We start from the raw sequence: 55188 nt of genomic DNA, 5'->3' as shown, positions 1-55188 counted from the left end.
TCGAGCAGGTAGATGGTGCCCGGGGTCAGTTCGTACACATCACCGGTTTCCACCATCTCGATTTTGCCCTTGCCGGAAATCACGTACACGGATTCCCAGTGGTTGGCGTATTTGATGTGGGTCTTGGTGCCCTTGAAGATGGTGGTGATGTTGAAGGAGTGGCCCATCTTGTCTTCTTTCAGGGACAGGCGCACGGATTGCCAGTTGCCGTTCTCGGCAACCACGCGACGTTCGGATTTTTCGGCTTCCGCCAGGGTACGAACAATCATCTGGGACCTCCAGGGGACTGAATAAGGGAATCGGGAAAAAGAGAGGGTGCCGGCCCCGGTGGGGCCGGCGGGGAACCAGGGTTCAGCCGGCGAGGCTGGAAACGGAGTGGGCGTCGCCGCGCTTGATCCGGTCCTTCATGACCTCGGCCACGCTTTCCTTGATGATGTCCATGGCCTCGTGGAGCTCTTCCTCGGACACGGTCAGCGGACACAGGGTCTTGATCACCTGGTCGTCGGCGCCGGAGGTTTCGATCACCAGCTTGCGCTTGAAGGCGGCCTTGGTGATTTCCTCGGCCAGCTCACCGTCACGGCATACCAGGCCCTGCATCATGCCGCGGCCGTTCAGGTAGAACCAGTGGTCCTCGTAGGCGCCGGCGATGTCACGGAAGCGCTCGGTGATGATGCCACCTTTCTTCTGCACTTCCTTGGCGAAGGTGTCGTCGCTCCAGAAGTGGGTCAGGGCCTTGGCGGCGGTGGCGAAGGCCAGGTTGTGGCCACGGAAGGTGCCGTTGTGCTCGCCCGGCTTCCACAGGTCCAGTTCCGGCTTGAGCAGTACCACGGCGAACGGCAGGCCATAGCCGCTGAGCGACTTGGACAGGGTGATGATGTCCGGCTTGATGCCCACGTTGTCAAAGCTGAAGAAGGTGCCGGTACGGCCACAGCCGGCCTGGATGTCGTCCAGGATCAGCAGCATGTCGTGCTTGCGGCAGACCCGTTCCAGGTTACGCAGCCATTCGAAGCTGGCCGCGTTGATGCCGCCCTCGCCCTGCACCGTTTCCACGATCACCGCGGCGGGGTGGTCGACGCCGCTGGAGGAGTCGCACAGCACCTTGTCCAGGTACTCGGTGGTGTCGAAGGCATCGCCCAGGTAGCCGTCATAGGGCATCACGCTGACGCCGCCCATGGTGACGCCGGCCACGCCACGGTGGTGGCTGTTACCGGTGGCGGACAGGGCACCCAGGCTGACGCCGTGGAAGCCGTTGGTGAAGCTGATGATGTTCTCGCGGCCCTTGATGTTACGGGCGATTTTCAGCGCCGCTTCCACCGCGTTGGTGCCGGTGGGGCCGGTGAACTGCACCACGTGGTCCATCTCGCGGGGCTTGAGGATGTGCTCGTCCAGGGCTTCCAGGAAGTCACGCTTGGCGACGGTGTGCATGTCCAGGCCGTGCACGATCTTGTCGTTCTGGATGTACTCCAGCAGCACTTCCTTGAGTACCGGGTTGTTGTGCCCGTAGTTCAGGGTGCCGGCGCCGGCCAGAAAGTCCAGGTAGCGGTTGCCGTCCTCGTCGTACAGGTAGCTGCCCTGGGCCTTGTCGAAGACCACCGGGAAGCTGCGTGCGTAACTCTGTACTTCGGATTCGATATTCTCAAAAATTTCGGTATCCATGGCTTTTCTACCTCTCTTTCGCTGTCTGGTCAGATTCAGTCAATTCAATTCGATGTTCAGGCGTTCTTTACGCTCAGGCGTCGTCCCGGTTGAACGGGCCGATCCGCAGAAGGTGTTCGTCGTTGTGCTGGCCCGCGAAGTGGAGGCGCGAGTCGAACAGAATGAACTCCTCGGTGGGCATCCGGCGTTCGTAGGCGAAGCTGCGGAACATCCCCCAGGATGCTTCATTATCCGGGGTGATGGTGGTGTCGATAAACTGCACATCCCGGCTTTCCTCGCGCTCGATCAGGTTGGCCAGCATGCGCTTGGCCAGGCCGTGACCGCGGGCCTTGGAGTGCACCGCCACCTGCCAGACGAACAGCGTGTTCTGCTGCTTGGGCGGGATGTAGCCGGAAATGAAACCCACCAGTTCGCCATCCATCTCGGCCGCCACGGAGGTGTCCGCGAAATGCGTGCACTGCAGCAGGTTGCAATACACCGAGTTCTCGTCCAGCGGCTTGCACTCGGAAATCAGCTTGTGCACCCGCGGCCCATCCTGACTTTCAGGCTTGCGCAGAATGATCTCTTTTTTGATGTCGGCGGGGGTCGATGCCCCTTTTTGATCGTCTGATGGCATGAGTTTCACTTGTGGTCAGGTTGAAAGGATGAAGGGTTTCGGCGGCGGCGCTGGCCGTCGCCATTGGGCTGAATACGGTCGATGGCGCCCAGATCCAGCACCGGCGATGCATCGATGTCGCCGGCGTTCATCATCGCCGCGACCCGTTGCAGGGAGCTGAGAATCAACGACTGCTCCCAATCCTCGAGCCGGGCAAAACGGTCCATGAACTCGTCCTGCAAGGGGGTCGGGGCCCGCTCCATGATGTCGCGGCCGGCGTCGGTCAAATAAGCATAGACCCGCCGTTTATCCCGCTCACCCCTTTTGCGTTCGATCAGCTCGCGCTTCTCGAGGCGGTCCAGGATGGTGGTCACGGTGGCCTGGCTCACCGATACCTCGGTGGCGATATCGCCCATGGTCATTTCTCCCCGGGAGGCTATCGCCTGGAGGATCAGCAACTGGGGCGCCGTGAGGCCGGCGACCTTACTCAGCTTGCGCGAGTACAGGTCCGTGGCGCGGATGATTTGGCGTAGGGCAATCAGCACTTCGTCGTGTCGGGCCATGATCGTTAATTCTCTGGATAACAAACTAATATGACCGTGTTGCTGCAGCGTCATTTTGATGTAAAAAATGATTTTACATTCAGGATGTAGCCGGAGAACAACGGCATGACCGAGCGATTCCTTGCGATAAGTGGTAGGCTAGTTTAGAGCTATAACATTTAGATGTCAAAGTACTTGTTGGGGCGGGCGCCATCCCGGGCGCTATCCGGTGGGTGAACAGCGCCCGTTGCCGGGCGGGTAAACATTGTGGTTGTATTTAGCGATGGATAACGTTTTCAAAGGCTTGCTGGCCTGTTTGGCCGCTTTGGATCGGGTCATCGGGGTGATCGAACGGCTGATCATCGGCGGCACGGTTCTGATCATGGCGCTGCTGATGAGTGCCCATGTGGTGGGGCAGTTGTTGTTCGAGCGGGGCATTCCCGGTACCTACGAGGTCACCGAGATGCTGATCGTGGTGATGACCTTCGTGGGGGTCAGCTACGCCGCCCGCCATGCCCGTCATATCCGCATGTCCGCGCTGTACGAGCAGTTGCACGGCAAGGCCCGCAAGGGGTTGCTGATGCTGATCTGCGCCGGCACCGCCGCCCTGATGTTCTATTTCGCCTGGAAGTCCGGGCAGTACGTGGTGGCGATCCACGACCGGGGGCGGGTCAGTTCATCCCTGGGCCTGCCCATGTGGATCGTCTACCTGGCGCTGCCCGCCGGGTTCGGGCTGGCCGGGGTGCAGTATCTGCTGACCCTGGCGCGCAATGCCCTGTCGCCGGGGATCTGGCGCTCCTTCAACGAACAGGAAACCTATTCGGACACGCCGGTGCACGGCGGGGAAATGGGAGGGGCCGGCGATGACCGTGTCTGAATCGCGACCGGGCCGGAGGGCGCCGTCATGCTGATCGCTCTCGCCCTGATCATGTTGGTTCTGCTGCTGCTGGGTTACCCGATGATGGTGCCGCTGGCGGTGGGCACCCTGTTCATGATGTTCTCCGGGCTGACCTTCTTCGGCCCCGACCAGGCCATCACCTGGATGATCACCGGGGTCGGCAGCTGGGTGCTGGCGGCGGTGCCCATGTTTATCTTCGCCGCGGATATTCTCACCAAGGGGCACACCGCCAATCGGCTGCTGGATCTGGTGGACGTGTTCAGCCGCCACTGGCGCGGCGGGCTGCCGATCACCACGGCGGCGGGTTGCGCCATGTTCGGCGCGGTCTCCGGCTCCACCCAGGCCACCGTGGTCGCCATGGGCGGGCCCATGCGCCCGCGCCTGCTGGCCAAGGGCTATTCCGACAGTTTCGCCCTGGCGCTGATCATCAACGCCAGTGATATTGCCCTGCTGATTCCGCCCAGCATCGGTTTTATTGTCTATGGCGTGGTGATGGGCACCTCCATCGGCGACCTGTTCCTGGCCGGTATTCTGCCCGGCATCCTGATTCTGCTGATGTTCGCCGCCTACTGCTGGATCGGCGCCCGGGTCCAGGGTATCGAGCCGGAGCCGCGCGCCAGCTGGGAAGAACGCTTCAAGGCCGTGGGTGGCGCGATTCTGCCCTTGGGCTTTCCGGTGTTGGTGGTGGGCGGCATTTACCTGGGCTTCTTCAGTGCGGTGGAGGCGTCCGCCGTGGCGGTGGCCTACGCCCTGGTGCTGGAGGTGCTGATCTATCGGAAGGTGAGCATCCGCGACCTGGGCGGCCTGGCGCTGTCGTCGGGGATGATCACCGCGGTGGTGTTCATCCTGGTGGCCATCGGCGCCGCCTTCTCCCATACCCTGGGCACCGCCGGGGTGCCGGAGGCGGTATTGGGGCCGGCCATCGAGGCCATCGGCGACAACAAGACCGCGGCGCTGGCGCTGATCGCGGTGGCGTTCTTTATCGGCTGTATGTTCGTCGACCCGATCGTGGTGATCCTGATTCTGGTGCCGATCTTCAAACCGCTGGTGCAATCCGCCGCCCTGGACCCGGTGCACGTGGGGGTGATCGTCACCCTGCAGGCGGCCATCGGCTCCGCCACGCCGCCGTTCGGCTGCGATATTTTCACCGCCATCGCCGTGTTCCGCCGGCCCTACCTGGAAGTGATCCGGGGCACGCCGCCGTTCATCCTGATCCTGATGCTGGCCACGGTGATCCTGATCGCCTACCCGCAGATCTCCCTGTGGCTGCCGTCCCTGGGCAGCCTTTGAGGTTTTCCGTGTTCAGTGGGAGGCAGTAGGAGCGGCTTTAGCCGCGATCATCGGAGGCGGTTATCGCGACTGAAGTCGCTCCTACAAACAGCTTTCGTTGTTTACTGGTCGCCGGCGGTTCCGAACGCCTTGAGCAGGGTGTCCAGGGCCTGTTGGCCGCGCTCGCCCACTTCGTCGATGTAGGTCTGGCGCACCGGCCGGGCCTTGTCGCGAAACGCCTGGCGCTGGGCGTCGTCCAGTTCGATGATCTGGATGTCGCTGGCCTTCTTGATCGCCTTGAGCCGCTTCTTGTTGAAGCTGGTCTGCATGTCATGGCCTTCACGCACCAGCTTGGCGACCACCTTGTCGATCATCGCCCGGCGCTCCTCGGAGAGGCCGTCGTACCATTGTTCATTGCCCATCAGCGTGGCCACGAACTGGGACTGGCGGGCGAAGATCATGTACTCCTGCACCTCGTAGAAGCCCATCTCCTGGTGGGCGAACACCGGCTGGATGTTGGCTTCCGCCTGGCCCTGCTGCAGGGCGCTGTACAGTTCGCCGTAGGCGATGGTGGTGGGCGCGGCGCCATAGGCCTTATAAGTGGCGCGCAGCAGGCTGTTGTCCATGACGCGGATTTTCAGGCCCTTCATGTCCGCCGGCTGGCGAATCGGCTTGTTGGCGGTCCACACCTGATAACCCTCGGGCAGCTCCGCCAGGGGCACCAGATCGCGCTGGCGGAACGACTGCTGCCAGGCCTCGCTTTTCAGGAACGCATCCGAGTTGAGCACCTTGGCGGTGCGCCACTGGTCGGCGGGCATCACGAAGTTCAGGTTGAGCAGCTGGCTTTCCGGCACCGTGCCGCCCAGGGCGCCGGAACCGAAGCCCAGTTGAATGGCGCCGTTCTGGACCGCGTCGTAGAGGGCCGTGTAGGTGGAGCCCCAGGTGCCGTAGGGCAGCAAGCGCACGGTGATGTCGCCGTCGCTGCGCTTCTCAACCAGTTCCTTGAAGCGCTCGGCGTAGCGGTGCTGGACGCTGCCCTCGATTTCCTCCAGGCCCAGGCGCCAGGTTTCCGCGCTGGCGGCGGCGCTGAGCGCCATCAGCGCCAGCGCGGCGGTGGCGCCCATGAGTCGATGCATTCTCATGAAACTCCTTGATGTTGGCATGCGGGGAGCAACTCACTACATTGCATCGAGGAAAGCCTGTCAAGCGCGCTCCGGTTCGCGTTTGCCGTGTTCAGGCTGGCGAACACCGGGTCTTAATGCCACCATACTCGCGGTTTTTCCCGGCCACGGCCGTTGCCGTGGCGAATCAGCAATAAAGAGGAAGCGGTCTTGTTCAAGCCATGCCTGAAGGTGGGAATCTGGGTGCTGTTGATGACCATGGGTGCCATGGCCACGGCCCAGTCGGAGCCCGCCGAGTCCCGCCCGGAAGCGCAGAGCGAGATCGAGAAGGGTCCGGTGATTTCCCAGTTCCGGGAAAACTGGATTCTCGGCGAGCTGCGGTCCATCCGTCAGGACATGATGGAATACCGCAACGACATGAACCGCATCGTCACCGACCGGGAGCTGGAGGTGGCTGACAAGGCCATGGGCTACGCCACCAACACGGTGACCTACTTCTTCTACCTGATCGCCGGCGCCGCCTCGATTCTGGCGCTGGTGGGCTGGTCCACGATCCGCGATCTCAAGGACAACATCCGCGTCTACGCGGAGAAGGAAATGTCGCGGCTGACCGTGGAATACGAATCGCGGCTGGTGGATCTGGAGCAGGAGCTGCGCCAGAAATCCCGCACCATCGCCGAGAACCAGGAAGAGATCGAGCGCACCAACGAGATCCACAGCCTGTGGCTGAAAGCCACCAAGGAAGGCAGCTACAAGGAGAAGATCGAGCTCTACGATCGGATCCTGGAGCTGCGCCCGGACGACCCGGAGGCGCTGGCCTGGAAGGCCGATGCCGCCCTGGAGCTGGGCGAGCAGCGCTGGGCGCTGAGCCTGTGCGACCGGGTGCTGGAGGTGGACGAGGACAACGCCCACGCTCTCTATCAGCGCGCCTGTGCCTGGGCCGGCCTGGGTGAAAACGACAACGCCCTGCGTGACCTGGAGCAGGCGGTGAGCATTTCCGAGGCCCTGCGGCGCCACGCCCGGGCGGAGGAAATGTTCGTGCCGCTGCGCGAGCTGGAGCGCTTCCAGGAGGTGGTGGGCCGCCCGGAAGACGACCCGGAATCGCTGCTCTAGCCCGGCGGGCCGCTATGGGCGGCCCGTTTCTGATAGTTCCGGCCTGTCGGCGCCATTGCCAAAGCCCGCGTCCCGAAAGGTCTATTTGTGCCGGTGATTCTGCTACACTTCGCGTCCCTTTGTGATCGGTCGATGACAGTCAGGTTGGCATTCCCTTCACCTGATCGGCGTCATGATTCGCCGCCGTCGTCCCTACGGAGATTCCCATGAAGCGCGATAGTGGTGCGGATACCACCAAATCCATGCCCGATGTGGCGACCAATTCCATGGTGGACCACCTGCACAGCACCCTGGATTGGGTGGGCATGAGTGAAATCCATCTGCCGGCCCGGATCAGCGATACCCTGGCCGGTGAGCGCCCGGTGAGCACCTCCATTCAGGCCTATGTGAGCCTGTCCAACCCGGACGCCAAGGGCATTCACATGTCCCGGCTGTATCTGATGCTGGAAGAGACGTTCGGCGATCACTCGGTGAGCGCCCACTCCATCGAACAGCTGCTGAACAACTTCCTGGAAACCCACGACGGCCTCAGCGACAAGGCGTTCGTGCAGTTCGATTTCGAGTATTCCATGCGCCGCCCGGCGCTGAAGAGCAGCTACGCCGGCTGGAAGAGCTACCCGGTCACCATCAAGGCCACCATGGCCCCGGATGGCCTGCGCATCGAACTGGCGGTGGAAGTGCCGTATTCCTCCACCTGCCCCTGTTCCGCGGCCCTGGCCCGGCAACTGATCCAGGAACAGTTCCGCGAGGACTTCGGCAAGGACAGCCAGGTGGACGTGGACAAGGTGTTCGAATGGCTGGGCACCGAGGAAGGCATCATGGCCACCCCCCACAGCCAGCGCTCCGTGGCGCAGGTGCGGGTGCTGCTGGATGCCGGCTGCGACGAGGCGTTTCCGATCACCGCCCTGATCGACACCATCGAAGGGGCGCTGAAGACGCCGGTGCAGACCGCCGTGAAACGGGTGGACGAGCAGGAATTCGCCAAGCTCAACGGTAAGAACCTGATGTTCTGCGAAGACGCCGCCCGGCGCCTCAAGCAGGCCCTGGACCCGCAGCCCTGCTACAAGGATTTCTGGCTGCGCGTGAACCACCTGGAAAGCCTGCACGCCCACAACGCGGTGGCGATCGTCACCAAGCAGGTGGACGGCGGGTACCTGCCTATCCCCTGACGGGGAGCTTCAAGCCTCAAGCTTCAGGCTACAGGCTTAACACCTCTGAACAGCATGACGGCCCCGAAGGGGCCGTCATGCTTTCTGGGCTTGCAGCTTGCAGCTTGCAGCTTGCAGCTTAGAACCTGCCGTTCAGGCCGACCCCGATGTTGTTGATCTCATCACCGCCGCTGTCCACCGCGCGCAGGTATTCCACGCTCAGGAACACCACGTCGGTGAGGCTGATGTCGGCGCCCAGGCCCAGGGACAGGCCGCTGTAGTTGTCGCCGCTGGAGCCGCCGTCCGGATAGTCGACGGTGGTTTCCACGCGGGTCAGGCCGATCAGGCCGTAGGGACGCACCGGCAGGGTGTTGGGAAACTGGCCACGGAAATAGGCGCCGTAGTAGCGGTCGATTTCCACGTCAACGCCGCCGCCCAGGCTGTCGTCGCCGATGCCCAGGCCCAGGCGCAGCTCGCCGCCCAGGGTTTCGTTGCGGTTGATCCAGCTGCCGAACTTGAATTGCAGAGCGGACGGATCGGCGCTGCCGCCGCGATCGGGACTGATGTCCGCGCTGACGTAATCCAGGCCGGCGTAACCCGCCGCCAGGGCCGGGGCGGAAAGAACGGAAAAGGGCAGGGCAAGGCCCGCGGCCAACAGCCATCGTTTCATGAGAGACTCCGAGTTCCACTGCTTTGAGGACGAGCCTCATTGTAGTGAAAAGCCGCGTCAATGGCGACGCGGCAAGAGGGGGCGACGCGGCAAGAGGGGCGACGCGGTGTATCGCGACTGAAGTCGCTCCTACGGCGGGTATCGTACTGTAGGAGCGACTTCAGTCGCGAAAGGGGTGTGACGCCGATCAATGCTCGTGATCGTGCTCGCCGTCTTCCCCGCCGTGGTCATGGTCCCCCACGACGCCGGTCCAGGCCAGCCCGGTGGGGGCGAAGTCCAGATCCTCGGTCTCCACGGACAGCGCTTCCAGGTCGATGATGTGCAGGGCCTGGGCCGCCGGGTCGCTGACGTATGCCTGATCACCGGCGCCGCTCACCGCCAGGGCCGGTGCCGGGCCGGCGCTGGGAACCGTGCTGAGCAGGGCCAGGGCGGCGCGATGGGACCAGTCAGAGGTCTCCAGCACATGCAGACTGCCCTCGCTGTCCAGCACCAGCAGATGCTCACCGTGGGCATCGAACGCCTGGGCCTTCGGCGTCACCGGGTCACCGCCGCCGTCCACGGCGCCGTCCCGCCAGTCCACCTGGGTGGCGGTGCCCGCCTCCGGATCGATGGCGTACAGGTTGCCGTCCGGGTAGGACACACCGATCAGCGTCTCCACGTCCGGATGACCCAGCACCGTGGCGATCCGCTCCGGCACCGCCACCTTGGCGTCGTGGAAGTGGTCGCCGTGCAGCTCCGCCACCAGCACGCCGTCCTGGCAGCCGAACACGCTATAGGCCCCGTGGGTGGCGGCGCCGTGCAGCCCCGGGCAGGCGGTGGCCAGCTCGCCCTCGCCGTGGAAGTGATCGCCGTGCAGTTCGAACACCGTGACGCCGTCGGCGGAACCGCCGCTGGTGCTGGCGTGGCTGGCCAGCACCAGGCCGTCCAGGGGCTCGGCCACGCCATGGTGGGCAGTGTCCAGGGTCTGGGACGCCAGCACGCCACCGTCGGCCAGGCTCTCGTCGCTGAACAGCTGGAAGCTGCTCATCTGACCGGCGCCGTTGTCGCCATCGAAGTAGAGCGCGGCGTACTCACCGTTGCTGCGGTAGTGGGTGGGCGCCACGCCGTTCAGGGTGAAGCCGAGCAGGGCCGGCTCGTCTTCGTGGACATGGTCGCCGTGCGGGTAGATGCCGCTGTCCAGGAACTCCACTTGGTCGTTGTCGCGCTGCACGATCACCGCATAGCGGCCTTCGGGGCTGGTGTAGACGCCGGTGGCCGGGTGCACCAGGGCGAAGTCGCCCACCGTTTGGCCGCTTTCCAGATCATGCACATAGACCCGGGAGTTGGCGCCGTCGGCGTGGGTGAACACCAGCCGGCCGGCGGCTTCGCCGTGCTCATGGTCATGGTCGTGGTGGTCGCCGGGCAGCTCGGTGCTGCCGGTGTCGTTGTTGCAGGCGGCAAGCAGCACCGATGCCGCCAGCAGGGCGGCGCCGGTGGGGGAAAAATAGCGTTTCATCGTGGTCTCCGAATTCGTTTTTCAGTGGATCGCGTCAAAAGGTCATGCGCACGCCGGCGGTCAGGTTGCGACCGGGTTCCGGGACGGTGCGCGCCAGGAAGGACGCGTGGTTCCACACTTCCTCGCCGAGCAGATTGCTGGCCCGCAGGAAGACGTTGTATTGGGGTTTGCCGGTGAAGGTGTAGCTCACCGTGGCATTGAGCATGTCGTGGCCCGGGGTGCGGGTCTCGAAGGCGGCGATGTCGTCCTGGGCGAACACCCGGTAGAACTCCACTTCGCCGTCGAACGCGCGCCAGAAGGTGTTTACCCGGGCGCCCAGCCGGTGGGCCGGGATGCGCGGCAGGCTGTCGCCGCCGTCCTTGAACTCGGCGCGCACGGTGTCGCCGAACAGGGTGGTGGAGACGCGGTCGGTCCACTGGTAGGTGGCCTCCGCTTCGGCGCCGGTGAATTCCACGTCCGCCTGGCTGTATTTGATCAGGCGGAATTCCTCGATCTGATCCAGGGTGCGGGCGTAGACGTAGTCGTCCACCCGGTTGTGGAACAGGCCCAGGTTGAAGGTCAGGTCACCGCTCACCTTGCGCAGGTTGATGCCTGCGTTGTAGGAGGTCTCGGTTTTCAGGCTGGAGTCGTTGCCGGCGCCGCCGCAGGTGAAGGTGTCCGCCAGCAGGCCACACTCATAGGTGTTGGTGGCCAGGTGCACGCCCCGGGCATACACCTCCTGGGCCTGGGGCAGCCTTTCGGACCGGGCCAGGGACACGGACACGTTGTAGTCCGGGCGGAACGCCCAGGTCAGCGCCGTGGACAGGGAGGTGGCGGACTCGCTGTAGGAAGGCAGCGGCCGGTCAGCGTCATCCGGGTCCAGCTTCTGGTGTTCCAGGCGGGCACCGGCTTCCAACTGCCAGCGCTCATTGAAGCGGTAGCGCTCCACCGCGAACACGGCCGCGGTGCGGGTATCGGTTTTTGGAACCACCGCTTCCTCGCCGCTGGTTTCGATCTGCCCGTCGGTGAACTGGGTGCCGAAGGTGCCGCGCCAGCCCAGCACCGGTGCGTGCTCCGCTTCCACCCGGGCGTCCACGCCCCGGTGGCGGAAGGTGGTGCCGATGGCGCCTTCCTCGATCTCGTGGTGGCGATAATCCGTGTGGCTGGCGCGCAGGCGTACCGCCTCGATGCCGGCCACCGGCTGCCGGTACTCGCCGCGCAGATCCACCCGGCGGCTGTCCAGGTCCACGAACGGGGCTTCGTGTTCGCCATGCTCGTGGTCGTGTTCTTCCTCGGCGCATTCCAGGCTGGAGCCATTGGCGGTGCAGCCCTCGAACTCGTGGCTGTGGCCGGGCAGGCCGTACTGATCGCTCCGGTAGGAATAGGCCAGGCCCAGATAACCCCGGTCACCGATCCAGGACAGGCCGACGCTGCCGTTGTCGCTTTTCGCCCAGGTGCCGTCGATGGTCTTCTCGGTGAAACCGTTGACCTCGTAGTCGTCCGCGTCCCGGCGTGCCCCTTCCACGTGCAGGGCCAGGTTGTCGCCGGCACGGGTGGTCAGGCCGAAGGCGGCGGCGCCTTCATCGGCCACGGTATTGCCGCGGCCTTCGAAGAATCCCTCCACCGGCCCGTCGGGCATGCGGGTGGGAATCTTGTTGTCGAGCACGTTGACCACGCCGCCAATGGCGCCGCCGCCGTACAGCAGCGTGGACGGGCCGCGCAGCACTTCCACCTTGCGGCTGAGCATGGGCTCCACGGTGGTGGCGTGGTCCGGTGAGATGGCGGACATATCGAACAACTGGGCGCCGTCGGACAGCACGCTGACCCGGGGGGCGGTCTGGCCGCGAATCACCGGCCGGCTGCTGCCGCCGCCGAAGGTGTCGGCGTGCACGCCGGGCAGGCCATTGAGGGTATCGCCCAGGGTCGCTTCGCTTTGCTGGAACAGCAGGTCGTCTTCCAGCAGGTCGTAGGAGGCTGGGGTCAGGTTGGCATCGCTGCCCAGGGGCAGGGCGGACACTTCCACCGCGTCGAGGCGGGCTTCGTTGGAATCAGCGGGCTGGGCAAACGCCACTGACCCGCCCATGGCGGCCAGGGTGGCGGCCGCCATGGGGAAAATTGCGCGTTTCATGGTCTCTCCTGGATACAGGCACGGCCGGGGTGTTATGCCGGTAAGGTCCGTGTGAACAACGTCAAAGGGTTGGTATCAGGAGAAAACCGGTGGGGCGCGGGCGGGGTGGACCCGGGGCAGCAGGATATCGGGGGCGCCCACCGGAGGCGTAACGGCGAGCGCGGGGGTGAAGCGTGCCGGCGGCAGATCAGCGGTCGGCGCGCAGGCCAGGCCATGGCCGTGCAGTGCCTGGCAGTCCTGCTGAGCCACCGGGCCGTGGCCATGGCCGTCGAGAATATGACTGGGTCCGTGCCAGGCCACCAGGGTCTGCGCCGTAAGCAGCAGGGCGGCGAGCCACAGACGAAGGTGGGGGCGGCGCTCAGTCATGGTCGGCTTCCCGGCCGGGCACCGGGTCGAAGCCGCCGGGATGCCAGGGGTGGCACTTGCACAGCCGTTTGGCCGCCAGGGCGCTGCCGCGCAGGCTGCCATGGGTTTCCACCGCCTGCCGGGCGTACTCCGAGCAGGTCGGATAGAAGCGGCACTGGTTGCCCACCCAGGGGCTGAGCACCAGTTGGTAAAACCGCAGACCGGCAAGCAAAACGGGTTTCACGGCGACATCCGCAGACGGAGGTGAATTCAACGAGCCATCATAAACCGAACACTATAACAAAAACCAGCGCGGGCTCCGGCGCCGGCCGGCCCTCAGCCGCGGGTCCAGCGGGTCCCTTCGCGGGTGTCCTCGAGCTGGATGCCGGCGTTCTTGAGCTGGTCGCGGATGTCGTCGGCGCGGGCGAAATCCCGGTCTTTCTTGGCCTGGTTACGCTCCGCCACCAGGGCGTCGATGGTGGCGTTGTCCAGATCGTCCTCGCCGCCGCCCTGCTTGTTCTGGAACCAGCCGGTGGGGTCCGCGTCGAGCAGGCCCAGCAGGCCGGCGCCGGCCAGCAGCTCCGCCTTCAGGGCCGGTTTGTCGTCCGGCTCTGCCTTGTTCAGGCGGGCGGCCACCGCGTGCAGGGCGCTGATCGCCTCGGAGGTGTTCAGGTCGTCGAGCAGGGCGGTGACCACCGGGTGGTCGTCGGGCAGCCGGTAATCCGGGTCGGCGCGCACGATGCGGCCCCGGCCCAGCAGCGCGTAGTAAAGCGAATCCAGGCTGCTGCGTGCCTGCTCCAGCAGCTCCACGGAAAAGTTCAGCGGCGAGCGGTAGTGGCTGGACAGCAGGGCGAAGCGCAGTACCTCGCCGGGATAGTGCTGCAGCAGGTCGCGCACCAGCCGGAAGTTGCCCAGGGACTTGGACATCTTCTCGCCGTCGATATTGATATAGCCGTTGTGCATCCAGTAGCGCACGTATTCGGTGCCGTGGGCGCAGCAGCCCTGGGCGATCTCGTTTTCGTGGTGCGGGAAAATCAGGTCCTGGCCGCCGCCGTGGATGTCGATCACGTCGCCCAGGTGGCGGTGGATCATCGCCGAGCATTCGATGTGCCAGCCCGGGCGGCCGCGCCCCCAGGGGGAGTCCCAGCCGGGCTGGTCGTCGCTGCTGGGTTTCCACAGCACGAAGTCGCCGGGGTGGCGCTTGTAGTCGGCCACTTCCACCCGGGCGCCGGCCAGCATGTCTTCCAGGTTGCGCCCGGAGAGCTTGCCGTAGTCGGGCATGGACTGCACCGCGAACAGCACATGGCCCTGGGACTCATAGGCATGGCCCTTGCTGATCAGGGTTTCGATCATGGCGATCATGTCGCCGATATGGTCGGTGGCCAGCGGCGTGATCGACGGCTCCAGGGCGCCCAGGGCGGCCATGTCCTCGCGGAAGGCGGCGGTGAACCGGCCGGTAAGGGCCTCCATGGTCTCGCCGGAGTCGGCGCAGGCGTTGATGATCTTGTCGTCGATATCGGTGATGTTACGGGCGTAGACCACCTTGGGATAAAGCCGCGCCAGCAGCCGGTAGAGCACGTCGAACACCACCACCGGGCGGGCGTTGCCGATATGGACGTAGTTATAGACCGTGGGGCCGCACACATAGAGCGTCACGCGCTCCGGGTCCAGCGGCTGGAAAACGTCCTTCTGTCCGGTGAGGGTGTTGTGCAATGTCAGCATGGAACAGGCACTTCGTCCGTGGTCAGTTCTTGTAAAGGTCCGCCGGGTCGATCAGCGGTGCTTTGTCGATGGTCGCCTTCTCGCCATCCAGCTTCCAGTAGAAACAGTCGCGACGGCCGGTGTGGCAGGCCGGGCCGGTCTGGTCCACCCGCGCCAGCAGCACGTCACCGTCGCAGTCCACGCGCAGTTCGCGCAGCATCTGCACCTGGCCGGAAGACTCCCCCTTACGCCACAGCTTGCCCCGGGAGCGCGAGTAATAACAGACCCGCCCGGTGCGCAGGGTCTCCTCGATGGCCTGCCGGTTCATCCAGGCGAACATCAGCACCTCGCCGCTGTCGTGCTGCTGGGCGATCACCGGCACCAGGCCGGCATCGTTGAACGCCAGGTCGTCCAGCGCCGCGCCCAGCGCCACGCTGAACCCTTCCGCCTGCTGTTCGTTCTCTTTGAACATGGTGCCTCCAAACGCTGGGGCTGGCCCCGTAGGTATTTGTAGGAGCGACTTCAGTCGCGATTGCTCTCTGCTACCGCAAGCGCTGATCGCGACTGAAGTCGCTCCTACGGTCGCTCCTACGGTCGCTCCGTCAGAGCGGCAGCCGGGTGGCGGCGGCCAGGTCGGCCACCGCCTGGTCCAGGGCCAGGGTTTCGGTGTCCTTGGAACCCAGCCGGCGGATCGCCACCTGGCGCTCCTCCGCTTCCTGCTTGCCGAGTACCAGGATCACCGGGATCTTGGCGCGGGAGTGCTCGCGCACCTTGTAGCCGATCTTCTCGTTACGCAGGTCCATTTCCACGGTCACGCCGGCGGCTTCCAGCTGTTCCTTCACGGTCTGGGCATAGTCGTCGGCGGCGTTGGTGATGGTGGCGATCACCACCGGCACCGGCGCCAGCCACAGCGGCAGATGGCCGGCGTGGTGCTCGATGAGAATGCCGATAAAGCGTTCCATGGAGCCGACGATGGCCCGGTGCAGCATGATCGGCCGCTGCCGTTGGGAGTGCTCGTCCACGTACTCCGCGTCGAGCCGCTCGGGCATCATCGGGTCGAACTGCACGGTGCCCATCTGCCAGGCGCGGCCGATGGAATCCTTGAGGTGGTATTCGATCTTGGGACCGTAGAAGGCGCCCTCGCCGGGCAGTTCCTCCCATTCCACGCCGGCGTTGCTGAGCGCCGCGCGCAGGCCGTTTTCCGCCTTGTCCCAGGCTTCATCGGTGCCGATGCGTTTTTCCGGGCGCAGGGCCAGCTTCACCGAGATGTTCTCAAAGCCGAAGTCGGCGTACACCGCCATGGCCTGTTTGTGGAAGGCGGTGACTTCCCCTTCCACCTGGTCCTCGGTGCAGAAGATATGGCCGTCGTCCTGGGTAAAGGCGCGCACCCGCATGATGCCGTGCAGGGCACCGGAGGGCTCGTTGCGGTGGCAGCCGCCGAATTCCGCGTAGCGGATCGGCAGGTCCCGGTAGCTGTGCAGGGCGGCGTTGTAGATCTGTACGTGGCCCGGGCAGTTCATGGGCTTCACCGCGTAGGTCCGTTTCTCGGACTCGGTGAAGAACATGTTTTCCTGGTAGTTGTCCCAGTGCCCGGAGCGTTTCCACAGGCTCACATCCATGATCTGCGGGCCGCGCACTTCCTGGTAACCGCTGTTGCGGTAGACCTTGCGCACGTACTGCTCCACCTTCTGCCAGATGGCCCAGCCGCGCGGGTGCCAGAACACCATGCCCGGGGCCTCTTCCTGCTGATGGAACAGATCCATCTCCTTACCCAGCTTGCGGTGGTCCCGCTTGGCGGCCTCCTCAAGCTGCTGCAGGTAGGCGTTGAGTTCCTTCTTGTCCCGCCAGGCGGTGCCGTAGACGCGCTGCAGCTGGGCGTTGTTGGCGTCGCCGCGCCAGTAGGCGCCGGCCACCTTCATCAGCTTGAAGCCGTCACCCAGCTTGCTGGTGGCGGGCAGGTGCGGGCCCCGGCACAGGTCGATAAAGTCGCCCTGGCGGTACAGGGACACTTCCTGGTCGGCGGGCAGGTCGCGGATGATCTCCGCCTTGAAGTCCTCGCCTTTTTCCAGGAAGAAGCTGACCGCTTCGTCCCGGTCCCAGACCTCCCGGCGGATCTGCTCGTTGCGGCGCACGATTTCCTGCATGCGCTTCTCGATGGCGGTGAGATCCTCCGGGGTGAAGGGTTCTTCCCGGTAGAAGTCGTAATAGAAGCCGTTCTCGATGGTCGGCCCGATGGTCACCTGGGTATCGGGAAACAGCTCTTGCACCGCCTCGGCCATGACATGGGCGGCATCGTGGCGGATCAACTCCAGGGCATCGTCGTGATCCCGGGTGATGATTTCCACGGTGGTTCCATCGGTGAGCGGCAGATAGACGTCGGTAAGGTGCCCGTCGGCCTTGACGGCCAGGGCCTGCTTGGCGAGTTTTTTGCTGATCCGCTCGGCGATCTCCAATCCGGAGGCCGGCTGATCAAACTCCATATTTGCCCCATCGGGCAGTCTGTATTGCACGCTCATGGATGAAATGGGGTCCGAGGCTGAGGGTTGCGGAACCGACGAATGGTAGGCAATCGACCGGCACCGTTCAAGCGAGCATGCTTTACCACCATGACAGCCTGTGCCTATGCTAGGGAGCTTCCGCATCACGCCTGTCGCATTCCGCGTGGTCTCAAGCGGGTTGCCGTGGTTTGTTGCCGCCGCCGGCCGGGGCTCGATCACTGGCCGCTCCGCGGGGCCCGATCGGCGTTCACGGGAGGCTCCCTAGGCGTGGCTGACAACGGAATGACGTCATGAACAAGCTGGAACAGGTGCCCGGCACCCGGTTGCCGCCGCTGTTGCGGGTGGCCCGGCAGATTAATGCGCAAAGCGATCTGGCGCCGTTGACCCGCACGGTGCTGGAAGAGGCTCTTGAGCTGGCCCGTGCCGAAGCCGGCGTGCTCTGGTTGCGGCGCGACGATACCCGGGACGAGTGGCTGGAATGCGTGCGTCAGATCACCGCCGGCGAGGAGGGCAGCGCCGCCCCGGGCCCGGACCTGCCGCGCCTGCCGCTGGACGCGGCCCACCGGGACCATCCGGCGGTGCGGGTGGTGGAAGACGGCGCCATGCTGCATCTGGCGGACCCCTCGGCCCTGCCGGAGGACGACCGGGCGCGGCTGGTGCCCGGCCTGGTGACGCGGGTGGTGTCCCTGCTGCTGGTGCCGCTGACCAACCATGAGGGCCGGGTGGTGGGCGTGCTGCAGCTGGTCAACGCCCGGGGCGAGAGCGGGCCCGGCCCGTTTCCGGCGCGCACCCGCACTCTGCTCGGCGCCCTCGGCGGCTACGCCGGCATCGCCCTCAATAATCTGCTGCTGGTGCAGGAACTCAAGGACCTGTTGGACGCCTTCGTGCGGGTGTTTGCCCGCGCCATTGACGCGAAAAGCTCACACACCAGCGCGCACTGCGAGCGGGTGCCTCTTCTGACCGAATTACTGGCCCGGGCCGCCTGCGACGATGGCGGCACCTTCTCCTCATTCCAGCTCGACGAGGACGAGTGGTACGAACTGAGGGTGGCGGCCTGGCTGCACGACTGCGGCAAGCTGGCGATTCCCGATTCGGTGCTCGACAAGGCCACCAAGCTCCACGGGCTGCACGACCGCATCGAGCTGGTGGCGGCGCGTTTCTCGGCGCTGCGGGTGGAAGCCGAGCGGCGCTACGAACGGGAGTCGCTCAGCGAGCCGGCCCGGGAGCCGGAACACCGGCGCCGCCTGGAGCAGGACATCGCCGGGCTGGAATCCGATCTGGCGTTTCTGGAGCGTATCAATAAAGGTGGCGAGGCCATGGCCGCCGCCGACACCGAGCGGGTGCGGCGGATCGCCGCGCGGCCCTGGACCGACGCCCACGGGCAGGTCCGGCCGCTGCTCAACGACGATGAGGTGGCCAACCTGTGCATCACCCGGGGTACCCTCACCGACCGGGAACGGGAAATCATCAACAGCCATATGGACGTGACCCTGGAGATGCTGGAGTCGCTGCCGTTTCCGCGCAAACTGCGGCGCGTGCCGGAGTACGCCGGCGGCCACCACGAGCGCATGGACGGCAGCGGTTTTCCCCGCGGCCTGACCCGCGAGCAGATGTCGATTCCGGCGCGCATCATGGCCATCGCCGACGTGTTCGAGGCGCTCACCGCCCGTGAGCGCCCCTACAAAACGCCGCTGAAAATCTCCGAGGCCCTGGGCATCATGCAACGCATGCGTGATAATCAGCACCTTGATCCGGACCTCTACCGGCTGTTTCTGGACGCCGGAGTGTGGCGCGATTACGCGCGCGTCGCCCTGGACCCGGAACAGCTCGATGTGGTTGACCCCGCGCCTTTCCGTTAACGGACCTCAGCAAGCAATGTCATCGAACGCCGAAACCGCGTCCATGCCGGCGTGGCTGGTATGGACCCTGGCCACTGCCTGTGGCCTGATCGTCGCCAATATTTACTACACCCAACCCCTGGTGGGGCCGATTGCCGAGTCCCTGGGCCTGTCGCCGGGCGCCGCCGGCCTGATCGTGACCATGACCCAGGTGGGTTACGGCGTGGGGCTGCTGCTGGTGGTGCCCCTGGGCGACCTGGTCGAGAACCGGCGGCTGGTGATCTCGGTGATCCTGCTGGCCGCCGTCGCCCTGGTGGCGGCCCTGTTCGCCGGCCACGCCACCCTGTTTCTGGGCGCCGCCCTGTTTATCGGCTTTGGCTCGGTGGCGGTGCAGATTCTGGTGCCCTACGCGGCCCACCTGGCGCCGCCGGCCCGGCGCGGCCAGGTGGTGGGCACGGTGATGAGCGGCCTGATGCTGGGCATCATGCTGGCGCGGCCGGTGGCCAGTGCGCTCACCGAGGCGTTCGGCTGGCAGTCCGTATTCGTGCTGTCGTCGCTGCTGATGGTGGTGCTCAGCCTGGTGCTGGCGCGGGTGATGCCGCGCCGGCAACCGACGGCGGGAGTGGGTTACGGGCGTCTGCTGCTGTCCATGGGCCGGCTGATGCGGACCACGCCGATCCTGCGCCGGCGGGCCCTGTACCAGGCCTGCCTGTTCGCCGCTTTCAGCCTGTTCTGGACCGCGGTGCCGCTGTTGCTGGCGGGCCCGGCCTTCGGCTTTTCCCAGGGTGGAATCGCCCTGTTCGGGCTGGCCGGGGTGGCCGGCGCGGTGGCCGCGCCCATCGCCGGCCGGCTCGCCGACGGCGGCCTGACCCGCCCGGCCACGGTAACGGCGATGCTGATTTGCAGCGGGGCCTTCCTGCTGACCTTGATCGCCGAGCCGGGCAGCGTGGTGGCGGTGGCCCTGCTGGTGGTGGCGGCGGTGGTGCTGGATTTCGGTGTGTCCGCCAATGTGGTGCTGGGGCAGCGCGCCATCTACAGCCTGGGGGACAGCTACCGGGGCCGGCTCAACGGCCTGTACATGGCCACCTTCTTCACCGGCGGCGCCATCGGCTCGGCGCTGGGGGGCTGGTCCCAGGCCCACGGTGGCTGGCAGCTCACCGGCTGGATCGGCGTGGTCCTGCCGCTGCTGGCGTTGCTCTATTTCTTCACCGAACTGGCGTTCGGCGTGCCCGAGCCGCTGTGGGCGGAAGCGGATTCCAGCGGCCGTTAGAGCATCGCCACCCGGCCCTGATCGCTCATATAGGCCACCCGGTTGCGGCCGGCGCCCTTGGCCTGGTACAGCGCCTCATCGGCGCACTTGATCAGGCCCGGGGCGTCGGAGACCCGCTCACTGGCGCACACCACCCCGATACTGATGGTCACCACCTGGCTGACCCGTGAGCCGGCGTGGGGCAGGCCCAGCTGCTCGATGCGCGTGCGCAGGCGCTCGGCGAACACCAGGGCGTCCTTGAGGCTGGTATTGGCCAGCACCACCATGAACTCCTCACCGCCGTAGCGGGCCACGAAGTCCTTATCGCCCTGGGTCAGGGCACGGGGGATGGACGCAACGGTCTTCAGGCATTCGTCGCCGGCCTGGTGGCCGTAGGTGTCGTTGTACTGCTTGAAGAAATCGATATCGAACAGCAGCACCGAGGCCCGTTCGCCGGTGCCGCCCCGGCCGAAGCCATGCAGCAGCTCATTGAGCCGGCTTTCCATGCCGCGCCGGTTCAAACAGCCGGTGAGGCCATCCACCGTGGCCTGGCTTTCCAGCACCCGGTTGGCGGAGTGCAGCTCGTCGCGGTGCTGGAACAGCACGTTCTCGGAGAGAAAGTGCTGGCGCAGAAGACGCTCATAGATGTACTGGCCGAACAGACTCATGCTGGCGCTGGCCAGGGACAGCAGCAACAGCACCAGGGCCAGTTGGTGGTCGATGTGCGGGCTGTTGTGGAGGCTGGCGGCCAGCGCCGCGATCATCGCCAGGCTGCCGGTCACCGCCCAGTAGAAGGGTACCCTGAGCAGCACCGACATCAGCAGAATCGCCAGCGAGGTTTGCAGAAACAGGCTGAACGCCAGTGGATGGTCCACCCGCATGCCGATCCAGTCGCCGGTGAGCGCCACCGAGAACGCCAGCGCCAGGCTGGCGCTGTGCAGCCAGCGCCGCCATTCGGCGTGCCGCGCCACCAGGATGGTGGCCACCGCCAGCATCGCGCACAGCAGTCGCGGCCGCCAGGTGCGCGCCGCCACTTCCGGCGAAATATAGAGTTCCAGAGCCAGTGCCAACACCAGCAGCACCACCACGTTGAGCGCGGCCCAGGGCGCCACCTTGGCGACGCTGTTGCGGAAGAACTCGGCGAAATCCCGTTCCAGTGGCGCGGGCAGACGCAGGTGCCAGGGCAGGCGCAGATCGCGGCCGCTGGGCAAAACGTTCAGCCTTTGCGATTCGTCCTTCAAATTAGGTTCCACCCCATCGACACGGCCGTCCGGCCAGTCGTGACCATCGGATTAAAAAGACGAAAGTAGAGTAACAGCAAAGGTGTTAGCAATGCTCCCCCGACCGGGGCGCCGGACGGATCAGTCCAACAGGCCGAGCAGCGCCCGTTGCCGGGCCGGGGAGAGCAACCGGAAGCGTTGCAGCAACACCTGTTCTTCACGCCCCACCGGGATGGCGTCGGCGGTGGTGGGCTCCAGCGTGGACCAGTTCGCCAGGCTGTGCTGTAACCGGGCGACGATCTCGGCGTTCATGCTGCGGTGGTTGAGCGCGGCGACCTCGGCGATGCGGCCGCGCATGTCACACGGGAACCGCACCACGAACTTCTGCGCCTGACTGGTGGCGTCCTGCTTCATAGTCCCTACTGAGGCTGTTGGAAAACGCTCAAGATACGCACTTTTTTTCAATCCTGCGAGTGGCAAAGCGCCATGATCTGTCCGGACAGTGACGGAGTTAACACCGGCGCGGTGCTATACTCCGCCGGTTTTCCGGTTTCCGTCGAGCCCCGCCATGAACATCGCCAGCGCCGATCTCAACCTGCTCAAGTACCTGGACGTGCTTCTCCGCGAGAAGAACGTGACCCGTGCCGCCGAGCAGTTGGGCATCACCCAGCCGGCCATGAGCAACAGCCTCAAGCGGCTGCGGCTGATGTTCGGTGACCCCTTGCTGATCCGCACCAGCGAAGGCATGACCGCCACCGACCGGGCCCAGGAGTTGCAGCCGCTGGTGCGCCAGCTGATCGCCCAGGCCGAGTCGCTGTTCACGCCGGAGGACGGCTTCCGGCCGGCGGAGAGCCGCCGGGTGTTCCGCATCATGACCAGCGATTACGCGGAGGGCACCCTGGTGCCGCACATCGTGCGGCGCCTGCGGGAGGAAGCACCGGACGTGGTGCTGGATTTCGTCACGCCCTCGGACGTGAGCTACCCGGACATGGAGCAGGGTCGGGTGGACATGGCCCTGAACCGCTTCAACGAGATCCCCGGGTCCTTCCACCAGGTGACCCTGTGGCGGGATACCTTTTCCTGCCTGCTCAACCGGGATAACCCCATCGCCCGCCATTTCGACCTGGACAGCTACCTGTCCGCCCAGCATATCTGGGTGTCGAAAACCGGCTTCGGGGTGGGCTTCGGCATGAACCCGGAGAAACTGGGCGGGCTGGGCTGGATCGACCACGCCCTGCAGCGCCTGGGGCGCAGCCGCAAGATCAGTATCTTTACCCGCCACTATCAGATGCCCGGTCTGCTGGCCATGAACAACGATCTGGTGGCCACCCTGCCCAGCCGGGTGGCGCGCATGCAGGCGCAGAATTCGCAGCTGGTGATCAAGCCGCCGCCGTTCGATATCCCGGAGTTCGAATTGAAGATGGCCTGGTCGCCGTTGCTGCATCACAACGCGGCGCACCGCTGGCTGCGCCGGCTGATTCAGGAAGAAGCGGAGCAGATTCTCAAGGAAGACCCCTGAGCGGGCACCTCAGAATACCGAGGTGCCCCGCAGCCAGCCGCCGTTGCCCAGACGCGGGTTTTCCTCGCCGGCTTCGGCGATGGCGCCCTTGCCCACGCCTTCGAAGGCGCGCACCCGGAAGCGCTTGCCGGGGGCTTCCCGGGCCAGTTCACTGGCGATGTGCTCGGCCAGGTTCTCCACCGTGGAATCGGTGTCCACCAGATAGCAGTGGTCCTCGGGAATCACCAGCTCGAAGTGGCCCTGGGGGGCGTCGTAGCGGAACCGGTGGTGCGGGGTCTCCTCCACGTAGTAGGTGCCTTCCAGGTCTTCGCGGGTACCGATGTAGATGTCTTCCCAGCGGTCCGCCCACAGCTTTTCCCAGTACCGGCTGCGGCGGCCATTCTCGAAAATCTCGATACCGGAGCGGTGGCCGTGGGCGATGCGCTGGCAATTGCCGTCGTGTTTCTTGAGGCCGTGGGAATAGTGGTAGAAGGGCGCGGTGCCGGTGTCCTGTTCGCGCAGAATCACCTGGATCTCGCTGACGTTGGACGGCACCGTGTCGCGGATCAGATCCAGCAGGTAGAGGGTCACGCCGGCTTTGCTGACTTCCGTGCCGGGCAGTTCCAGCACGCCGGAGGCGGGGGTCACCATGCGGATCTCGCCGGCCAGATAGGTCCAGGTCAGGCCCAGGTGGTCGTCGTCCCGGACATGCAGGTTGAGCTGGTCGCTGCCCGCCGGCACCAGCAGCCGGTGGTCCACGCGCTCGTCCACGGTCTGTTTGACGGTTTTCTTGATGCGTCCGAAGTCGAACACCATGCCCTGGGCATCGAGATCGCCGGACAGTTCCAGATCGACGATCCAGGACTCCCCCACCATGCCGCGTTTGGCGTGCAGGTAGGAAAAGTCCACCACGGTCAGGTTTTCAACGAACAGGGTGGCCATAAGTCTCTTGTTTGAAAGGGGTTGCAAGCAGGGCGGCCATTATAGTCTCAGCGGCGCTCCGGTCTCACCCCGGGTTTTGTAAATTGCTTCTCCCGCATGGTCGGGGTGTGATCGGGAACACGGATCGACGCGCGCCCCGCCTTGTTCTATGGTTGGGCCTTTCACGCCAGAGGCCGGAGACAATCCATGAGCGAAACCATTTTTTCCAAGATCATCGACCGGGAAATCCCCGCCGATATCGTCTACGAGGACGACCAGTGCCTGGCTTTCCGGGACATCAATCCGCAGGCGCCGGTCCATTTCCTGGTGATTCCCCGTAAACCCATCGCCAAGCTGTCCGACGCCGACGAAGGCGACAAGGACCTGCTCGGGCATCTGCTGCTGGTGGCCGGCCAGGTGGCCCGCGAGCAAGGGCTCGAGGACTTCCGCCTCAACGTCAACAATGGCGCCGGCGCCAGCCAGACCGTGTTCCATCTGCACGTGCATGTGCTTGGCGGCCGTCCGTTCTCCTGGCCCCCGGGCTGAACTCCCGGGCCGCCGGCCGGTCTCAGAGCACGGCCGGGCTGAGTCCCGGCCGTCACAAGGACCTGAACCGTCCCGAACAATAAAAACCGAACAAGAAAAAGGAGCACCACCATGAAACGCCTGCTGATTTCGACCCTGGCGCTGTGCCTGACCGGCCCGGCCCTGGCGCTGACGCCGGACAATCCGGAGCGGATCAACGGCATGATCGCCGAGCTGGAGACGCTTCACGGCGGCGGCCAGGCTTTCAAAAAGGACTACGACCCGGCGGATCAAGCCGCGCTCAAGCAGTGCCGCGCCGAGCACGGCGCCCTCCATGAGCAGGCCCTGGCCCTGCGCGACCGGGCCGCCAAGTTGCCGCAGCTGGCCTACCGCATCAATCTGACCATGGCCGCCAGCGCCGCCGCCGATTGCGTGGCCTGCGACCAGGGCGCCGCCCGCTGCGACGCGGTGCCGCCGGCTTTGCAGCGCATCCGCAAACAAATGAACGCCCCGGCCGCCGATTCGGCCACTAAACCGGCCACTAAACCGACCACCCCCCAATAAACCACACGGGCACCGCGCCACCTGCGCCGTGCGGTGCCCTGCGCTATGCTGCTGTTTCCCTCATTCATCCGGGAGCGCCCCATGGCCCGCTGGATCGAACCGGTCACCCTTGAAGGGGACCGGGTATGCCTGGAACCCCTGGCTCCGTCCCACGCCGACGACCTGACCGAGGCCTGTCGGGACGGTGAACTCTGGAAACTCTGGTTTACCTTCGCGCCGGCCCCGCAGCGGGTGGACGACTACATCCAAGCCGCCCTGGCCGGCCGCGACCAGGGCGACCTGCCGTTCGCGGTGCGCCACCGGGAAAGTGGCCGGGTGATCGGCACCACCCGGTTCTTCAAGGTGGACGAAGACAACCGCCGTCTGGAACTGGGCCACACCTGGTACGCCGGCCGCTATCAGCGCACCGGCGTCAACACCGAGTGCAAGTGGCTGCTGCTGCGTCATGCCTTCGAGAGCCTGGACGCCATCGCGGTGGAATTTCGTACCCACTGGCACAACCGGGCATCGCGGGCCGCCATCGCCCGGCTCGGCGCCAAGCAGGATGGCGTGCTGCGCAACCATACGGTGACCGCCGACGGCATTTACCGCGACACCGTGGTGTTTTCCATCATCAATCAGGAATGGCCGGCGGTGCGCCAGAATCTGCGCTTCCTGCTGGAGCGGCAGCGGCCTTGAATTACTTCGCCCACCTGGCCCTGGCACAGCCCACCGCCCCGTCCAAGGTGGGCAACCTGCTCGGGGATTTCATGCGCGGGGTGCGCGAGGAACAACTGCCGGAGCCGGTGCGGCGGGGGCTGCTCAACCACCGGCTGGTGGACCGGGTCACCGACGATCACCCGCCGGTGCGTCACAGCCGGCAGCTGTTCGCCGCGCCCCGGCGGCGGTTCGCCGGGGTGGCCCTGGATGTGCTGTTCGACCATTTTCTGGTGCGTCACTGGGCGCGCTTCCACGACCAGCCGCTGCACCAGGCCATCGACCGGGACTACCGGTTGTTGTTGGAGGGGCGGGCGCTGATGCCGGTGCCCATGCGGGCGGTGGTGGAGCGCATGGTGGCCCAGGACTGGGTGCGTCATTACGCCGAGCTGGACACCGTGGGCCGGGCCCTGGACCGGATCGCCGCCCGGGTGCGTTTCGCCAACCGCTTCCAGGGCTGCCAGGCCGACATCGAACACCACTACGAGCATCTGGAGCAGGTGTTCCTGGAGCTCTATCCCGGCCTGCAGCGGGCGGTGGCCGAGCAGGCCCTGGAGCAGGCGCCCTCTCAACCGGATTGATTACAGCGGATTGATTCCCAGCAGCTTCATGCTTTCCTGATAGAGCTTTTCGGCGCTGGCCTTGTTGCGCGCCCGGGGGGACCGGGTGGCCGGGCCCTTGGCGTCGAAGTAGCCGCCGGTGACGCCGTTGTAGCGGTCGTCCAGGGCCAGGCTCACCGGCAGGCGGGCGGCGTTTTCCGGCGTGGTCAGGGTGGGGCGGATCGCCTTCATCAGCAGCCCCGGCGTGTAGCGGAAGATGGGCGTGTCCACGCCGCCCGGGTGCAGGGCATTGCTGGTGATGTCCTGCCCGGCCAGCCGCTGGGCCAGCACATCGCTGAACAGAATGTTGCCAAGCTTGGACTGGCCGTAGGCGTCCAGCATCAAGTAGGGCCGGCGGCCGCGCCAGGTGCCCGGGTTGATGCGGCCCAGCCAGTGGGCCACCGAGGCCACGTGCACCACCCGGGCGCCGGGCCGCTGCTGCAGCAGTGGCAGCAGCAGATGGGTCAGCAGCACGGGGGCCAGATAGTTGACGCCGAACTGCATCTCGAAGCCGTCGGCGGTGAACTGCTGGCGGCGCGGTACCACCCCGGCGTTGTTGATCAGCACGTCCAGGCCGTCCAGTTCGTCGTTGAGCTGGCGGGCCACGCCGCGCACCCGCGCCAGATCCGCCAGATCCAGGCTCACCACCCGCACCCGGGCGTTCGGCGTGTTGTGCTTGATGCGCGCCAGTGCCGCCTGGCCCTTGGCCTGGTCGCGGCAGGCGAGAATCACCTCGGCGCCACGCGCCGCCAGTTGTTCCGCCGTGCACAAACCAATGCCGGAATTGCCGCCGGTGATCAGAACCCGTTTGCTCATGGTGCCGTTATCTCCTGGAAAGGGGGGCGATAACGGCAAGCCTAGCAAATTCCGGCGCCGATACCGGGGCCTGATCGCCGCCGCCGCGCCGTCAGTGCGGCAACCGGGGCTGGTCCGCCAGCCATTGCTCGATGGCCTCCACCACCGCCGGCCAGTGGCGGCCCTGCAAAAGCAGGTGCGGGCCGTCCGGGAAGTACCGATAATCGCCCCGCTCCCCCAGGTGCTGGTTGAGCCGCTCGATGCCCACCGCCGGCACCGAGGTATCCAGGCCGCCGTACAGCACCAGGGTGGGCAGGGTCAGGGAGGGGGCCGCGTCGCTGGCGTTGTCGGCCAGCTTGATCAGCCCCCAGTAGGCGTCCATGCGCACCCGGCGCATCACCCGTGGGTCGTCCGCCAGGCGCCGGGCGGCGGCGGGCGCCAGCCGGGGATCGTCCGGCGGACGGTCCACGGTGAGCTTGTAACCCGGCGCCAGGGTGGCGGCGGCGGCGATCAGAACGTTCCAGCCGTAACGCAGTCGAATGCCCTCGCGCACCGCCGGCGCGGCCAGGATCAGGCCGTCCACCGGCAGTTCCGGGTGGCGCGCCGCCACCAGCATGGCCACGGCGCCGCCCAGGCTCTCGCCGAGCAGATAGAGCGGCCGGCCCGGTTGCTGGCGGGCCGCCTGGCGGACCATGGCGGCGGCGTCCGCCACCAGCCGGTCCTCGCCGGCCCAGCGGCCGTCCTCCAGGGTGCGCTCACCGAAGCCGGCCTGGTCGAAGGCGTACACCGTATAGCCGGCCCGGGCCAGCGCCGGCGCCGCCAGATTGAAGGCGTCGTCGTGGTCGCCGAAACTGTGCAGAGCCACCAGGGTGCCCCGGGGCGTGCCCTCGGCGGGCCACAGCCGGGCCTCCGGCGGAGCCGGCGTGGGCTGGGTGGCGCAGGCGTTAAGTCCGAACAGCATCAATAGCAAGGCAGGGAATCTGGATGACATCGACACAGTATCGCCACGTGAAGGTGAAGAGCGGGTTCAGACCGGAAAGCGGGCGCCGGCCACGGGCGGCGGCGCTGCTGCTGGCGGTGCTGGGGGTGGCCGCCCCGGTTGCCGCGCCGGCCCGGAATCCCCCCGCCGAGGCGTTCAAGGACAGCACCACGGTCACCGCCACCGCCTACAATTCCCTGGAAGGCCAGGGCGCCGGCGACGATCACAGCCTGGCGGCCTGGGGCGACACCCTGGTGCCCGGCATGAAAGCCATCGCCGTGTCCCGGGACCTGATTGGCGCCGGCCTGGATTACGGCACCCCGGTGCGCATCGAAGGGCTGGACGGGGTCTGGTATGTGCGCGACAAGATGCACAGCCGCTGGCGCAACAAGATCGACATCTACATGGGCGAGGACCAGGACGCGGCGCGGGACTGGGGCCGGCGCCGGGTGATCATTCACTGGGGCGAGGAATAGTCTTCAGCGGCTCAGGTGGCGCAGGATCTCCCGGGTCACCCAGCGTGGCGCCAGCTTCTCCAACAGCACCGTGACCCGGAACGGCAGCCCCACCGGGGTGTGCACCCGCTGGCTTTCCAGGGCCTGCTCCGCGGCGCGGGCGATGTCCTCGGCGCTCAGCTTCACGCCCATGCGCTCCAGCACCGGCGCCCGGTAGGTCTGGCCGGTGACCATCGGGGTATTCACGAACGGCGGCATCAGGTCCTGCACCTGGATGCCGTGCCGCCGCCATTCCAGATTGAGCGCCTCGGTGAGGCCGCGCACCGCGAACTTGGAGGCGGAGTAGACCGCCAGGTCCGGCACCCCGTACAACGCCGAAGCGGAACTCATGTTCAGCACCCGGGGGCGCTCGGAGCGTTTCAGATGGGGCAGGCAGGCCAGGCTCATGTGCAGCACCCCGAGCACGTTGATCTCCAGGGTGCGGTGATGGTCCGCCAGGTCCACTTCTTCCACCGGCCCCATGCGCAGCAGCCCGGCGCTGTTGAACAGCACATCCAGGCCCCCGGCCTGGGCGGCGAAGTCGTCGGCGGCGGCCTGGCAGGCGGCCGGGTCGGTCACGTCCACGGCCCGGAACCAGGTGTCGCCGCCCAGTTCGGCGTGCAGCGAGCGCAGGGCATGGTCGTTCACATCCAGCAGGCCCAGGCGCCAGCCACGGGCATGCAGGCGTTGGGCGGTGGCCAGGCCGATGCCGCTGGCGGCGCCGGTGATCAGGATACGGTTCATGGCCGGGGCTCCCGCTGGCCGGCCTGGAAGCGGGCGCCCAGGAAATCGGTGATGTGGGCCAGCGCCCGGTCGGCGTCGGCGAGCACGCCGCCGTGCATCTGGAAAACGTGCCAGCGATCCGCGAACAACTGGTAGCGCGCCTCGGTGTCGGCCTGCTCCAGGGCGGTGGCCAGCCGTTCGCTGTCCGGGCCCAGAATTTCATCGCCGCCGCACTGGATCAGCAGCGGCGGCAGCCCGTTGAGATCACCGGCCAGCGGCGATACCTCCGGCCGCTGGCGGCGCTCGCCGGCGTAGGCGTTGGCCGCGAACGCCAGCCAGTCGTGGCTGAGCATGGCCTCGCCGGGCACCCGCCGGGGCGTTTGCGTCAGGGTCAGGTCCAGCCAGGGCGACAGCAGCACCCCGGCGGCCGGCGGTGGCAGCTCACCGCCGTCGCGCACATGCTGCAGGAACGCCAGGCTCAGGCCGCCGCCGGCGGAGTCGCCGGCCACCGCCATGCGCTCCGGCCGGTGGCCGTGGTCCAGCAGCGCCCGGTACACCGCCACCACATCGTCCAGGGCCGCCGGGCTGGGATGCTCCGGCGCCAGCCGGTAGTCCACCACCATCACGGTGGCGTCCAGGGCCCGGGCCAGCCGGGTGGTGATGGCCCGGTGGGTGGCCGGGCTGCCGGCCACGTAGCCGCCGCCGTGCAGGTACAGCAGGGTGGCGGCGGGGCCTTCGCCCACCACCTCCACCGGCACCCCGGCAAAGCGGGTCTGGTGCCGGGGCACGCCCCGGGCCGGCAGGGTGGCCCGCGCCACGGTGGCCAGCCAGCGGCGCTGCAGCGCCACCGGGGCGCGCGCCTGGAAGGCGGGGCTGAGCAGGCTTTTCAGGGTGCCGCGCAGGGTGGCGGCGATCAGACGTTGCGACGGGCTCGGGGCCACGCCGCCCTGTTCACGGGTACAGCTCATAATCACGGGGGTCCAGTCGTCGGGTCCGGCGGCGGTACGCAAAGGTGAAGCCGGGCCAGTTGTTGGTGTTCTTGCCGCTGGCGGTCTTGTACCAGCTGTCGCAGCCGCGTTCCCAGACCGTGGCGCGCAGCCGCTGCTGCAGTTGCCGGTTGAAGCGGTCCTGGATCTCCGGGCGCACTTCCAGCCGCGCCACCTCGGGCCGCTCCAGGGTCTCCAGGGCACTCAGCACATAGGCGATCTGCGACTCCAGCATGTAGACGATGGAGTTATGGCCCAGGTTGGTGTTGGGGCCGTACAGCATGAACAGGTTGGGGAAGCCGCTCACGCTGATGCCCAGGTACGCCTGGGCGCCATCCCGCCAGGCCTGGTTGAGATCGCGGCCCTGGCGTCCGGTGATGGTCATCGGCGCCAGAAAATCGGTGGCCTGGAAGCCGGTGCCGAAAATCAACACGTCCGCCGCGTGGTGGCGCCCCTGGCCATCCACCAGACCGGTCTCGTCCACCGCCGTCACCGCCCCGTCGTGCACCTCAATGTGGTGCCGCTCGATGGCCTGGAAGTAATCGTTGGAGATCAGGATGCGCTTGCAGCCCATGGGGTAATCCGGCGTCAGCGTCTGGCGCAGGGCCGGGTCGCTGACGGTGCGCCGCAGGTAGCGCCGGAACAGCCATTGATAGACCCGCATCACTCCCTGCAGGGCGGTGAAGCCCAGCACCCGGCTCTCGTTCAGCGCGTAGATGCGTGCCCGGTCCAGGCGCTGCAGTATCGGCAGGCGCCGCATCAGGGTGTGCTCCAACGCGGAATAGGGGCGGTCCGGTTTCGGGATCACATAGGCGGCGGAGCGCTGGAACAGCTTTACCCGGGCCGCCACCCGCGCCACCTCCGGCACGAACTGGATGGCGCTGGCACCGGTGCCCACCACCGCCACGGTCTTGCCCGCCAGGTCCAGGTCATGGTCCCAGCGGGCGCTGTGGAAGGCCGGGCCGGCGAAGCGTTCCAGCCCGGGCAGGCGCGGCCAGGCGGGGCGGTTCAACTGGCCGGTGGCGGTGATCAGGGCTACGGCGGTGACGGTGCCGTCGCCGGTGTCCAGGTGCCAGAGATTGTCCGTTTCGTCGAAGCGCGCGCCGCGCACCTCGGTGCGCAGACGCAGATGGGGCGCCAGGTGGTAGTCGTCCACGCACTTCCGCAGATAGGCGAGGATCTCCGCCTGGGGCGCGAAGCGCCGGGACCAGTCGAATTTGCGCGTGAACGAAAAGGAATACAGATGCGAAGGCACATCGCAGGCGGCGCCGGGGTAGGTGTTGTCCCGCCAGGCGCCGCCCACGCCATCGGCCTTTTCCAGGATCACCAGGGAATGGCGGCCGCGTTTCTTCAATTCGATGGCCATGCCCAGCCCGCCAAAGCCGGCGCCGATGATGGCCACTTGGAAATCCGCTCGCATGGAAGCTGCCTCTACCAGAATGCCCCCACTGTAGCCGGGCAGCCGGTGCCGGGGGCATGACCGGAACGCTCGGTCCGACGGCCGCCCCGGTCAGGTCGGCCGGGCCGCTGTAGGAGCGGCTTCAGCCGCGATCGCCGCGGGCGCGGTGTGGCTGGTGGGATCGCGGCTGAAGCGGAACGCCGCCCGGTCGCTCCTACCAGTGCCTCAGCGCAGCGGCAGGGTGTCCGGCAGGCGAAACTCGCCGCGCTGGTCGAAGCTGAGCGGCAGGGCCAGGCCCTTGACCCGGGCGGTGCCCTTGATGCGGTAGTCCAGCGGCGCTCCGGGGTCCTGCTGCAGGCCCTTAAGCTTGCCGAGAGTCTGCATCAGGCTGGTGGTGATGCGGGTGGTGACCAGGGCGTCGCCCATGGCCGGCAGGGTCACATCGTCGCCGGTCAGGCCACGGGCCAGCTTCTCGCCGTTGACGAACAGCTCGTAATCCAGACTTTTGAGCGTCAGCTCACGGTCGTTGGGGTTGCGCGCGCGCAGCACCACCTGCCACTGTTGCTCAAACACGCTGACCTGCTCCAGGCGCAGGCTGGACAGGTTCACCTCCGGAGCTTCCAGACCGGTGAGGGTCTGGCAGGCGCTGAGCAGGGCAAGCAGGCCGAGCACGCCGATTCGAGCCAGAGTTCGCATAGTGTTCTCCCAGTTTAAATACACAGGCCCGCCGAGGATCATACCCGAGCCGGGCCGCGATGCCAGGAAGCCCTTCATGGCCCAGGTAAGCATTGAGTGCCGGCAAGGCGACATTGCCGCCCAGACCGATATGGACGCGGTGGTCAACGCCGCCAACGCGCAACTGCGCACCGGCGGCGGCGTGGCCGGTGCCCTGCACCGCGCCGCCGGGCCGGGGCTCGCCGAGGAATGCGCGCCGATGGCGCCGATCCGCCCCGGACAGGCGGTGATCAGCGGTGCACACGGCCTGCCCAATCGTTTTGTGATTCACTGTCTGGGCCCGGTCCATGGCCGTGATGAGCCCGCCGACCGGTTGCTGGCGGACTGTTACCGCAACGCGCTGCGGCTGGCGGAGCGGGAAGGGCTGCACAGCCTGGCGTTTCCGGCGCTCTCCACCGGCGCCTTCGGTTACCCGCTGGCGGAGGCGGCGCGCATCGCGGTGACCACGGTGGCGGAGGAAAGCGCCGCGCTGAGCCGGGTGCAACGCATCCGTTTCGTGCTGTTCGACGCCGCCGCCCTGGCGGCCCATCAAGCCGTACTCGACGACCTGGCCCGCTGAAAGCCGCCGACGGACCTTGAAAAGCGCCCTCCGGGGTGCAATCCATAGCGATGTTTGACACCACCAGCCATAGGAAGCGCCGATGACCGCAGTCTGGCCACGGGCGGACGAATTGGGTCTGCTCACCGATCTCTATGAATTGAACATGGCCCAGGCCTACCATCTGGACCAGCGGCGCGGGGAGGCGGTGTTCAGCCTGTTCTACCGGGTGCTGCCCGGCGAGCGCAACTTCGTCGTGGCCTGCGGCCAGGAGCACGCGGCGCGGCTGATCAGCGAGCTGCGTTTCCCCGAGGAACAGGTGCGCCGGCTGGCGCCGCTGGGTTTCCGCGACGACTTTCTCGACTGGCTGGCCAACTTCCGCTTCAGCGGCGAGGTGCGGGCCCTGCCGGAAGGCTCCCTGGTATTTCCCCAGGAGCCGCTGCTGGAACTGCGCGCCCCGGTGGCCGAGGGCCAGCTGCTGGAAAGCCTGCTGATGAACTATGTGAATCTGGAAACCCTGCTTGCCTCCAAGGCGGCGCGGGTGGTGCTGGCCGCCGGCGACGCCCCGGTGCTGGACTTCGGCATGCGCCGCATGCACGGCCTGGAGGCCGCCTGGCGCAGCGTGCGCGCCTACCGGGTCGCCGGCATCCAGGCCACCAGCAATGTGCTCGGTGGCCTGACCTTCGACCTGCCGCTGCGCGGCACCATGGCGCACTCCTACATTCAGTCGTTCGACGACGAAACCGAGGCGTTCCGCCGCTACGCCCGGGACTATCCGGGCACCACCCTGTTGATCGACACCTACGACGCCCTGGCCGCCACCGACAAGGTGATCGGCCTGGTGCGCGACGAGGGCCTGGACGTGGGCGCGGTGCGCATCGACTCCGGGGACCTGGCGGCCCTGGCCCGGGCGGTGCGCGACAAACTGGACGGCGCCGGCCTGTCCCGCGTCCGGGTGGTGGTCAGCGGCGGCCTGGACGAATGGAAGGTGGCCGCCCTGGTGGCCGCCGGTGCCCCCATTGACGGCTTCGGCGTGGGCACCGAGATGGGCTCGGTGGCGGACGCGCCGTCCCTGGATTTCGCCTACAAACTCACCGAGTACGACGGCCGCCCGCGCCTCAAGGCGTCGCCGGGCAAACCGGTCTACCCCGGCGCCAAGCAGGTGTGGCGGCAGTACGACGGCGAGGGCCGGCTGGTGGGCGACGAGATCACCGCCGCCGATGAGGAACGCCACGGCGAGCCGTTGCTGCGCACGGTGGTGGCGGACGGTAAACCGGTGCTGCCGGCGCCGGACCCGGACGCCGCCCGCGAACGGCTGCGCCGGGAACTGGCGTCGCTGCCGCCGGCCCTGCGCGGTACCGCCCGCTCCAACGCGCCCTATCCGGTGACCTTCAGCGACGGCCTGGAAGAGCTGCGCACGCGCACCCTGGACAGCCTGCCCTGAGCGGCGTGGCCGGCGGCGCCATGAGCGCCGCCTGGGCGCTCCCCGGCGCCTGATGGCGGCGGTAGGAGCGGCTTCAGCCGCGATCAGGAAGGCGCTGAGCGTCAGCCCTAAAGCGTATCGGTGAGCAGGATGCCCAGGCTGAAGCGGGTCTCGTAGTCGTCGTAGTTGATCATCGAGTCGCCATAGCCGGTGAACACCTGCACCAGACCCTTGAAGCGCTCGTTGATGGGGAAGGAGTAATTGACCCGGCCGGCGCCCTTGTTGTCGGAACGCAGGTTGTTGCGCACCATCAGTTCCACCACGTGGTTGCCGAAGGCGCGCGCCACTTCCAGCTCGAAATGGCCCATGTATTTTTCGATGTCCGGGTTGTTGTCGCCGCGCGGGTCCAGCGGATAGTCCTTGTCATCCTCGGGAATCCGGTACCAGGGCATCAGCGACACATAGTACGGGCCGATCTGGGAAATATGCCGCAGATAAAGGCGGTTCCAGCTCCGCGAGGTGGGCTCGTCGCGGCCGTTGGAATCGTGGCGGAAGCCGAACGCCAGCAGCTCGCTTTGCACCGGGCCCAGTTTCCAGTCCACCGGCTTGGCGAGAAAGATCTCCGGGGTGAAATTGATCTCCCGGAACGGGCTCGACTCGCTCTTGTTGTAGGCCTGCCAGAAGAACACCCCGGTGAAGGCCATGTAGATGGTGCTGCCGTTCCAGAAATCGTCGTACAGCGGCGCCTTCAGGGAGATCTGGAATTTGACCTCCTTGGAGTCCAGGTCCTGGCCGGCCCGGTCCGGGTCGTTCCACTTGGGGTTGGACCAGTGGCTGTAGGGCAACAGGTAGTTGCGCCGGTGCGGCGTGATCACGAACGGGTTGTCCTGGCTGGAGCGCTCCAGGGCCAGGCGGGTGCGCAGGGCGTCTTCGTGGGGCGTGCGTTGCTTGGGCCGGGGGGCGTTGTCCAGACACCAGTCGCGTAACTGCCGGGCGGTGACCTCATCGCCCACGGTGCGGGCGGCGCGCTGCAGGCATTCGTTCTGTTGTTGGAGTTCCAGGGCGGCCTGGTCCGGGGCGGTTTCCGGTGCATCGCCGGCGCCAGTGTCGGTGTCGGCCCAGGCCGGCGCCGCCAGGCACAGCAGCAGAGCGAAAAGCGGACGGGACATAGAGGTGGTCCTCGATGGAGGTGGTCAGAGCGTGCGCAGTTCGCCGTCGTCCAGAGTGCGGGCCTCTTCCTCCAGCATCACCGGAATGCCGTCCCGTACCGGGTAGGCCAGGCCGCTGGCCTTGCACTTCAACTCGGCCCGTTGTTCGTCGTAGATCAACGGCGCCTTGCTCACGGGACAGACCAGAATGTCCAGCAGATTGGGGTCGATCATGGGGTGGTACTCCTATGGTAAACCCTGTGTCGTAAACCCAGTGTCATAAACCCGGGAATAGGGGGCGGCTTGGGCGGACTATACCAGTGTTGTCGGACAAAAGTGATTTCAAACGCTTGTTTGACTTATGGGTCACAAATAGTTGTGGGCAGTGGCTCCGGGGCGCGGCTACCATTCTCTCCCTGACGATGGACCCGCCCCGCCCGCTGCCTTTGTCTCAGCCCGTTCCGGGGCCGGTTTTCCCGCTTAACGATGACTCTCCTGGGAGACCTGATCATGCCCGAGTACAAAGCTCCCCTGCGCGATATGCGCTTCGTGCTCAACGAAGTGCTGGACCTGGATGGGCATTACGCCAAGCTGGGTCTGGAAGAGGTGAACAGCGAGCTGCTCAACGCCTTCCTCGACGAAGGCGCCAAATTCTCCGAGAACGAACTGGCTCCCCTGAACCGTTCCGGCGATGAGGAAGGCTGCCACTTCGAAGACGGCGTGGTGACCACGCCGAAAGGCTTCAAGGAAGCCTACGCCAAGTACGTGGAAGGTGGCTGGCCGGCCATCAACGGCGATCCGGAATTCGGCGGCCAGGGCCTGCCCGGTTCCGCCAGCATCGCCATTTCCGAAATGACCGGCACCGCCAACTGGTCCTGGAGCATGTATCCGGGCCTGTCCCACGGCGCCGTGGCCACCATCGAGGAACACGGCACCGACCAGCAGAAGAACGCTTACCTGCCGAAGCTGACCAGCGGTGAATGGACCGGCACCATGTGCCTGACCGAGCCGCACTGTGGTTCCGACCTGGGCATTCTGAAAACCAAGGCCGAGCCCAACGCCGACGGCAGCTACAGCATCACCGGCACCAAGATCTTCATCTCCGCCGGCGAACACGACATGGCCGAGAACATCGTGCACATCGTGCTGGCCCGCCTGCCCGACGCGCCCAAAGGCACCAAGGGGATTTCCCTGTTCATCGTGCCCAAGTTCCTCACCGACGGTAACGGCGGCGTGGGCGAGCGCAACGCGGTGGCCTGCGGTTCCATCGAACACAAGATGGGCATCAAGGCTTCCGCCACCTGCGTGATGAACTTCGACGGCGCCACCGGCTACCTGATCGGCCCGGAGAACAAAGGCCTGAACTGCATGTTCACTTTTATGAACTTCGCCCGTCTGGGTACCGCCATCCAGGGCGTGGCCCACGCCGAGCTGGGTTTCCAGGGCGGTCTGGCCTATGCCCGCGAGCGGCTCGCCATGCGCAGCCTGTCCGGCCCGAAAAATCCGGACGGCCCGGCGGACCCAATCATCGTGCACCCGGACGTGCGCCGCATGCTGCTCACCTCCAAGGCGTTCGCCGAAGGCGGCCGCGCGCTGGTCTACCTGTGCGCCCAGCTCGGCGACCAGGTGAAACTGGCCCGCGACGACGCCGAGCGTGAACAGGCTCACGACCTGATGGCGCTGCTCACGCCCATCGCCAAGGCGTTCGTCACCGAGGTGGGCCTGGAAGCGGCCAACCACGGCGTGCAGATCTACGGCGGCCACGGTTTCATCCGCGAATGGGGCATGGAGCAGAACGTGCGTGACGCGCGCATCTCCACCCTCTACGAAGGCACCACCGGCATCCAGGCGCTGGACCTGCTGGGCCGCAAGGTGATGATGACCCAGGGCCAGGCGCTGCGGAACTTCACCAAGATCGTGCACAAGTTCTGCGAAGCCCACGGCGACAACGGCGAACTCAAGGAACTGATCGAGCCGGTGGCCCGATACAACCGCGAGTGGGGCGAACTGACCCAGGCGATCGCCATGCAGGCCATGCAGAACCCGGACTACGTGGGCGCCGCTTCGGTGGACTACCTGATGTACTCCGGCTACGTGACCCTCGCCTACCTGTGGGCGCGGATGGCCGCCAAGGCCCAGGAGCAGCTCGACGCCGGTGCCGGCGACGAGGACTTCTACAAGGCCAAGATCAGCACCGCCCGCTTCTACATGAAGCGCATCCTGCCGCGCGCGGCGGGTCATAAAGGCGCCATCGAAGGTGGTCTCGACTGCCTGATGGAACTGGACCAGGAACACTTCGCGTTCTGATCCGGCATGCTCCGGCATGGCTCTGAAAAAGCCCCGCTTCGGCGGGGCTTTTTTATGGCCATGAATCTCCCGGTAGGAGCGACTGGGCGGCACTCCGCTTTAGCCGCGATCCTCTGGGGTGCCATCGTCATCGCGACTAAAGTCGCTCCTACAAGGGGCCCGGAAGGGCGTCGCGCCCTGAGCCGCTCCTACATGATGGCGCGTGGACCGGGGGGCGCGGGCGCTCGTTGTTGGCTTTATACTGTGGCCATGCTGCGTACTTTTCTTTGGCGCAGTCTGGCACTGCTGTGCGTGGCCCTCGGGCTGATCGGCGTGGTGGTGCCGGGCATGCCGACCACCGTGTTCATGTTGATCGCCGCCTGGGCGGGCACCCGGGGCTGGCCGCGCCTGGAGCACTGGCTGGTGAACCATCCCCGCTTCGGGCCGCCCATCGTGCTGTGGCGCGAACAGGGCGCTATGTCCCGCCGCGCCAAATGCGCCGCCTCCACGGTGATGATGATCAGCGTCGTGCTGATCGCCCTTTCCAATGTGCCGAACAGCGTGAAAATCGGCGTGCCTTTGTTTCTTTGCGGATTGCTGTTGTGGATGTGGCGGCGGCCGGAACCCACCGCCGAGGATGAACGGCGGGTCACAAATAAACGTTTACGCCCGGTTCGCCGCGACTAAACTAGGCTCCCGCAATCGCCACGTTTCGGGAGATTTATCATGGCTACCTACAAAGCGCCGTTGGAAGACATGCGTTTCATTTTGAACGATGTATTTCAGGCTGATCGTTTGTGGGCATCCATGCCCGCCACCGCCGAAGTCACCCGCGACCTGTCCGACGCGATTCTCGATGAAGCGGGAAAAATGGTGGAAAACCTGCTGTTTCCGCTTAACCGCGACGGCGACGAAGAAGGCTGCCACTTCGACGACGGTCAGGTCACCACGCCGAAAGGTTTCAAGGAAGCGTTCAAAACCTACGCCGAAAACGGCTGGACCGCGTTCTCCGGCAATCCGGAATTCGGTGGCCAGGGCATGCCCAAATCCCTCGCCGTGTTGTTCGAGGAAATGATGCACAGCGCCAATTCCTCGTTCGCGCTGTACCCGGCGCTGACCAATGGCGCCACCCTGTGCCTGGACGCCCACGCCAGCGAAGACCTCAAGCAGGCCTATCTGCCGAAGCTGTACAGTGGCGAATGGAGCGGCACCATGTGCCTTACCGAACCGCACTGCGGCACCGACCTGGGCATCATGCGCAGCAAGGCCGTGCCCAACGACGACGGCTCCTTCAATATTTCCGGCACCAAGATTTTCATCACCGGCGGTGAGCACGACATGGTGGACAACATTATCCACCTGGTGCTGGCCAAGCTGCCCGACGCCCCCGCCGGCTCCAAGGGCATCTCCCTGTTCCTGGTGCCCAAGTTCCTGCCCGACGCGGACGGCAACCCGGGTGAACGCAATGGCGTGGCCGCCGGGTCCATCGAACACAAGATGGGCATCAAGGGTTCCGCCACCTGCGTGATGAACTTCGACGACGCCAAGGGCTGGATCATCGGCGAGCCCAACCAGGGGCTGGCCGCCATGTTCACGATGATGAACTACGAGCGCCTGTCCATCGGCATCCAGGGCCTGGGCCTGGGCGAGGTGAGCTACCAGAGTGCCGCCGATTACGCCCGCGAGCGCCTGCAGGGCCGCGCCGCCACCGGCGTCCAGAACGAAGGCGGCAACGCCGACCCGATCATCGTGCACGGCGACGTGCGCCGCATGCTGCTGACCATGCGCGCCCTCAACGAAGGCGGCCGCGCCCTCTCCACCTACGTGGGCATGGAACTGGACAAGGCCAAGTTCTCCGAGAACGACGCCGAGCAGAAAGCGGCCCAGGATCGGGTGGCACTGCTGACGCCCATCGCCAAGGCGTTTTTCACCGACCGGGGCTTCGACACCACGGTGATCGGCCAGCAGGTGTTCGGTGGCCACGGTTACGTGCGCGAATGGGGCATGGAGCAGTTCGTACGCGACTGCCGCATTTCCCAGATCTACGAGGGCACCAACGGCATTCAGGCCCTGGACCTGGCCGGCCGCAAGGTGACCCGCAACGGCGGCAAGTACGTGGACGCCTTCCTGGCCGACCTGCGCGGCTGGATCGATGACAACGCCAACGAGCAGGGCCTGGACAGCATCCGCGAACGGCTGGTGGCCGCCGTGGACCTGCTGGAAAGCACCACCGCCGAACTGCTGCGCCAGGCCGGCGACAACCCGGACATGGTCAATGCCAGCGCGGTGGAATACCTGGACTTGTTTGGCTACGTCACCTACGCCTGGCTGTGGGCCCGCATGATGGTTACCGCCGCGCAACGGGACGACGACTTCGGCCGCGCCAAGCTCACCGTGGGCCGCTTCTACTTCGAGCGACTGCTGCCCCGCGCCGGCGCCCTGGCCGAGCAGATCAAGGCCGGCCCGGCCACCATGATGAGCCTGGAGCAGGACCTGTTCTGATTGGTGGCATCGCGACTGAAGTCGCTCCTACGGGAAAAACTCCGCCGCCGTAGGAGCGACTTCAGTCGCGACCCCCCAATGACTTCCTCCCCCGCGGCACCGCGATCCAACTCAACACGCCCTGGTCCTCATCCCGCCACAGGGCTTCCACGGTGGCGCCCCGCCGCCACTGATCGGACAGGTCGCGCCGCAGCGCGATGTGGTCCTCCGCCACCATCTCCGCGTCCTGGAAATAAAAACGCACGCCGGTGATCGGATAGAGCGCCTTGAACAGACTCTCCTTGATGGAAAACACCCGGGTCAGGCGGCGGGCGAAGGCGGTATCGTCCAGCGTGCCCAGCGCCTCCCGTTCCGCCGGGGTAAGAAGCTGCCCGGCCAGGCGCCGGGCCCGGTCCGGCGCCAGCCAGTGCTCCGCATCCAGGCCCAGCCCCTGCCAGTCCGCATGGCGGCCCACCAGGGCGGCGGCCTGGCCGTGGGAGTGGGTGATGGCGCCCACCGCCCCGTCCGGCCAGCAGGGTGCCCGGTCGTCGCCGATGGCGGGCACCGCCTCCAGGCCGGTGGCCTGGCCCAGGGCGGCACGGGCGCACACCCGGCCGGCCAGGTACTCGGTGCGGCGCTTGGCCACCGCTTTTTCCAGCCCCGCCGGCAGCGGGATGCCGGCGTGGGCGAAGGCGTCCCCGGCGAACGCGTCCGGCCGGTAACCACAGCGGGCCAGCACCAGGCCGGGGCCCCGGGCAAGGGTTTCCAGATCGTGCAGGCAGGGGGGCAGGGTGATGTGGGGCATGGCGCCTAGAATAGTGTGCCCATGCCGCGGCGACCAGCGTCGGACGTTGCGCCCGGTGCCCGGATAGTGATAAACCCGGTGTTCCTCTTTTTTCCTTCACCGCCCACGCATAAGGAGCCAACCATGCTTCGTCTCAATGTGATCATCGCCAGCACCCGCCCGGGCCGGGTGGGCTCGACGGTGGGCACCTGGTTCTATGAACTGGCCCGCCATCACGGCAACTTCGACGTCCGCTGGGTGGACCTGGCGGACTTCAACCTGCCGGTGTTCGACGAGCCCAACCATCCCCGCCAGCAGAACTACCAGCACGAACACACCAAGCGCTGGGCGGCCAGCGTGGACGAGGCGGACGCCTATGTGCTGGTGGTGCCGGAGTACAACTTCGGGCCCACGCCGGCGCTGCTCAACGCCCTCAATTACGTCTACCACGAGTGGAACTACAAGCCGGCGGCGTTCGTCAGCTACGGCGGCATCTCCGGGGGCATGCGTTCGGTGGAAGCCACCAAGCCGACCCTGACCACCCTGAAAATGATGCCGCTGATCGAGCAGGTGGCGGTGCCCATGGTGCAGGAGCAACTGGAAAACGGCACCTTCAAGGCCAAGGAGGTGCAGGAGAAATCCGCCATCGTCATGCTCGACGAACTGCAGCGCTGGGCGGAGGCGCTCAAGCCCATGCGCGGCTGACAACAATAACCAAAAACGGGAGAGCTTAATGAAACGTCGTACCTATCTGATCACCGGCGCCACCAAGGGCATCGGCCGCGCCACCGCCGAGTGGCTGGCCGCCGGCGGCCATGGCGTGGTGGGCATTGCCCGCCAGGGGGATGACCCGGACTTTCCGGGCACCCTGGTGAGCGCCGATCTGGGCGACCGGGATCAGGCCGACGCGGTGTTCAAGGACCTGGCCGGCCGTTTCGAGTTCGACGGCCTGGTCAACAATGTGGGCATGATCAAACCCCAGGCCCTGGGCGAGATCGACCTGGACACCTTCGACGCCACCCACGCCCTGCATCTGCACCCGGCGATCCAGGCCAGCCAGGCGCTGCTGCCGGGCATGAAGGCGCGCGGCTGGGGACGTATCGTCAATGTCTCCAGCCTGACCATCTTCGGCCTGCCCGGGCGCACCGCCTACGGCAGCGCCAAGGCCGCCATGGTCAATTTCACCCGCACCTGGGCCCTGGAACTGGCGCGCACCGGCATTACCGTCAACGCCATCGCCCCGGGCCCCATCGAGACCGAACTGTTCCGCGCCAACAACGCCAAGGGCAGTGACGGCGAAGCCGCCTACCTGGCCATGGTGCCCATGGACCGGCTCGGTGAACCCCGGGAAATCGCCGCCACCCTGGCCTTTATGCTGGGCGAGGACAGCGGCTATATGACCGGCCAGACGATCTGCGTGGACGGCGGCGCCTCCGTCGGGCGGGCCGCGTTTTGAGCGGGTGCCGGGACACGCTGGGGGCGCTGCTGCGCGCCCCCGTCACGATCACGCCGCCCGCCGACCTGGCCGCCTGGAGCCGCGGCTGGGAAAGCCTGGCCGGCGACCAGCGGGACCCGGTGGCGCTGGCCCTGTACGGCGGCTTCGCCGCCGACCGGGTGGGCTGGGCGTTCGCCGCCGGCTACCAGGCGGCCCTGCGTCACCTGCTGGCGAACTTCGGCATCACCCCCGGCCCCGCCGTCCGGCTGGCCCTGTGCGCCACGGAAGAGGGCGGCAACCGGCCCCGGGATATCACCACCACGCTGCGCGCGGACGGCGATGGCTGGCGGCTGCACGGCCAGAAGAGCTGGATCACCCTGGGGCCGGTGTGTGACGAACTGCTGGTGGTGGCACGGCTGGACCAGCCAGGGGACCGGCCGGTATTGAAAGTGGCGCGGGTGCCCGCCGGCGCCGACGGGGTGGCTTTGCGGGACAAGCCGGCCCTGGCGTTCGTGCCGGAGATTCCCCACACCGCCGCCGTATTCGAGGCGGTGGCCCTGCCCGGCGACGCCCTGCTGGACGGCGACGGCTACGACACCGTGGTGAAACCGTTCCGTGCCGTGGAGGACACCTTTATCGCCCTGGCGGTGCAGAGCTGGCTGCTGCGCGAGGCCCGGGCGCGGCACTGGCCGGCGGACTTCGCCGAAGCGCTCACCGCCAGCCTGGTGACCCTGGCCGCCGTCAGCGAGGGGCCCGCCGACGACCCGGTGACCCACCTGGCCCTGGCCGGCGCCCTGGCCCGTACCCAGAGTCTCTACGCGCGGGCGGACGGGCTCTGGGACGGCGAAGGCGACGCCAGCGCCGAACGCTGGCGCCGGGACCGGCCCCTGTTCCAGGTGGCCGGCAAGGCCCGTGCCCTGCGCGCCCAACGGGCCTGGGAACAACTGTAGCCGTCGCTGTCGGTGTTGCCGGTGTTGTCTGTGCTGTAGGAGCGGCTTCAGCCGCGATCATCTCCCTGCGCGATCCACATGATCGCTTTCGCGGCTGAAGCCGCTCCTACAAGGGGGCTGCCGCCTTTCAGCGCACGGGGAGGGCCTGAAAGAAACCGGCGCTTTGGTTGTCGGTGATTTCCACTACCCGGCCCTGTCGGTCCTGATGGACCGCCTGGCCGGGGGGCACCGGCGGGCCGTCCCGCCGCCGCGTCTCTCCGTCCTGAACCGGGCTGAACCACCAGGACTCCGGCTGTCCCGCCGCGAAGCGCACCCGCACCCGGGTGCCGGCGGGGTAGGACAGGGCGCCCAGGGTAAACGGCTCCGCCAGGGCGCCCAGGGCACGCACCGGTCGGTGCTCCCCATCCAGGTGGATGCGCCCGCGCAGCCGGGCGCCGGCCAGAGGCACCGCCTCCGCCTCGGGCAGGTCCACCACCCAACGATCCGGGTCCCGCCGGCCGTTGGTGTAGACCGTGCCTTTCGAGGCGCGCAGGGCGCTGCCTGCGGGCAGTCCGGCGCCGGCCAGCCGGTTGCCGGCGGCCAGCACGCAGCCGTCCACCCACCGCGGCGTGCCGCCGGGGGCCAGGTCCGCGGTCAGCGGCTCGCCGCCGGCGCAGCGCCAGCCTTCCCAGGTCTGATCCCCGGCCAGCGTCATGCGCAGCCGCCGGGGAACGTAGTGCCGGCCCTGCTCGCCCCGGTCCAGAAAGCGGCGCACCGCCGACGCCTGGAAGCCGTACACCGTTACCGGCGCCGGAAACGCCGCCCGCTCGAAGCTCTCCAGCCGATCCTGTTCCTTCAGCACCAGCTCGCTGCCGGCGGGCATATCGATGCCCGCCACCCGCGCCGGCGCTTGCAGAGTCACCCGCAGCGCCGCCTGCTCCCGTACCCCCTCGGCCAGCGACCACCACCCCAATACCTGCCAGGCCACATAGGGCACGAACAGCACGGCCAACACCACCGACAGCAGTGCGGTGCCGCGCCGATGGCGCCGGCGCCAGCCGCCTACCCCGGGGTGGGTCAGCACCAGCAGCCAGAACAACGCGAGCGCCGCGCCGGCCAGCATCGACAGCGTCAGCAACCCGAGGAAAAGCGGTGAAAAAGGGGCGACCGGGATCAAGGCGAGCATCCATCCATGAACAGGCGCCCGTTATAACAGGCGATCCCCGGCCCGGCCAGGAACCGCCGGGCAAACCGGTCATTGCCCGCGCCGCCACGCCGATGGATAGTCAGGGTTTTATCGTAATGAGGACCTGGTCATGAAATGCTATGCGATTGCGATGATCGACTTTACCGACTCGGGTTGGATCAAGGATTATGTCGCCCGGGTCACGCCCATGGTGGAACGGCTCGGCGGCCGTTACCTGGCGCGCACCAACCGGGTCGACCGGATTGAAGGGGAGGGCCCGCCGCCGGGGACCTTCCTGATTATCGAGTTTCCCTCCCGGCAGGTAGCGGAGGGTTTCTACCACAGCGAGGAATACGCCCCCTTCAAAGCGGCCCGGCAACGGGGATCGGTGGGGCCCTTCTTCCTGGTCGATGGTCTCGACGGTTCCGCCGCCCCGACCTGACCCGGCGTACCGGTTCCAGCATCTTTCTTTCCTGGCAGGGAGCGATCAATGACAAGCTCACCAGAGCAAACCGCCGCGGCCCACCAGGAGTGCCGCCATGACACCCCGGTGCAGGTTGGCGAGGACCTGTGGCTGGTGGATGGCCCGGTGGTGGATTTCTACCGGATGCCGTATCCCACCCGGGCGGTGATCGCGCGCCTGCCCGACGGCGGCCTGTGGGTATGGTCGCCGGTGCCGCTTACCGAGGCGCTGCGCGCCTTCGTGGACCGGCTTGGGCCGGTGCGCTACCTGGTCAGCCCCAACAAGCTGCATCACCTGTACCTGGCGGAATGGCAACAGGCCTGGCCACAGGCCCAGCTGTGGGGCCCGGCCTCCAGCCAGCGCAAAAGGCCCGACCTCACCTTCACCGGCACCCTGGACGACACCCCGCCGGCGGCCTGGGCCGGCACCCTGGATCAGATCTGGCTGCGCGAGGCCCTGTTTCTCGACGAAGTGGTGTTCTTCCACCGCCCGTCGCGCACCGTGATTCTGGCGGACTTCAGCGAGGCGTTCAGCGACCATTTCCTGCGCCACCACTGGAAGCCCTGGCAACGCTGGATCGCGCGGCTCTGGGGCATCACCGAACGGCCCGGCAAGGCGCCGCTGGAAGTGCGCCTGAGCACCCTGCGCCGCCGTCGCGCCCGTGCCCGGGTGCGGCAAATGCTTGCCTGGCGCCCGGAAAAGGTGATCATGGCCCACGGCGTCTGGCGCGCCGACAACGGCACTGCCTATCTGCGCCAGGTTTTCTCCTGGTTGGGGGTTTAGGGCCGGACCACGCTTGGGCGGTGACGCCCGCTTTTCTGTTTTTATTTTTGAGCCGCTTTATTGTTCGGCTCGTTGCTATAGGGAGTATTCATGAACCATGTTTCCAGCGTCATCGATGGGCTGCGACAAAGCAGCCCGGGGCAAACCGAGTTCTATCAGGCCGTGGAGGAAGTACTGGAAGTGCTTGCTCCGGTGCTGGACGCCGACCCCCGCTATCAGAACGAAGGCGTTATCGAGCGCCTGTTGGAGCCGGAGCGTCAGATTCTGTTCCGCGTGGCCTGGGTCGATGACGAAGGCACGGTGCGGGTCAACAAAGGCTACCGGGTGCAATTCAACTCGGCCCTGGGGCCCTACAAAGGGGGCCTGCGTTTTCACCCCAGCGTGAACGGCGGCATCATCAAATTCCTGGGCTTCGAGCAGATCTTCAAAAACGCCCTCACCGGGCTGCCCCTGGGCGGCGGCAAGGGCGGATCGGACTTCAACCCCAAGGGCCGCTCCCAGGGTGAAGTGATGCGCTTCTGCCAGGCGTTCATGACCGCCCTCTATCGCCATATCGGCGCCACCATCGACGTGCCCGCCGGGGACATTGGCGTGGGGCACCGGGAAATCGGCTACCTGTACGGCCAATACCGCCGCCTGAGCGGCCGCTTCGAAGGCGTGCTCACCGGTAAGTCACCGGGCTGGGGCGGCTCCCTGGGCCGCAAGGAAGCCACCGGCTACGGCTGCGTGTACTTCGCCGAGAACATGCTGGCGGAACGGGGCGAGACCCTGAAAGGCAAACGCTGCCTGGTGTCCGGCGCCGGCAATGTGGCGCTCTACACCATGGAAAAACTGGTGGAGCTGGGCGCCCGGCCGATCACCTGCTCGGACTCCAGCGGCACCCTGATCCACCCCGCCGGCCTCGACGTGCCGCTGCTGAAAACCATCAAGGAACAAACACGCGCCGCCCTGGCCACCTACCTGGACACCCATAAAGAGGCCACCTTTATTCCGGTGGCGGACTACCCGGACGGCGGTTCGCCGGTATGGCGGCAGGACGGCGACATCGCCTTCCCCTGCGCCACCCAGAACGAACTGAACGGCGCCGACGCGGAAACCCTGCTCGCCAACGGCGTGGCCTGCGTGTGCGAAGGCGCCAATATGCCCTGCACCCGGGAAGCGGTGTCCCTGTTCCTGCGCGCCGGCATCCTCTACGGCCCGGGCAAGGCCGCCAACGCCGGTGGCGTGGCCGTCAGCCAGCTGGAAATGCAGCAAAACGCCGCCATGGCCCGCTGGTCCGTGGAACAGGTGGACGACACCCTGCGCGCCATCATGCGTGGCATCCACCAAAGCGCCAGCCAAACGGCGCTGGAATTCGACGCCCCCGGCAACCTGGTGCTCGGCGCCAACATCGCCGGCTTCCGCCGCGTCGCCGACGCCATGATCGACCAGGGCGTGTTCTGAACCGCATTCCCACGACCGTCCCGGGCGGCTCCGCTGCTCGGGCTTTTCCATTGCTTCATCGTTGTTCACACCCGGGGGGGGGGCGTCACGCGCGACCCCATAGCGTTGATGGGCCCGTAGGAGCGACTTTAGTGGCGATGAAGCTGGCACCGGGCTTGACCGCCACGAGACGCGCTACTTTCCCAACTCGCTTTTCAGCGCCTCAATAGTGGCGCGGATGCTGGCGGCCGCCTTCATATCCGAGTGAACCACCAGCCAGATATCGCGCCGGAACACCGGTTGGCCGACGCTCAAACGCACAAGCCCGTCGTCACCTTCCGCCATGAACTCCGGCAAAATCGCGACACCGGCTCCCGCCTTGGTTGCTGAAAGCTGTATTTCCGCCGTGCTGGCGGTAAAGGCGACGCGCCTGCCCGCCGCGACGTCCCGGAGTTTCACTTGATGCGGGGCAAGCGTCATTGGGCCGTCATAACCAATGAACGTCCATTCGGACTCCGGCACGTTTTCCAGATAGCCAGGGCTGGCATAGAGTCGAAAGGACATCACGCCCAGCTTCATTATCGTGAGATCACCCTCTTCGGGGCGACTCAGGCGGATGGCGATATCCGCCTCGCGCCTTTCCAGCACCGCACTGCGAGATTCACCGATCAACCGTATGGCCAAGTCGGGATGGCGCTCTCGTAATGCCGCTAGTGGCGCCACGAGCCGGGCAGCCGCGAAAGCCGGCGGTGCGCTGATAGTAACTTCGCCGCTCAACGCTTCGCGGGCCCCCGCGGCTACCCGTTCGATCGCCGTGGCCTCGGCCTCCATGGCCCGGGCCATCGCCGCGATTCGTTCGCCGTCCGGCGTCAGCACCAGACGCCGTCCACGGCGGTCGATCAGCTTGACCTGAAGATCGGCCTCCAACGCCGCGATCCGACGGGCAACCGTCGCGTGCTCCACGCCGAGCGACCGCGCGGTCCCAGAGAGACTGCCGTGCGTTGCGAACAGCGAAAAATGGCGAAGACTTTCCCAATCCATACGTTAATTTATTCCCAATGAATGGAAATATGAAGTGAATTTATTGACGGGCAGCTGAGCCATATTATCGACATCTCTCAGATGGAGATAACGCCCATGAATATTCAGATTCGTATAAAGGCTTCCGGCGGTCCGGAACAGCTGGAAGCAAGCAACTGCCTGCCGCAACAGCCCGGCCCCGGAGAAATTCGCCTGCGCCAGCGGGCTATTGGCGTGAATTTTTTAGATATCTACCACCGTTCCGGACACTATCCACTACCGAGCCCCTGTATACCCGGCGTCGAGGGCGCCGGCGTGGTGGAAGCACTGGGAGCGGGTGTCGAAGGGATTCGGGTCGGCGATCGCGTGGTTTATGCCGGGGTCCCAGGGGCTTATGCCTCAACCCGGCTTTTGCCCGCCTGGCGGGCGGTGCGGTTGCCGGAGGAGATCCCCTTTGAGGTGGCGGCCACCTCGATGCTGCGAGGGCTTACCACGCATATGCTGCTCACGGTGAGCTATCCGGTTGGCGCCGGGTCCACCCTGCTGGTGCACGCGGCGGCGGGTGGGCTCGGAGGAATGCTTACCCGCTGGGCCAATCGCCTTGGCGCCTCCGTGATCGCGACCACAAGCAACCAGGAGAAAGCGACGATGGCCATGGCCAACGGCGCCGACCACGTTATCGTCGGCCGCGATGCGGACATCGTCGGCGAAATCTCCAATCTCACCAATGGACGGGGAGCCGACTTTGCTATTGATGGTATTGGTGGCGACATGCTCAGGAAATCTCTGAAATGCGTTCGTCCATTTGGCGCCGTCGCCAGCATCGGCTGGGTCGCCGGGCCGGTCCCGCCGATCGAAATGGAGGAACTGGGAACCGTCTCCTTGGCGAAGCCGAGCGTGATGGCCTATTCGGCCGACCGGGAACGCTATCGTGACGCAACCGAGGCGGTTCTCCATGCGCTCAGGGATGGTCTGACCGCCGAAATTGGTGGCCAGTACCGGCTAGTCGACGCCGCAAGAGCACATAGAGCGCTTGAAAGCGGTCAAACCACGGGAAGTCTTGTCCTGTTAGCTTGAACGCCAGGATCGACCAGGAGGGGCTGAACCGCATTCCAGCGTGCTGGCTTGCTTTATATTTTAATTGGGCTATGGTCGAGCGTTGAGTTCATTCATGGTACGAGGCACGCCGTGATTATTCACCGCACTTTTCTGACTGTTTTCCCCACCTTCCTCCTCTAAGCCGGACGGGTCTCCCCGTCCGGCGTCTGGTTATTTTCAAAATCGTTTATTTCCAATCAGGAGATGTGCTGATGGCGCCCCCGTGTGCGCGACGGCGCCTGCCCGGCTTATCGGCGAAGGCGCGCGGATACCTGTCTGTTCGCGGATGGTGGATGTTGTCCCCGCAACTGCTCGGCGGTTTGTTGGCAAGGATGGAACAAAGAAAACGCCAACGGGACCGCTCCATGGTTGCGGACATCGACACCCGGGTCTGGATCATCGACCTGGACCACGGTGGCGAGATGGACTTTGTCCTGGTGGAACCGTCCCGCGCGAAGCCTAACCTTCGCTTTATCTCAATCCTGTCGCCCTTCGGCGAGGCGCTGTTCGGCGCCCGCGTGGGCGACATGGTCCACCCGCGATTTCTCGGCCACGAATACAGTGTCCTGATCAAACGGGTGGAACCCTGGCAGGAGTCAGAATCATGAGTAAGGAAAAAGAAAAGAAAAAAGCGAAACGAACGCTGAAGGAAAAACGCCGCGATAAGAAAGAGAAGAGCTAGCGGTATAAAGGACCAGCCTGGCGCCAGGGACGGCGCAACCCTAGGTGTTTTTTATGCGTGGCCGGGAGTCCTGAATTCGCGCAGCGAATTGCCCGGCGCGAGCGAAGCGAGTGGTGGGGTGAGGAGGACCGAAGCACTGCTTCGCAGCGGACGAACGCGGAAACAGGGATGTTTCAGCTGGGGTTGTATGAGGCAGAAACGTAGCGCCAGGGACGGCAGCGCTGGCGTTTGGGTGAGGGAAGAGTGGTGGGCCCACCAGGACTTGAACTGTGTCTCTATCTCTCTGATTTCATAGATAATAAAGTGTGGCCGTTTGCAATCGTACCCACAATCTTACCCGTGGCAGATTAATAGCAAACTGGTAGGCTTGGTTCTTCGCATCTGGGCTTACTGGCTCGCAGGTGGTTCGTAAGGCCTGTCAGGAGCGCGGAGAAAAAAACTACCGGTTCCCGTATCAGGCATGCTCCTGGAAATACCCTCGCTGGGTTGCGGCGAGCCTGGAAGAAGGCGAACTGGCGCCAATCTACGGTTCGTCATCCGTTCACGCTACGACGACGGCTTCAAGCTGTACGACGAACAATACTGGGTTCGAGGCGATATAGAAAACCGGATCAAGAACACAGCATTTGTGTCTGCTCGCGGACCGCACCTCCAGCACGCAACGGTCCACCAATTAGTGGCGGCTGATCCTCTCGGGGTTCGCTTATACGTTGGTCGAACGGTTACGGGCTCGCCTGAAAAACACCCTCCGAAAGAATGAGCGCCAGTACTCTGCGGCTGAAGCTGATCATGGTGTTCGAGGTGATCCTCCGCAACACCCGCCGTCCGCCCATCTGGAGGAGCGGCGCAATATGATGCAGTTGTGGGAAGATTGCTTAGATAAGTTAGAAAATAAAATTTAACAAGGGGTTGGGATGTTCGTCTCAGTAAAAGATGCTGCGAAAAAAGGTGATTCGAAAGAACTCAAGGGCGACTTGGAGAAGTTTATAAATGAGGCTCTGGATCAGGGTTTAAGATTTTATTTGAAAGTAAAGAAGGGTAGTGTCTATTCATTAATAAAGGAGTTTGTGGGGCGCCCCAACATAATTAAGCACAGTCGTGAAGTAAAAAAGTATCCGGGCATTGTTTTAAATAATAAAAGCATATACCTGCCGGTGAGACACGATGATGTTATTGCTGTCGAGATAGATAGAGAATTAATTTTCGACGTAAGAAAAGGGATTCTGTCTGAGGCCTCTTTTTTTTCAGGGGCGATAAGATACACCGGAGATGGTAGCTTTGAGCGACTCTTCACCCTAAGGCGAGACTATGTGCCCGGTGCGCGTGACTTCTATGAGGAAGGATGTTTCTCTGATCAATCGTTGGAGAAAATAAACCAAGGTGGTGTATGTAAGGAGGAGGGGCGAGAGGAAATTTCGGGTAGCTCCCGTCTGGCTACTGTAATACGAGATATTGGCCCACTTAAGCCCGTGGTAAAGTATGAGGTCAGTCTAATTGGCGAGCTCTTCTATCGCTGGTCTAAAACGCGATCTCTGGATGTTTACTTGTCTGGTCCTAATCCGGTCATTAATTATAGTTTTTCGGTGCTTGAAGATGAGTCAATTCTTAACGATGACTCGTCTATTATAATTAAACCCAAAAAGATTGACGTTGAAGTTGATGACATTTTCGTTCTTAAAAAGGACCTTCATGATCTCAATGTAAGTAGGACGCGTGCCCAAGCCCCGTACAAAAAGGTTTTCGACGCAATCGAGTCTGTTCAGAAACTAGACGATGTCCCCGGATATGAGGACTGTCGCAAAACTGCGCTTCAATGGATATGTGATGAAGTTGGCGTCGAACAACGGGATGTTGAAAGCGCTATTCCTCTGGTTGACTTGGCAACGATTGCGGTGATGGTTTGGAAGGATGTGCCGCTCAAAGGAAAGGCAGACAAGGTGAATTGTAAGAACCTAATAAACAGAATGAATAAAGATTTCGAAAGTTTCTTTGATGACTGGACACGGCTGGTTATTCTTAATTTTAATACGGCTAAAAGATCTGGGCGTAATAGGGCCCCATATCTCGTCAGGAAGACTAAGGAAGATTACTGGAAAAAGACGGCGTTGAAAGTATTAATTCATGCCTGGAAGAAGAATGTCCTTGGCCTATCGAGGAATGCAAGGGTGCCTAGCTACACAAAGTGGCAAGAACAGGTAAGTGGCTACTTAAAAATGCAACCTATACCGGATTACATGATAAAATCTGTTATAGAGGTGATTTTAAGCGAACAAGATAAAAATATTTATTTTTAAAAATACCAATAAAAACAATAAGTTAGAGGGCTTTATTTTGGAATAAACAAGGGGTATTTTTTATTCCGCCCGCCGGTTTTTTGACGCTCTACATTGGCGCCTCCAGTCACGAGTTAGGAGACCGATATGAGTCGCCAAGCACCGTTAAGCACGAATTTAGCAAAGGAAATCCAGGTCATTCGCAGGCCTGAGGTTGAACGTTTGACAGGCCTTTCCAGGTCAACCATCTACGCAAAGATGGATCCGAAATCTGCGTACTTTGATCCAAGCTGGCCGAAAAAAGTAAGCCTTGGGCGAAGATCTGTAGGCTGGTATAGGCATGAGATCATCGAATGGGTTGAGTCCCGAACGATTTCTGCAGCAAGGGAGGCTTGATCATGGCATATCCGATGACAGGCACGAACAACCCTGCTGCATCCTGCCAATTTACGCCCCTCGTTAGTGAGGCCGCGCGGCAAGCTCACCAGAATTATCAGGCTCCTTACCGTCTTTGCTTGATGGCGGCGCTGGCGGCTATATCGTCAGCTACTCAGCCACTAGTTGATGTCGTCATGCCTTATGGCGCTACTGTGCCGCTTAGCCTTTTCCTGGTGGGAATTGCCAAATCCGGGGAGCGTAAATCAGCAGTCGAGCATAGGTTCATGCAGCGGATCAGGGCCATTGAAGAAGCCCTTGAAGCTGACCACAAAAATAGAATGGCTGATTATAATGTTCGACTTCATCAATGGAAAGGGCATAGAAAGCGCCTCGAAAAGATACTGGAAAAGAAGGGGCTTGAGCATTCGGAGCACAAACGAGTCAGCGAAGAATTAGTCGAGCATTGGAAAGAGAAGCCCGAAGAGCCTCAACGGGCTCGGATTGTCTATGAAGACATTTCTCCCATGGCAATGTTGACAGCGCTGAATGAGACGAAGGTAGGGACTCTGGTTTCTAGCGAGGGGGGTATTATCGTAGATGGAAAATCCTTTGACGGCGTACCGTACTTCAATTCACTCTGGAGCGGTGAGCCCGTCGGGGTTTCTCGGATGCGGCAGGCTACCCTTCAAATCAATGACGCGCGGCTGACGATATCCATCATGCTTCAGCCAGACATCTTTGGGCCGCATACGGGTAAGAAGGGCGAGAAGGTTCGAGGCTCGGGCCATTGGGCTAGATACTTAGTGTTCAATCCAGAGTCTACTCAGGGAACGCGCTTCTCTAGAAAACAAGCCAATTCCTGGGAGCATATGGAGCGCTTTGATCATCGCCTTTCCCAGATACTGGATAGGGCCAGAATGGCTAGGGTCGTTGGCAATGCAGAGCGAGAAGAGATCCTATTCTCGCAGGAAGCCGCCTCGCTCTGGTTTGATCTCGCTGACGAAATCGAAGATGGAATTCGGTCAGGCGGGAAGTATGAAAATGCCTCTGATCACGCCTCCAAGCTGGCGGAGAATATGGCACGGGTTGCTGCATTGCTCCACTATTTCGAAGATTTCGAGGGGCAGATCTCGGCCAACACCCTCCGGGTGGCAGCGGATACCTGCAATGAGTGTTCTCAGGACTTTATCGACCTGTTCGTTCCGGTGCCTGAAGAGATTTCGGATGCAGAGGAGCTGAGAGGTATGATGCAAAGGATGTGTAACGACGGTTATCGCATCGTTAGGAAGAACTATCTGCGGCAACGCTGCCCCAACAGCCTTAGGAGCGGAGGGCGGTTCTATAAGGCTTTAGATGTTCTCGCTAGGGAGGGTGCCATCAGGCCTATGCAGGACACTAGGAACATCGTTTACATCGATATGGCGCCAGGCCTCGCTTTACCTTGGGATTGCCCTCTTTGGTATTGCTGAAAGGGTGACCGCCATTCCCGGTCGGCGAACTGGGAATGGCGGTATGGCGCTCATTTCGGGTGCAGGTCACGGTCAGAGAGCCGTTGGCGTCCCTGTTTCAGATCCCTGTATCCTGGCCCTCGCACAATCCGTAGCGATCGTGTTTTTGTATTCTTTTTCACTCTTAGGCTTTGCCGTTCCTTCCCCAAGTAAGAAATCAGCGTGTCCAAGTTATGTTGCTGGAGCGAATCGCCCGGCCGGAACGCCCCTATAGCCAGATGGTCCTCATGTATCCCCAGCCTGCTAGCGAGCTGACGCCGAGCACTGGCGCTGTTCACGTTGAAACCGCTGCCGTCCCCCTTCGTGACCACCTTGATCCAGTAGTTAAGGATGTATTTCCCTTTGAGCATATCCTTGTGCACCAGGTCGCCGTCATAGATGAAATAGCCGTGCCAGTGGTATCCCTTCTCTGGCCCATATTCGATCTTCAGGACCGCCAGCACCAGGCCGCCGAAATGGCGTTTGTTGTGGCGCATGTTTTTTATCATTCGGCCTAGGTCCGATGAGATGCGGTCGGGGGTGACCGTGGGCCTGACTGATTGAAGATAGTTGCCGTCGACACGTATCAGGCGTGCTCGTTTGCATAAAGAGAGAGCGTCCTTCACAGCCGCGTCAATGGCTTCAACGCGCCTCTTTCGCTTGATTCTGAGGTTGCGTCTGTACCTCCGCATCTCGGGCGTCATAAGCCGCTGCCTGATCTGTCGCAGGTACTCAAGGTAGTGCTCATGTACCGTCTTCCCATCTATGTCGGTGTGCAAAGGCAGCCCTGCTAGTGCGCCAACACCCATCCTCTCGTTTACTCCAAGTAGAACGTCAATATCACGATCAATCTCATTGAACCGCCCCGTATTTCGCGGAGGCTGTTTGGTTTAAGTCAGGCTGCGACGGAGGCCTGACTATTGAGTTGCCTGTAGTAGTTTGCCTCAGCTTCCGCCGGCGGGATATATCCTAGCGGTTCGAATAGGCGGTTGG

At 64.7% G+C, this 55188-nt stretch carries 56 protein-coding genes and 1 pseudogene (1 of these 57 only partly in view); 29 read left to right on the top strand and 28 right to left on the bottom strand.

Annotated features, from left to right (window positions below; translation table 11 throughout):
- The 4 genes from FGS76_RS10305 to FGS76_RS10290 form a co-directional block, all read right to left on the bottom strand.
- A protein-coding gene (locus FGS76_RS10305; protein ID WP_138772555.1) for an ectoine synthase crosses the window boundary here: on the bottom strand, window positions 1–269 show its 5' portion. Its footprint begins 130 nt before the window's first position; the window shows 269 of its 399 coding nt (coding positions 1–269); the start codon lies at window positions 267–269; its stop codon lies off the left edge, out of view.
- Window positions 270–351: 82 nt separating this feature from the next.
- The gene (gene ectB / locus FGS76_RS10300) at window positions 352–1656 is read right to left on the bottom strand and encodes a diaminobutyrate--2-oxoglutarate transaminase (protein WP_138772554.1); all 1305 of its coding nucleotides are present in this window, start codon (window positions 1654–1656) and stop codon (window positions 352–354) included.
- 73 nt (window positions 1657–1729) lie between these two features.
- Complete coding sequence (ectA, locus tag FGS76_RS10295; RefSeq protein WP_205717236.1) at window positions 1730–2272, bottom strand: diaminobutyrate acetyltransferase; 543 nt, start codon at window positions 2270–2272, stop codon at window positions 1730–1732.
- A gap of 5 nt (window positions 2273–2277) precedes the next feature.
- Complete coding sequence (locus FGS76_RS10290; protein ID WP_138772553.1) at window positions 2278–2814, bottom strand: MarR family winged helix-turn-helix transcriptional regulator; 537 nt, start codon at window positions 2812–2814, stop codon at window positions 2278–2280.
- A gap of 262 nt (window positions 2815–3076) precedes the next feature.
- Here FGS76_RS10290 and FGS76_RS10285 point away from each other — a divergent pair, with 262 nt between their 5' ends.
- Window positions 3077–3670, top strand: a complete 594-nt coding sequence (locus tag FGS76_RS10285) for a TRAP transporter small permease (protein ID WP_138772552.1) — start codon at window positions 3077–3079, stop codon at window positions 3668–3670.
- Between the two features lie 27 nt (window positions 3671–3697).
- The gene (locus FGS76_RS10280) at window positions 3698–4981 is read left to right on the top strand and encodes a TRAP transporter large permease (RefSeq protein ID WP_138772551.1); all 1284 of its coding nucleotides are present in this window, start codon (window positions 3698–3700) and stop codon (window positions 4979–4981) included.
- A gap of 101 nt (window positions 4982–5082) precedes the next feature.
- Here FGS76_RS10280 and dctP read toward each other — a convergent pair whose 3' ends face one another.
- Window positions 5083–6096: a TRAP transporter substrate-binding protein DctP gene (gene dctP, locus FGS76_RS10275; protein WP_338081328.1), complete on the bottom strand. Its 1014-nt coding sequence runs from the start codon at window positions 6094–6096 to the stop codon at window positions 5083–5085.
- Between the two features lie 195 nt (window positions 6097–6291).
- Here dctP and FGS76_RS10270 point away from each other — a divergent pair, with 195 nt between their 5' ends.
- Together FGS76_RS10270 and folE2 are read left to right on the top strand one after the other, a co-directional pair.
- Entirely contained in the window at window positions 6292–7194 is a 903-nt protein-coding gene (locus FGS76_RS10270; RefSeq protein WP_240692500.1) for a tetratricopeptide repeat protein, read from the top strand.
- Window positions 7195–7400: 206 nt separating this feature from the next.
- Window positions 7401–8363: a GTP cyclohydrolase FolE2 gene (gene folE2, locus FGS76_RS10265; protein WP_138772549.1), complete on the top strand. Its 963-nt coding sequence runs from the start codon at window positions 7401–7403 to the stop codon at window positions 8361–8363.
- A gap of 118 nt (window positions 8364–8481) precedes the next feature.
- On the opposite strand, the gene FGS76_RS10260 is transcribed toward folE2, so the two are convergent.
- From FGS76_RS10260 to thrS, 8 genes are all read right to left on the bottom strand, one after another.
- A complete protein-coding gene (locus FGS76_RS10260; RefSeq protein ID WP_138772548.1) occupies window positions 8482–9012 on the bottom strand; it encodes a porin family protein in 531 nt (176 codons plus the stop codon).
- A gap of 187 nt (window positions 9013–9199) precedes the next feature.
- Window positions 9200–10507: a hypothetical protein gene (locus FGS76_RS10255; RefSeq protein ID WP_138772547.1), complete on the bottom strand. Its 1308-nt coding sequence runs from the start codon at window positions 10505–10507 to the stop codon at window positions 9200–9202.
- Window positions 10508–10541: 34 nt separating this feature from the next.
- Complete coding sequence (locus FGS76_RS10250) at window positions 10542–12614, bottom strand: TonB-dependent receptor domain-containing protein (RefSeq protein ID WP_138772546.1); 2073 nt, start codon at window positions 12612–12614, stop codon at window positions 10542–10544.
- Window positions 12615–12689: 75 nt separating this feature from the next.
- On the bottom strand, window positions 12690–12980 hold the full coding sequence (locus FGS76_RS10245; RefSeq protein ID WP_138772545.1) for a hypothetical protein: 291 nt from the start codon (window positions 12978–12980) through the stop codon (window positions 12690–12692).
- Window positions 12973–13203, bottom strand: a complete 231-nt coding sequence (yidD, locus tag FGS76_RS10240) for a membrane protein insertion efficiency factor YidD (RefSeq protein ID WP_138772544.1) — start codon at window positions 13201–13203, stop codon at window positions 12973–12975. The genes FGS76_RS10245 and yidD overlap by 8 nt, the downstream gene beginning before the upstream one ends.
- A 92-nt stretch (window positions 13204–13295) precedes the next feature.
- Window positions 13296–14681: a cysteine--tRNA ligase gene (gene cysS / locus FGS76_RS10235; RefSeq protein ID WP_138772543.1), complete on the bottom strand. Its 1386-nt coding sequence runs from the start codon at window positions 14679–14681 to the stop codon at window positions 13296–13298.
- 22 nt (window positions 14682–14703) lie between these two features.
- Window positions 14704–15132: a phosphoribosyl-AMP cyclohydrolase gene (gene hisI, locus FGS76_RS10230; RefSeq protein WP_138772542.1), complete on the bottom strand. Its 429-nt coding sequence runs from the start codon at window positions 15130–15132 to the stop codon at window positions 14704–14706.
- A gap of 130 nt (window positions 15133–15262) precedes the next feature.
- Window positions 15263–17176 (bottom strand): threonine--tRNA ligase, encoded by a 1914-nt coding sequence (gene thrS / locus FGS76_RS10225; RefSeq protein WP_138772541.1) that lies wholly within the window; start codon window positions 17174–17176, stop codon window positions 15263–15265.
- 272 nt (window positions 17177–17448) lie between these two features.
- Here thrS and FGS76_RS10220 point away from each other — a divergent pair, with 272 nt between their 5' ends.
- Window positions 17449–19017 carry an HD-GYP domain-containing protein gene (locus tag FGS76_RS10220; protein ID WP_138772540.1) on the top strand — a complete coding sequence of 523 codons (1569 nt, stop codon included), beginning with the start codon at window positions 17449–17451 and terminating at the stop codon, window positions 19015–19017.
- A gap of 16 nt (window positions 19018–19033) precedes the next feature.
- Window positions 19034–20266: an MFS transporter gene (locus FGS76_RS10215; protein WP_138772539.1), complete on the top strand. Its 1233-nt coding sequence runs from the start codon at window positions 19034–19036 to the stop codon at window positions 20264–20266.
- On the opposite strand, the gene FGS76_RS10210 is transcribed toward FGS76_RS10215, so the two are convergent.
- Entirely contained in the window at window positions 20263–21486 is a 1224-nt protein-coding gene (locus tag FGS76_RS10210) for a GGDEF domain-containing protein (protein WP_138772538.1), read from the bottom strand. The genes FGS76_RS10215 and FGS76_RS10210 overlap by 4 nt on opposite strands.
- A gap of 120 nt (window positions 21487–21606) precedes the next feature.
- Window positions 21607–21879, bottom strand: coding sequence for an Arc family DNA-binding protein (locus tag FGS76_RS10205; RefSeq protein ID WP_138772537.1), 273 nt, complete (start codon window positions 21877–21879; stop codon window positions 21607–21609).
- 154 nt (window positions 21880–22033) lie between these two features.
- On the opposite strand from FGS76_RS10205, the gene FGS76_RS10200 reads away from it, so the two are divergent.
- On the top strand, window positions 22034–22984 hold the full coding sequence (locus tag FGS76_RS10200) for a LysR family transcriptional regulator (protein ID WP_138772536.1): 951 nt from the start codon (window positions 22034–22036) through the stop codon (window positions 22982–22984).
- Between the two features lie 9 nt (window positions 22985–22993).
- On the opposite strand, the gene FGS76_RS10195 is transcribed toward FGS76_RS10200, so the two are convergent.
- Window positions 22994–23905 carry a 6-carboxytetrahydropterin synthase gene (locus tag FGS76_RS10195; RefSeq protein ID WP_138772535.1) on the bottom strand — a complete coding sequence of 304 codons (912 nt, stop codon included), beginning with the start codon at window positions 23903–23905 and terminating at the stop codon, window positions 22994–22996.
- Between the two features lie 186 nt (window positions 23906–24091).
- Here FGS76_RS10195 and FGS76_RS10190 point away from each other — a divergent pair, with 186 nt between their 5' ends.
- From FGS76_RS10190 to FGS76_RS10175, 4 genes are all read left to right on the top strand, one after another.
- Entirely contained in the window at window positions 24092–24430 is a 339-nt protein-coding gene (locus tag FGS76_RS10190; RefSeq protein WP_138772534.1) for a histidine triad nucleotide-binding protein, read from the top strand.
- A 111-nt stretch (window positions 24431–24541) separates the two neighbouring features.
- A complete protein-coding gene (locus FGS76_RS10185) occupies window positions 24542–24973 on the top strand; it encodes a hypothetical protein (RefSeq protein WP_138772533.1) in 432 nt (143 codons plus the stop codon).
- 81 nt (window positions 24974–25054) lie between these two features.
- The gene (locus tag FGS76_RS10180; RefSeq protein WP_138772532.1) at window positions 25055–25651 is read left to right on the top strand and encodes a GNAT family N-acetyltransferase; all 597 of its coding nucleotides are present in this window, start codon (window positions 25055–25057) and stop codon (window positions 25649–25651) included.
- Window positions 25648–26250 (top strand): acyl carrier protein phosphodiesterase, encoded by a 603-nt coding sequence (locus FGS76_RS10175; protein ID WP_138772531.1) that lies wholly within the window; start codon window positions 25648–25650, stop codon window positions 26248–26250. Before FGS76_RS10180 ends, FGS76_RS10175 begins: the two co-directional genes overlap by 4 nt.
- On the opposite strand, the gene FGS76_RS10170 is transcribed toward FGS76_RS10175, so the two are convergent.
- Window positions 26251–27084 carry an SDR family oxidoreductase gene (locus FGS76_RS10170; protein WP_138772530.1) on the bottom strand — a complete coding sequence of 278 codons (834 nt, stop codon included), beginning with the start codon at window positions 27082–27084 and terminating at the stop codon, window positions 26251–26253.
- Window positions 27085–27175: 91 nt separating this feature from the next.
- Window positions 27176–28054: an alpha/beta fold hydrolase gene (locus FGS76_RS10165; RefSeq protein WP_240692499.1), complete on the bottom strand. Its 879-nt coding sequence runs from the start codon at window positions 28052–28054 to the stop codon at window positions 27176–27178.
- Between FGS76_RS10165 and FGS76_RS10160 the strand changes: the two genes are divergently transcribed.
- The gene (locus FGS76_RS10160; protein ID WP_240692498.1) at window positions 28048–28518 is read left to right on the top strand and encodes a 3D domain-containing protein; all 471 of its coding nucleotides are present in this window, start codon (window positions 28048–28050) and stop codon (window positions 28516–28518) included. The two genes, FGS76_RS10165 and FGS76_RS10160, sit on opposite strands and share 7 nt — an antisense overlap.
- A 3-nt stretch (window positions 28519–28521) precedes the next feature.
- Here the strand turns inward: FGS76_RS10160 and FGS76_RS10155 are convergent, their stop codons facing one another.
- The 4 genes from FGS76_RS10155 to FGS76_RS10140 all read right to left on the bottom strand — a co-directional run bounded on the left by FGS76_RS10155 (window position 28522) and on the right by FGS76_RS10140 (window position 32340).
- Entirely contained in the window at window positions 28522–29280 is a 759-nt protein-coding gene (locus FGS76_RS10155; protein WP_138772529.1) for an SDR family oxidoreductase, read from the bottom strand.
- On the bottom strand, window positions 29277–30227 hold the full coding sequence (locus FGS76_RS10150) for an alpha/beta hydrolase (protein ID WP_138772528.1): 951 nt from the start codon (window positions 30225–30227) through the stop codon (window positions 29277–29279). The genes FGS76_RS10155 and FGS76_RS10150 overlap by 4 nt, the downstream gene beginning before the upstream one ends.
- A complete protein-coding gene (locus FGS76_RS10145; protein WP_138772527.1) occupies window positions 30211–31665 on the bottom strand; it encodes a flavin-containing monooxygenase in 1455 nt (484 codons plus the stop codon). Before FGS76_RS10145 ends, FGS76_RS10150 begins: the two co-directional genes overlap by 17 nt.
- A gap of 204 nt (window positions 31666–31869) precedes the next feature.
- Window positions 31870–32340: an LEA/WHy family protein gene (locus tag FGS76_RS10140; protein ID WP_138772526.1), complete on the bottom strand. Its 471-nt coding sequence runs from the start codon at window positions 32338–32340 to the stop codon at window positions 31870–31872.
- A gap of 76 nt (window positions 32341–32416) precedes the next feature.
- Here FGS76_RS10140 and FGS76_RS10135 point away from each other — a divergent pair, with 76 nt between their 5' ends.
- Window positions 32417–32938, top strand: coding sequence for a macro domain-containing protein (locus tag FGS76_RS10135; RefSeq protein WP_138772525.1), 522 nt, complete (start codon window positions 32417–32419; stop codon window positions 32936–32938).
- A gap of 82 nt (window positions 32939–33020) precedes the next feature.
- Window positions 33021–34361 (top strand): nicotinate phosphoribosyltransferase, encoded by a 1341-nt coding sequence (locus FGS76_RS10130; protein ID WP_138772524.1) that lies wholly within the window; start codon window positions 33021–33023, stop codon window positions 34359–34361.
- A gap of 107 nt (window positions 34362–34468) precedes the next feature.
- On the opposite strand, the gene FGS76_RS10125 is transcribed toward FGS76_RS10130, so the two are convergent.
- Window positions 34469–35509, bottom strand: coding sequence for a phospholipase A (locus tag FGS76_RS10125; RefSeq protein WP_138772523.1), 1041 nt, complete (start codon window positions 35507–35509; stop codon window positions 34469–34471).
- Between the two features lie 24 nt (window positions 35510–35533).
- Window positions 35534–35722, bottom strand: a complete 189-nt coding sequence (locus tag FGS76_RS10120; RefSeq protein WP_138772522.1) for a Trm112 family protein — start codon at window positions 35720–35722, stop codon at window positions 35534–35536.
- 276 nt (window positions 35723–35998) lie between these two features.
- Here FGS76_RS10120 and FGS76_RS10115 point away from each other — a divergent pair, with 276 nt between their 5' ends.
- The 3 genes from FGS76_RS10115 (at window position 35999) to FGS76_RS10105 (ending at window position 40276) form a co-directional block, all read left to right on the top strand.
- The gene (locus tag FGS76_RS10115; RefSeq protein ID WP_138772521.1) at window positions 35999–37795 is read left to right on the top strand and encodes an acyl-CoA dehydrogenase C-terminal domain-containing protein; all 1797 of its coding nucleotides are present in this window, start codon (window positions 35999–36001) and stop codon (window positions 37793–37795) included.
- Window positions 37796–38044: 249 nt separating this feature from the next.
- Window positions 38045–38461, top strand: a complete 417-nt coding sequence (locus FGS76_RS10110; protein ID WP_138772520.1) for a YbaN family protein — start codon at window positions 38045–38047, stop codon at window positions 38459–38461.
- Between the two features lie 39 nt (window positions 38462–38500).
- A complete protein-coding gene (locus tag FGS76_RS10105) occupies window positions 38501–40276 on the top strand; it encodes an acyl-CoA dehydrogenase C-terminal domain-containing protein (RefSeq protein WP_138772519.1) in 1776 nt (591 codons plus the stop codon).
- A 61-nt stretch (window positions 40277–40337) separates the two neighbouring features.
- Here the strand turns inward: FGS76_RS10105 and FGS76_RS10100 are convergent, their stop codons facing one another.
- Window positions 40338–41060: a 4'-phosphopantetheinyl transferase family protein gene (locus FGS76_RS10100; protein WP_138772518.1), complete on the bottom strand. Its 723-nt coding sequence runs from the start codon at window positions 41058–41060 to the stop codon at window positions 40338–40340.
- 123 nt (window positions 41061–41183) lie between these two features.
- Here FGS76_RS10100 and FGS76_RS10095 point away from each other — a divergent pair, with 123 nt between their 5' ends.
- The 3 genes from FGS76_RS10095 to FGS76_RS10085 are packed head-to-tail and all read left to right on the top strand — an operon-like array spanning window position 41184 to window position 43424.
- The gene (locus tag FGS76_RS10095) at window positions 41184–41744 is read left to right on the top strand and encodes an NADPH-dependent FMN reductase (RefSeq protein ID WP_138772517.1); all 561 of its coding nucleotides are present in this window, start codon (window positions 41184–41186) and stop codon (window positions 41742–41744) included.
- A gap of 28 nt (window positions 41745–41772) precedes the next feature.
- Window positions 41773–42495: an SDR family oxidoreductase gene (locus FGS76_RS10090; RefSeq protein ID WP_138772516.1), complete on the top strand. Its 723-nt coding sequence runs from the start codon at window positions 41773–41775 to the stop codon at window positions 42493–42495.
- Window positions 42492–43424: an acyl-CoA dehydrogenase family protein gene (locus FGS76_RS10085; protein WP_170214453.1), complete on the top strand. Its 933-nt coding sequence runs from the start codon at window positions 42492–42494 to the stop codon at window positions 43422–43424. The genes FGS76_RS10090 and FGS76_RS10085 overlap by 4 nt, the downstream gene beginning before the upstream one ends.
- A gap of 127 nt (window positions 43425–43551) precedes the next feature.
- On the opposite strand, the gene FGS76_RS10080 is transcribed toward FGS76_RS10085, so the two are convergent.
- Window positions 43552–44580 carry a hypothetical protein gene (locus tag FGS76_RS10080; RefSeq protein ID WP_138772514.1) on the bottom strand — a complete coding sequence of 343 codons (1029 nt, stop codon included), beginning with the start codon at window positions 44578–44580 and terminating at the stop codon, window positions 43552–43554.
- Window positions 44581–44719: 139 nt separating this feature from the next.
- On the opposite strand from FGS76_RS10080, the gene FGS76_RS10075 reads away from it, so the two are divergent.
- From FGS76_RS10075 to gdhA, 3 genes are all read left to right on the top strand, one after another.
- Window positions 44720–45031 carry a DUF1330 domain-containing protein gene (locus FGS76_RS10075; protein WP_138772513.1) on the top strand — a complete coding sequence of 104 codons (312 nt, stop codon included), beginning with the start codon at window positions 44720–44722 and terminating at the stop codon, window positions 45029–45031.
- 48 nt (window positions 45032–45079) lie between these two features.
- Window positions 45080–45835: a DUF4336 domain-containing protein gene (locus tag FGS76_RS10070; RefSeq protein ID WP_138772512.1), complete on the top strand. Its 756-nt coding sequence runs from the start codon at window positions 45080–45082 to the stop codon at window positions 45833–45835.
- Window positions 45836–45925: 90 nt separating this feature from the next.
- Window positions 45926–47278, top strand: coding sequence for an NADP-specific glutamate dehydrogenase (gene gdhA / locus FGS76_RS10065; protein ID WP_138772511.1), 1353 nt, complete (start codon window positions 45926–45928; stop codon window positions 47276–47278).
- Window positions 47279–47452: 174 nt separating this feature from the next.
- Here gdhA and FGS76_RS10060 read toward each other — a convergent pair whose 3' ends face one another.
- Entirely contained in the window at window positions 47453–48298 is an 846-nt protein-coding gene (locus FGS76_RS10060; protein WP_138772510.1) for a LysR family transcriptional regulator, read from the bottom strand.
- 96 nt (window positions 48299–48394) lie between these two features.
- Here FGS76_RS10060 and FGS76_RS10055 point away from each other — a divergent pair, with 96 nt between their 5' ends.
- From FGS76_RS10055 to FGS76_RS10030, 6 genes and pseudogenes are all read left to right on the top strand, one after another.
- The gene (locus tag FGS76_RS10055) at window positions 48395–49354 is read left to right on the top strand and encodes a quinone oxidoreductase family protein (protein WP_138772509.1); all 960 of its coding nucleotides are present in this window, start codon (window positions 48395–48397) and stop codon (window positions 49352–49354) included.
- Between the two features lie 314 nt (window positions 49355–49668).
- Entirely contained in the window at window positions 49669–49983 is a 315-nt protein-coding gene (locus FGS76_RS10050; RefSeq protein ID WP_170214452.1) for a GreA/GreB family elongation factor, read from the top strand.
- 517 nt (window positions 49984–50500) lie between these two features.
- Window positions 50501–50912 (top strand): annotated as a pseudogene (locus FGS76_RS10045) (transposase); the annotation flags it as partial.
- Window positions 50913–50971: 59 nt separating this feature from the next.
- The gene (locus FGS76_RS10040) at window positions 50972–52351 is read left to right on the top strand and encodes a hypothetical protein (protein WP_138772507.1); all 1380 of its coding nucleotides are present in this window, start codon (window positions 50972–50974) and stop codon (window positions 52349–52351) included.
- 126 nt (window positions 52352–52477) lie between these two features.
- Window positions 52478–52726 carry a helix-turn-helix transcriptional regulator gene (locus FGS76_RS10035; RefSeq protein WP_138772506.1) on the top strand — a complete coding sequence of 83 codons (249 nt, stop codon included), beginning with the start codon at window positions 52478–52480 and terminating at the stop codon, window positions 52724–52726.
- Window positions 52727–52728: 2 nt separating this feature from the next.
- Window positions 52729–54177, top strand: coding sequence for a YfjI family protein (locus tag FGS76_RS10030; RefSeq protein WP_138772505.1), 1449 nt, complete (start codon window positions 52729–52731; stop codon window positions 54175–54177).
- Window positions 54178–54227: 50 nt separating this feature from the next.
- Here FGS76_RS10030 and FGS76_RS10025 read toward each other — a convergent pair whose 3' ends face one another.
- Window positions 54228–54692: a hypothetical protein gene (locus FGS76_RS10025; RefSeq protein WP_138772504.1), complete on the bottom strand. Its 465-nt coding sequence runs from the start codon at window positions 54690–54692 to the stop codon at window positions 54228–54230.
- Window positions 54693–55188 lie beyond the last annotated feature (496 nt).

The sequence above is a fragment of the Alloalcanivorax gelatiniphagus genome, assembly GCF_005938655.1.
In the GTDB taxonomy this organism is placed as follows: domain Bacteria; phylum Pseudomonadota; class Gammaproteobacteria; order Pseudomonadales; family Alcanivoracaceae; genus Alloalcanivorax; species Alloalcanivorax gelatiniphagus.
Note: the sequence above shows the minus strand (reverse complement) of the source record. Positions and strands in the feature narration are given on the sequence as shown.

Coding starts and splice junctions, on each gene's coding strand:
- ectB (WP_138772554.1), bottom strand. CDS start 1,656: ATGGATACCGAAATTTTTGAGAATATCGAATCCGAAGTACAGAGTTAC.
- ectA (WP_205717236.1), bottom strand. CDS start 2,272: ATGCCATCAGACGATCAAAAAGGGGCATCGACCCCCGCCGACATCAAA.
- FGS76_RS10290 (WP_138772553.1), bottom strand. CDS start 2,814: ATGGCCCGACACGACGAAGTGCTGATTGCCCTACGCCAAATCATCCGC.
- FGS76_RS10285 (WP_138772552.1), top strand. CDS start 3,077: ATGGATAACGTTTTCAAAGGCTTGCTGGCCTGTTTGGCCGCTTTGGAT.
- FGS76_RS10280 (WP_138772551.1), top strand. CDS start 3,698: ATGCTGATCGCTCTCGCCCTGATCATGTTGGTTCTGCTGCTGCTGGGT.
- dctP (WP_338081328.1), bottom strand. CDS start 6,096: ATGCATCGACTCATGGGCGCCACCGCCGCGCTGGCGCTGATGGCGCTC.
- folE2 (WP_138772549.1), top strand. CDS start 7,401: ATGAAGCGCGATAGTGGTGCGGATACCACCAAATCCATGCCCGATGTG.
- FGS76_RS10260 (WP_138772548.1), bottom strand. CDS start 9,012: ATGAAACGATGGCTGTTGGCCGCGGGCCTTGCCCTGCCCTTTTCCGTT.
- FGS76_RS10255 (WP_138772547.1), bottom strand. CDS start 10,507: ATGAAACGCTATTTTTCCCCCACCGGCGCCGCCCTGCTGGCGGCATCG.
- FGS76_RS10250 (WP_138772546.1), bottom strand. CDS start 12,614: ATGAAACGCGCAATTTTCCCCATGGCGGCCGCCACCCTGGCCGCCATG.
- FGS76_RS10245 (WP_138772545.1), bottom strand. CDS start 12,980: ATGACTGAGCGCCGCCCCCACCTTCGTCTGTGGCTCGCCGCCCTGCTG.
- cysS (WP_138772543.1), bottom strand. CDS start 14,681: ATGCTGACATTGCACAACACCCTCACCGGACAGAAGGACGTTTTCCAG.
- hisI (WP_138772542.1), bottom strand. CDS start 15,132: ATGTTCAAAGAGAACGAACAGCAGGCGGAAGGGTTCAGCGTGGCGCTG.
- thrS (WP_138772541.1), bottom strand. CDS start 17,176: ATGAGCGTGCAATACAGACTGCCCGATGGGGCAAATATGGAGTTTGAT.
- FGS76_RS10220 (WP_138772540.1), top strand. CDS start 17,449: ATGAACAAGCTGGAACAGGTGCCCGGCACCCGGTTGCCGCCGCTGTTG.
- FGS76_RS10215 (WP_138772539.1), top strand. CDS start 19,034: ATGTCATCGAACGCCGAAACCGCGTCCATGCCGGCGTGGCTGGTATGG.
- FGS76_RS10205 (WP_138772537.1), bottom strand. CDS start 21,879: ATGAAGCAGGACGCCACCAGTCAGGCGCAGAAGTTCGTGGTGCGGTTC.
- FGS76_RS10200 (WP_138772536.1), top strand. CDS start 22,034: ATGAACATCGCCAGCGCCGATCTCAACCTGCTCAAGTACCTGGACGTG.
- FGS76_RS10195 (WP_138772535.1), bottom strand. CDS start 23,905: ATGGCCACCCTGTTCGTTGAAAACCTGACCGTGGTGGACTTTTCCTAC.
- FGS76_RS10190 (WP_138772534.1), top strand. CDS start 24,092: ATGAGCGAAACCATTTTTTCCAAGATCATCGACCGGGAAATCCCCGCC.
- FGS76_RS10185 (WP_138772533.1), top strand. CDS start 24,542: ATGAAACGCCTGCTGATTTCGACCCTGGCGCTGTGCCTGACCGGCCCG.
- FGS76_RS10180 (WP_138772532.1), top strand. CDS start 25,055: ATGGCCCGCTGGATCGAACCGGTCACCCTTGAAGGGGACCGGGTATGC.
- FGS76_RS10170 (WP_138772530.1), bottom strand. CDS start 27,084: ATGAGCAAACGGGTTCTGATCACCGGCGGCAATTCCGGCATTGGTTTG.
- FGS76_RS10160 (WP_240692498.1), top strand. CDS start 28,048: ATGACATCGACACAGTATCGCCACGTGAAGGTGAAGAGCGGGTTCAGA.
- FGS76_RS10165 (WP_240692499.1), bottom strand. CDS start 28,054: ATGTCATCCAGATTCCCTGCCTTGCTATTGATGCTGTTCGGACTTAAC.
- FGS76_RS10155 (WP_138772529.1), bottom strand. CDS start 29,280: ATGAACCGTATCCTGATCACCGGCGCCGCCAGCGGCATCGGCCTGGCC.
- FGS76_RS10150 (WP_138772528.1), bottom strand. CDS start 30,227: ATGAGCTGTACCCGTGAACAGGGCGGCGTGGCCCCGAGCCCGTCGCAA.
- FGS76_RS10145 (WP_138772527.1), bottom strand. CDS start 31,665: ATGCGAGCGGATTTCCAAGTGGCCATCATCGGCGCCGGCTTTGGCGGG.
- FGS76_RS10140 (WP_138772526.1), bottom strand. CDS start 32,340: ATGCGAACTCTGGCTCGAATCGGCGTGCTCGGCCTGCTTGCCCTGCTC.
- FGS76_RS10135 (WP_138772525.1), top strand. CDS start 32,417: ATGGCCCAGGTAAGCATTGAGTGCCGGCAAGGCGACATTGCCGCCCAG.
- FGS76_RS10130 (WP_138772524.1), top strand. CDS start 33,021: ATGACCGCAGTCTGGCCACGGGCGGACGAATTGGGTCTGCTCACCGAT.
- FGS76_RS10125 (WP_138772523.1), bottom strand. CDS start 35,509: ATGTCCCGTCCGCTTTTCGCTCTGCTGCTGTGCCTGGCGGCGCCGGCC.
- FGS76_RS10120 (WP_138772522.1), bottom strand. CDS start 35,722: ATGATCGACCCCAATCTGCTGGACATTCTGGTCTGTCCCGTGAGCAAG.
- FGS76_RS10115 (WP_138772521.1), top strand. CDS start 35,999: ATGCCCGAGTACAAAGCTCCCCTGCGCGATATGCGCTTCGTGCTCAAC.
- FGS76_RS10110 (WP_138772520.1), top strand. CDS start 38,045: ATGCTGCGTACTTTTCTTTGGCGCAGTCTGGCACTGCTGTGCGTGGCC.
- FGS76_RS10105 (WP_138772519.1), top strand. CDS start 38,501: ATGGCTACCTACAAAGCGCCGTTGGAAGACATGCGTTTCATTTTGAAC.
- FGS76_RS10100 (WP_138772518.1), bottom strand. CDS start 41,060: ATGCCCCACATCACCCTGCCCCCCTGCCTGCACGATCTGGAAACCCTT.
- FGS76_RS10095 (WP_138772517.1), top strand. CDS start 41,184: ATGCTTCGTCTCAATGTGATCATCGCCAGCACCCGCCCGGGCCGGGTG.
- FGS76_RS10090 (WP_138772516.1), top strand. CDS start 41,773: ATGAAACGTCGTACCTATCTGATCACCGGCGCCACCAAGGGCATCGGC.
- FGS76_RS10075 (WP_138772513.1), top strand. CDS start 44,720: ATGAAATGCTATGCGATTGCGATGATCGACTTTACCGACTCGGGTTGG.
- FGS76_RS10070 (WP_138772512.1), top strand. CDS start 45,080: ATGACAAGCTCACCAGAGCAAACCGCCGCGGCCCACCAGGAGTGCCGC.
- gdhA (WP_138772511.1), top strand. CDS start 45,926: ATGAACCATGTTTCCAGCGTCATCGATGGGCTGCGACAAAGCAGCCCG.
- FGS76_RS10060 (WP_138772510.1), bottom strand. CDS start 48,298: ATGGATTGGGAAAGTCTTCGCCATTTTTCGCTGTTCGCAACGCACGGC.
- FGS76_RS10055 (WP_138772509.1), top strand. CDS start 48,395: ATGAATATTCAGATTCGTATAAAGGCTTCCGGCGGTCCGGAACAGCTG.
- FGS76_RS10050 (WP_170214452.1), top strand. CDS start 49,669: ATGTTGTCCCCGCAACTGCTCGGCGGTTTGTTGGCAAGGATGGAACAA.
- FGS76_RS10040 (WP_138772507.1), top strand. CDS start 50,972: ATGTTCGTCTCAGTAAAAGATGCTGCGAAAAAAGGTGATTCGAAAGAA.
- FGS76_RS10035 (WP_138772506.1), top strand. CDS start 52,478: ATGAGTCGCCAAGCACCGTTAAGCACGAATTTAGCAAAGGAAATCCAG.
- FGS76_RS10030 (WP_138772505.1), top strand. CDS start 52,729: ATGGCATATCCGATGACAGGCACGAACAACCCTGCTGCATCCTGCCAA.
- FGS76_RS10025 (WP_138772504.1), bottom strand. CDS start 54,692: ATGCGCCACAACAAACGCCATTTCGGCGGCCTGGTGCTGGCGGTCCTG.